At 60.1% G+C, this 57671-nt stretch carries 52 protein-coding genes and 1 pseudogene; 25 read left to right on the top strand and 28 right to left on the bottom strand.

Annotated features, from left to right (window positions below):
• The first annotated feature begins 348 nt into the window (after nt 1-348).
• Nucleotides 349-4017: a DUF748 domain-containing protein gene (locus tag HNQ50_RS18285; RefSeq protein WP_184102660.1), complete on the top strand. Its 3669-nt coding sequence runs from the start codon at nt 349-351 to the stop codon at nt 4015-4017.
• Nucleotides 4018-4114: 97 nt separating this feature from the next.
• On the opposite strand, the gene HNQ50_RS18280 is transcribed toward HNQ50_RS18285, so the two are convergent.
• Together HNQ50_RS18280 and HNQ50_RS18275 are read right to left on the bottom strand one after the other, a co-directional pair.
• A complete protein-coding gene (locus tag HNQ50_RS18280; RefSeq protein ID WP_184102659.1) occupies nt 4115-4942 on the bottom strand; it encodes a ferritin-like domain-containing protein in 828 nt (275 codons plus the stop codon).
• A gap of 174 nt (nt 4943-5116) precedes the next feature.
• Complete coding sequence (locus HNQ50_RS18275; RefSeq protein ID WP_184102658.1) at nt 5117-6037, bottom strand: LysR family transcriptional regulator; 921 nt, start codon at nt 6035-6037, stop codon at nt 5117-5119.
• 96 nt (nt 6038-6133) lie between these two features.
• Here HNQ50_RS18275 and metE point away from each other — a divergent pair, with 96 nt between their 5' ends.
• Nucleotides 6134-8479 (top strand): 5-methyltetrahydropteroyltriglutamate--homocysteine S-methyltransferase, encoded by a 2346-nt coding sequence (gene metE, locus HNQ50_RS18270; protein ID WP_184102657.1) that lies wholly within the window; start codon nt 6134-6136, stop codon nt 8477-8479.
• Nucleotides 8480-8715: 236 nt separating this feature from the next.
• Nucleotides 8716-9126, top strand: coding sequence for a PilZ domain-containing protein (locus tag HNQ50_RS18265; RefSeq protein WP_184102656.1), 411 nt, complete (start codon nt 8716-8718; stop codon nt 9124-9126).
• Between the two features lie 69 nt (nt 9127-9195).
• Here the strand turns inward: HNQ50_RS18265 and HNQ50_RS18260 are convergent, their stop codons facing one another.
• The gene (locus HNQ50_RS18260) at nt 9196-10635 is read right to left on the bottom strand and encodes an NCS1 family nucleobase:cation symporter-1 (protein ID WP_184102655.1); all 1440 of its coding nucleotides are present in this window, start codon (nt 10633-10635) and stop codon (nt 9196-9198) included.
• A 327-nt stretch (nt 10636-10962) separates the two neighbouring features.
• Here HNQ50_RS18260 and HNQ50_RS18255 point away from each other — a divergent pair, with 327 nt between their 5' ends.
• The 7 genes from HNQ50_RS18255 to HNQ50_RS18225 all read left to right on the top strand — a co-directional run bounded on the left by HNQ50_RS18255 (nt 10963) and on the right by HNQ50_RS18225 (nt 18009).
• The gene (locus tag HNQ50_RS18255) at nt 10963-11664 is read left to right on the top strand and encodes a GntR family transcriptional regulator (protein WP_184102654.1); all 702 of its coding nucleotides are present in this window, start codon (nt 10963-10965) and stop codon (nt 11662-11664) included.
• Between the two features lie 31 nt (nt 11665-11695).
• On the top strand, nt 11696-12427 hold the full coding sequence (locus HNQ50_RS18250; protein ID WP_184102653.1) for an aspartate/glutamate racemase family protein: 732 nt from the start codon (nt 11696-11698) through the stop codon (nt 12425-12427).
• Nucleotides 12428-12444: 17 nt separating this feature from the next.
• On the top strand, nt 12445-13392 hold the full coding sequence (puuE, locus tag HNQ50_RS18245) for an allantoinase PuuE (RefSeq protein WP_184102652.1): 948 nt from the start codon (nt 12445-12447) through the stop codon (nt 13390-13392).
• 491 nt (nt 13393-13883) lie between these two features.
• A complete protein-coding gene (gene alc, locus HNQ50_RS18240; RefSeq protein WP_184102651.1) occupies nt 13884-14891 on the top strand; it encodes an allantoicase in 1008 nt (335 codons plus the stop codon).
• Nucleotides 14888-15388, top strand: a complete 501-nt coding sequence (locus tag HNQ50_RS18235) for an ureidoglycolate lyase (protein ID WP_184102650.1) — start codon at nt 14888-14890, stop codon at nt 15386-15388. Before alc ends, HNQ50_RS18235 begins: the two co-directional genes overlap by 4 nt.
• Nucleotides 15389-15478: 90 nt before the next feature.
• Nucleotides 15479-16795 carry a Xaa-Pro aminopeptidase gene (gene pepP / locus HNQ50_RS18230; RefSeq protein WP_184102649.1) on the top strand — a complete coding sequence of 439 codons (1317 nt, stop codon included), beginning with the start codon at nt 15479-15481 and terminating at the stop codon, nt 16793-16795.
• Nucleotides 16796-16830: 35 nt separating this feature from the next.
• Nucleotides 16831-18009, top strand: a complete 1179-nt coding sequence (locus tag HNQ50_RS18225) for an FAD-dependent monooxygenase (protein ID WP_184102648.1) — start codon at nt 16831-16833, stop codon at nt 18007-18009.
• A gap of 125 nt (nt 18010-18134) precedes the next feature.
• On the opposite strand, the gene HNQ50_RS18220 is transcribed toward HNQ50_RS18225, so the two are convergent.
• The 6 genes from HNQ50_RS18220 to HNQ50_RS18195 all read right to left on the bottom strand — a co-directional run bounded on the left by HNQ50_RS18220 (nt 18135) and on the right by HNQ50_RS18195 (nt 25087).
• Complete coding sequence (locus HNQ50_RS18220) at nt 18135-18782, bottom strand: 3-oxoacid CoA-transferase subunit B (RefSeq protein WP_184102647.1); 648 nt, start codon at nt 18780-18782, stop codon at nt 18135-18137.
• 2 nt (nt 18783-18784) lie between these two features.
• Nucleotides 18785-19492: a CoA transferase subunit A gene (locus HNQ50_RS18215; RefSeq protein ID WP_184102646.1), complete on the bottom strand. Its 708-nt coding sequence runs from the start codon at nt 19490-19492 to the stop codon at nt 18785-18787.
• A gap of 106 nt (nt 19493-19598) precedes the next feature.
• Entirely contained in the window at nt 19599-20375 is a 777-nt protein-coding gene (locus tag HNQ50_RS18210; protein ID WP_184102645.1) for a 3-hydroxybutyrate dehydrogenase, read from the bottom strand.
• A gap of 17 nt (nt 20376-20392) precedes the next feature.
• On the bottom strand, nt 20393-21784 hold the full coding sequence (locus tag HNQ50_RS18205; RefSeq protein WP_184102644.1) for a GntP family permease: 1392 nt from the start codon (nt 21782-21784) through the stop codon (nt 20393-20395).
• Between the two features lie 408 nt (nt 21785-22192).
• On the bottom strand, nt 22193-22801 hold the full coding sequence (locus HNQ50_RS18200; RefSeq protein ID WP_184102643.1) for a hypothetical protein: 609 nt from the start codon (nt 22799-22801) through the stop codon (nt 22193-22195).
• A 219-nt stretch (nt 22802-23020) separates the two neighbouring features.
• Nucleotides 23021-25087 carry a S46 family peptidase gene (locus HNQ50_RS18195; RefSeq protein WP_221303253.1) on the bottom strand — a complete coding sequence of 689 codons (2067 nt, stop codon included), beginning with the start codon at nt 25085-25087 and terminating at the stop codon, nt 23021-23023.
• A 289-nt stretch (nt 25088-25376) separates the two neighbouring features.
• Here HNQ50_RS18195 and HNQ50_RS18190 point away from each other — a divergent pair, with 289 nt between their 5' ends.
• Entirely contained in the window at nt 25377-25616 is a 240-nt protein-coding gene (locus tag HNQ50_RS18190; protein WP_184102641.1) for a hypothetical protein, read from the top strand.
• On the top strand, nt 25613-25852 hold the full coding sequence (locus HNQ50_RS18185) for a hypothetical protein (RefSeq protein WP_184102640.1): 240 nt from the start codon (nt 25613-25615) through the stop codon (nt 25850-25852). The genes HNQ50_RS18190 and HNQ50_RS18185 overlap by 4 nt, the downstream gene beginning before the upstream one ends.
• A gap of 22 nt (nt 25853-25874) precedes the next feature.
• Here HNQ50_RS18185 and HNQ50_RS18180 read toward each other — a convergent pair whose 3' ends face one another.
• Complete coding sequence (locus HNQ50_RS18180) at nt 25875-26768, bottom strand: HTH-type transcriptional regulator ArgP (protein WP_184102639.1); 894 nt, start codon at nt 26766-26768, stop codon at nt 25875-25877.
• 138 nt (nt 26769-26906) lie between these two features.
• Here HNQ50_RS18180 and HNQ50_RS18175 point away from each other — a divergent pair, with 138 nt between their 5' ends.
• The 4 genes and pseudogenes from HNQ50_RS18175 to HNQ50_RS18165 all read left to right on the top strand — a co-directional run bounded on the left by HNQ50_RS18175 (nt 26907) and on the right by HNQ50_RS18165 (nt 31162).
• Nucleotides 26907-29255, top strand: a complete 2349-nt coding sequence (locus tag HNQ50_RS18175) for a penicillin-binding protein 1A (protein WP_184102638.1) — start codon at nt 26907-26909, stop codon at nt 29253-29255.
• Nucleotides 29176-29434: pseudogene (locus tag HNQ50_RS22570) on the top strand (trimeric intracellular cation channel family protein); the annotation flags it as partial. The gene HNQ50_RS18175 and the pseudogene HNQ50_RS22570, both read left to right, overlap by 80 nt.
• The gene (locus HNQ50_RS22510) at nt 29432-29881 is read left to right on the top strand and encodes a trimeric intracellular cation channel family protein (protein ID WP_373282241.1); all 450 of its coding nucleotides are present in this window, start codon (nt 29432-29434) and stop codon (nt 29879-29881) included. The pseudogene HNQ50_RS22570 and the gene HNQ50_RS22510, both read left to right, overlap by 3 nt.
• Nucleotides 29882-29956: 75 nt before the next feature.
• Nucleotides 29957-31162 carry a winged helix-turn-helix domain-containing protein gene (locus HNQ50_RS18165; protein ID WP_184102637.1) on the top strand — a complete coding sequence of 402 codons (1206 nt, stop codon included), beginning with the start codon at nt 29957-29959 and terminating at the stop codon, nt 31160-31162.
• Here HNQ50_RS18165 and HNQ50_RS18160 read toward each other — a convergent pair.
• Nucleotides 31145-32605: an aminotransferase-like domain-containing protein gene (locus tag HNQ50_RS18160; protein WP_184102636.1), complete on the bottom strand. Its 1461-nt coding sequence runs from the start codon at nt 32603-32605 to the stop codon at nt 31145-31147. The two genes, HNQ50_RS18165 and HNQ50_RS18160, sit on opposite strands and share 18 nt — an antisense overlap.
• Before the next feature lie 178 nt (nt 32606-32783).
• On the opposite strand from HNQ50_RS18160, the gene HNQ50_RS18155 reads away from it, so the two are divergent.
• The 3 genes from HNQ50_RS18155 to HNQ50_RS18145 all read left to right on the top strand — a co-directional run bounded on the left by HNQ50_RS18155 (nt 32784) and on the right by HNQ50_RS18145 (nt 35859).
• Nucleotides 32784-33161 carry a hypothetical protein gene (locus HNQ50_RS18155; protein ID WP_184102635.1) on the top strand — a complete coding sequence of 126 codons (378 nt, stop codon included), beginning with the start codon at nt 32784-32786 and terminating at the stop codon, nt 33159-33161.
• Between the two features lie 230 nt (nt 33162-33391).
• Nucleotides 33392-34354: a VTT domain-containing protein gene (locus tag HNQ50_RS18150; RefSeq protein ID WP_184102634.1), complete on the top strand. Its 963-nt coding sequence runs from the start codon at nt 33392-33394 to the stop codon at nt 34352-34354.
• A 122-nt stretch (nt 34355-34476) separates the two neighbouring features.
• Complete coding sequence (locus HNQ50_RS18145) at nt 34477-35859, top strand: MFS transporter (RefSeq protein ID WP_184102633.1); 1383 nt, start codon at nt 34477-34479, stop codon at nt 35857-35859.
• A gap of 65 nt (nt 35860-35924) precedes the next feature.
• Here the strand turns inward: HNQ50_RS18145 and HNQ50_RS18140 are convergent, their stop codons facing one another.
• The 11 genes from HNQ50_RS18140 to ubiA all read right to left on the bottom strand — a co-directional run bounded on the left by HNQ50_RS18140 (nt 35925) and on the right by ubiA (nt 47314).
• Nucleotides 35925-37247 carry a methyl-accepting chemotaxis protein gene (locus HNQ50_RS18140; protein WP_184102632.1) on the bottom strand — a complete coding sequence of 441 codons (1323 nt, stop codon included), beginning with the start codon at nt 37245-37247 and terminating at the stop codon, nt 35925-35927.
• Between the two features lie 267 nt (nt 37248-37514).
• Nucleotides 37515-38675, bottom strand: a complete 1161-nt coding sequence (locus tag HNQ50_RS18135) for an MFS transporter (RefSeq protein WP_184102631.1) — start codon at nt 38673-38675, stop codon at nt 37515-37517.
• A complete protein-coding gene (locus HNQ50_RS18130) occupies nt 38672-39208 on the bottom strand; it encodes a MarR family winged helix-turn-helix transcriptional regulator (RefSeq protein WP_184102630.1) in 537 nt (178 codons plus the stop codon). The genes HNQ50_RS18135 and HNQ50_RS18130 overlap by 4 nt, the downstream gene beginning before the upstream one ends.
• Before the next feature lie 110 nt (nt 39209-39318).
• Nucleotides 39319-40212 (bottom strand): M48 family metalloprotease, encoded by an 894-nt coding sequence (locus HNQ50_RS18125; RefSeq protein ID WP_184102629.1) that lies wholly within the window; start codon nt 40210-40212, stop codon nt 39319-39321.
• A complete protein-coding gene (locus HNQ50_RS18120; RefSeq protein WP_184102628.1) occupies nt 40212-40766 on the bottom strand; it encodes an SH3 domain-containing protein in 555 nt (184 codons plus the stop codon). The genes HNQ50_RS18125 and HNQ50_RS18120 overlap by 1 nt, the downstream gene beginning before the upstream one ends.
• The gene (locus tag HNQ50_RS18115; protein ID WP_184102627.1) at nt 40766-42586 is read right to left on the bottom strand and encodes a CHASE2 domain-containing protein; all 1821 of its coding nucleotides are present in this window, start codon (nt 42584-42586) and stop codon (nt 40766-40768) included. The genes HNQ50_RS18120 and HNQ50_RS18115 overlap by 1 nt, the downstream gene beginning before the upstream one ends.
• Nucleotides 42587-42646: 60 nt before the next feature.
• On the bottom strand, nt 42647-43489 hold the full coding sequence (locus HNQ50_RS18110) for a helix-turn-helix transcriptional regulator (protein ID WP_184102626.1): 843 nt from the start codon (nt 43487-43489) through the stop codon (nt 42647-42649).
• Nucleotides 43490-43548: 59 nt separating this feature from the next.
• Nucleotides 43549-44091 carry a YbhB/YbcL family Raf kinase inhibitor-like protein gene (locus tag HNQ50_RS18105; protein ID WP_184102625.1) on the bottom strand — a complete coding sequence of 181 codons (543 nt, stop codon included), beginning with the start codon at nt 44089-44091 and terminating at the stop codon, nt 43549-43551.
• A gap of 706 nt (nt 44092-44797) precedes the next feature.
• Entirely contained in the window at nt 44798-45526 is a 729-nt protein-coding gene (locus HNQ50_RS18100) for a YebC/PmpR family DNA-binding transcriptional regulator (protein WP_184102624.1), read from the bottom strand.
• Between the two features lie 80 nt (nt 45527-45606).
• Nucleotides 45607-46437 carry a hypothetical protein gene (locus HNQ50_RS18095; protein WP_184102623.1) on the bottom strand — a complete coding sequence of 277 codons (831 nt, stop codon included), beginning with the start codon at nt 46435-46437 and terminating at the stop codon, nt 45607-45609.
• A gap of 1 nt (nt 46438) precedes the next feature.
• A complete protein-coding gene (gene ubiA / locus HNQ50_RS18090) occupies nt 46439-47314 on the bottom strand; it encodes a 4-hydroxybenzoate octaprenyltransferase (protein WP_184102622.1) in 876 nt (291 codons plus the stop codon).
• 220 nt (nt 47315-47534) lie between these two features.
• On the opposite strand from ubiA, the gene HNQ50_RS18085 reads away from it, so the two are divergent.
• Nucleotides 47535-48752, top strand: coding sequence for a WD40/YVTN/BNR-like repeat-containing protein (locus HNQ50_RS18085; RefSeq protein ID WP_184102621.1), 1218 nt, complete (start codon nt 47535-47537; stop codon nt 48750-48752).
• 64 nt (nt 48753-48816) lie between these two features.
• On the opposite strand, the gene HNQ50_RS18080 is transcribed toward HNQ50_RS18085, so the two are convergent.
• Entirely contained in the window at nt 48817-49371 is a 555-nt protein-coding gene (locus HNQ50_RS18080; protein WP_184102620.1) for a chorismate--pyruvate lyase family protein, read from the bottom strand.
• Between the two features lie 107 nt (nt 49372-49478).
• Between HNQ50_RS18080 and HNQ50_RS18075 the strand changes: the two genes are divergently transcribed.
• From HNQ50_RS18075 to bioH, 4 genes are read left to right on the top strand one after another with little or no spacing between them, the layout of a single operon-like run.
• Nucleotides 49479-50210, top strand: coding sequence for an AzlC family ABC transporter permease (locus tag HNQ50_RS18075; protein WP_246428786.1), 732 nt, complete (start codon nt 49479-49481; stop codon nt 50208-50210).
• The gene (locus HNQ50_RS18070; protein ID WP_221303251.1) at nt 50207-50518 is read left to right on the top strand and encodes an AzlD domain-containing protein; all 312 of its coding nucleotides are present in this window, start codon (nt 50207-50209) and stop codon (nt 50516-50518) included. The genes HNQ50_RS18075 and HNQ50_RS18070 overlap by 4 nt, the downstream gene beginning before the upstream one ends.
• 10 nt (nt 50519-50528) lie before the next feature.
• Nucleotides 50529-51713: an 8-amino-7-oxononanoate synthase gene (bioF, locus tag HNQ50_RS18065; RefSeq protein WP_184102619.1), complete on the top strand. Its 1185-nt coding sequence runs from the start codon at nt 50529-50531 to the stop codon at nt 51711-51713.
• On the top strand, nt 51710-52477 hold the full coding sequence (gene bioH, locus HNQ50_RS18060; RefSeq protein WP_184102618.1) for a pimeloyl-ACP methyl ester esterase BioH: 768 nt from the start codon (nt 51710-51712) through the stop codon (nt 52475-52477). The genes bioF and bioH overlap by 4 nt, the downstream gene beginning before the upstream one ends.
• Before the next feature lie 74 nt (nt 52478-52551).
• On the opposite strand, the gene HNQ50_RS18055 is transcribed toward bioH, so the two are convergent.
• From HNQ50_RS18055 to secB, 4 genes are all read right to left on the bottom strand, one after another.
• The gene (locus HNQ50_RS18055; RefSeq protein ID WP_184102617.1) at nt 52552-54171 is read right to left on the bottom strand and encodes an inorganic phosphate transporter; all 1620 of its coding nucleotides are present in this window, start codon (nt 54169-54171) and stop codon (nt 52552-52554) included.
• A 164-nt stretch (nt 54172-54335) separates the two neighbouring features.
• Nucleotides 54336-55328 carry an NAD(P)H-dependent glycerol-3-phosphate dehydrogenase gene (locus HNQ50_RS18050; RefSeq protein ID WP_184102616.1) on the bottom strand — a complete coding sequence of 331 codons (993 nt, stop codon included), beginning with the start codon at nt 55326-55328 and terminating at the stop codon, nt 54336-54338.
• Nucleotides 55325-55747 carry an SH3 domain-containing protein gene (locus tag HNQ50_RS18045; protein WP_184102615.1) on the bottom strand — a complete coding sequence of 141 codons (423 nt, stop codon included), beginning with the start codon at nt 55745-55747 and terminating at the stop codon, nt 55325-55327. Before HNQ50_RS18045 ends, HNQ50_RS18050 begins: the two co-directional genes overlap by 4 nt.
• A 10-nt stretch (nt 55748-55757) precedes the next feature.
• Nucleotides 55758-56234, bottom strand: a complete 477-nt coding sequence (gene secB / locus HNQ50_RS18040) for a protein-export chaperone SecB (protein ID WP_184102614.1) — start codon at nt 56232-56234, stop codon at nt 55758-55760.
• 368 nt (nt 56235-56602) lie between these two features.
• Between secB and HNQ50_RS18035 the strand changes: the two genes are divergently transcribed.
• Nucleotides 56603-57022 carry a YXWGXW repeat-containing protein gene (locus HNQ50_RS18035; RefSeq protein ID WP_184102613.1) on the top strand — a complete coding sequence of 140 codons (420 nt, stop codon included), beginning with the start codon at nt 56603-56605 and terminating at the stop codon, nt 57020-57022.
• A gap of 118 nt (nt 57023-57140) precedes the next feature.
• On the opposite strand, the gene grxC is transcribed toward HNQ50_RS18035, so the two are convergent.
• Entirely contained in the window at nt 57141-57407 is a 267-nt protein-coding gene (gene grxC, locus HNQ50_RS18030) for a glutaredoxin 3 (protein ID WP_184102612.1), read from the bottom strand.
• Nucleotides 57408-57671: the final 264 nt, after the last annotated feature.

The raw sequence follows: 57671 nt of genomic DNA, 5'->3' as shown, positions 1-57671 counted from the left end.
CCCGGTAATGACATTTGCAAAGGTACTCTGGTTCACTCCGGTTTCCAGGCAGTTTGTAAAGTGCCCAGGTCATATCAATTCTGATCATTCTTATAATTGTGATTTTAAGCGGTAAGGCGGCCCGGCGGGAAGCCTGCTTACATGCGCAAGCAGCCAGAATGCCGGTTTGGTTTGTATCAGCGGCATACATTGTGTGATCTGCCCGCGACATTGACCCCCGTTTTACCGTCTGGCCCCCGCGTAAGAATACGCCTATACCTATTGCATGTACGGAGCATCGCGCAGAATGGATGCCCGTTTTGTCACCATAGTCTGATTTTCGGTCTGACCCTCTACGGAATTACCTGCATGCCTGCCCTGCCCACCAGGATCACCGCTTTTGTGCAAACGCCAGGTCGCATTGTGCGCTGGCTGACAGGATTGGTGGTGCTACTGGTGGCGATTTCCATCCTGGGTTTTTTACTGGTGCCCTGGCTGGCCCGTCCGCAACTGGAAAAAGCACTCAGCGCCGCGCTGCAACGCCCGACTACCGTGGCGGGAATGGCTTTCAACCCGTTCACACTGCAGGCGCGGCTGGATGGTCTGGATGTGCGTGAACACAACAAAACCGTGTTGTCGGCTGCGCACATTACGGCCAATCTGGACTGGGCATCCCTCTGGCGCCGGGGCCCGGTGTTATCAAAGCTGACGCTCGATACGCCGTATATCTGGGTGCAGCGCACCGGCGCCCAGCAATACAACTGGTCTGATCTGCTCAAGCCCGCCGCAGAACCCAAGCCCAGGAAAGAGGAAGGGCTCCCCCGGTTTGCGCTCTATAACATCCGGCTCAACAACGGGCGGATCGATTTTGATGATCGTGTTGTCAACAAGCAAAGTGCGGTCACGGCCATTGATCTGGGCATCCCGTTTATCTCCAGCCTGCCGGTGTTTGTGGAAACCGAAGTTGAACCCAGCCTTGCCTTCAAGCTGGATGGCTCGCCCTTTGAAATCCACGGCAAAACCACGCCCTTTGAAAATACCCGCCAGACCTCGGTCGACCTGAAGGTAGACGGGCTGGATATCCCGTCTTATCTCAAGTATGTGCCGGTAGAACTGGGTCTGCGCTTGCCGGCCGCCAAGTTCGATAGCCAGTTGCAACTGGTGTTCCGGCAAGAACATAACGCCCCGCAATTGCGTCTGACAGGCTCCGCCCAGTTGCGCGATGTGGATCTGACTGATGCCGCAGGCAAGCCCTTGCTGGTTTTGCCCAAGATGCGCACGGTGCTGGCAGACGTCCGCCCGCTGGCCGGGGTGTATCACCTGCAAAGTGTCGAAACAGAGGGTTTGCATCTGACGGTCGCGCATGCCGCGGATGGGTCCCTGAACTGGCTGCAGGCGTTGGCACCGGCCAAAGCCCAGGCCAGACCGGCCAGTGCCGCAGCATCTGCCGCCGGGGCGGAGACCGCTGCGGCCGGCAGCCCGCCCGATCTGGCCATTGCCAGTGTGGCGCTGCGCAAATCCCGCGTGGACTGGATTGATGAAGCGGTCAAACCGGCGTTCAGTACCTCGGTGGACCCGCTGGACCTGACGCTGCAGCATGTCTCGCTGGACAGTAAAACGCCCGTTGCCATGCAATTGAATGCGGTCACCACGGCCGGGGAAAAGCTCAGCCAGCAAGGCACACTGACCTTGCAGCCCCTGTCTGTGCAAACAGACCTGACGATTACTGGTCTCTCCCTGGCACGCTATCAGCCGTATGTGGGTTCGTTTCTGAACGCCACGCTGGCCGATGGCACGCTGGATTGGCACAGCACGGTGCACATGGCCCCGGGCGAGTTGCCACAGATTTCGGGGATTGATACCAGTATCAGCCACCTCAAGCTCAATCTGCCGGACATCAAAGATGGCAACCTGCAGTGGGGCAAGTTCTCGCTGACGGGGGCCGCACTGGATTTGCCGGCGCAGCGTTACCATCTGGGGCAGGTGGCGCTGACCGACCCGGTCTGGAATGCCGCCCGCGCTACCGATGGCCAGATTGACTGGACCCGCATCGTCAAACCGCAGCCGACGGGCAATGCGCATACCAGTAGCACTGCGGCCAGCAAACCGCTGCGCGTGACCGCCAGCGGTATTGCGGTGAGCAACTTCAGTTCGCGCTTTCTGGATCACCAGTTGCCCAAGCTGCCGCCGGTCACGCTCAAAAGCCTGACGCTACAAACCGGGCCGATTGATTACCCGTCCGCCACACCCACCGACATCAAACTACAGGCACTGGGGGGGCATGGTGGCAAGTACGAGGTCTCTGGCTCGGTTGCCAACACGCCGGCCGCCGGCAAGCTCAAGCTCAATTTGCAGAATCTGGATATCGGCTATGGTCAGGCGTATTTCTCGCGCTGGCTGAATGTGACTGTGCCGACCATCAAGGTCTCCATGAAAGGCGATCTGGTCTTTGGCACGGCGCCCAAATTCACCGGCAGTTACAAGGGCAATCTGCGGGTCGCTGATCTGTATTCGATCGACAAGGTCTCTGGCGAAGATTTTCTTAAATGGAAATCGCTGGACGTCAACGGGATCGACGCGCGCTTTGAACCGCTGCGCGTCAACGTCAATACCGTCGCGCTGCAAAACTTTTACTCCCGCCTGGTGCTATACCCGGATGGTCACCTGAACCTGGCGGACATCGTCGTCAAAGAAGGGCAGCCGCGCGGGCAACGGGTGTCCCTGACCAATACCGGGATGAACGCCTCGGCCCCGCAAGCCGCAACGCCCACGCCAACACCCAAACCGGGTGCGATCGCCTCCGCCCCGGTGAACGCGCCGCCGGCCAAACCATTGCCGCCGATCCGCATCGGCACCATCAAGCTGGCGGGCGGCAATATCAATTACACCGACAACTTTGTGAAGCCTAATTACACGGCCAACCTGACCGATATGGGCGGGACCATCAGCGGTCTTTCTTCTGCCGAAGACGCCCGCGCCACGCTGGATATCAAAGGCAGTGTGGACCGCATTGCCCCGGTCGCGGTCAGCGGTCAGCTCAACCCGCTGGCACAACAATTGTTCCTGGATATCACGGCCTCCGTGAAAGGCTATGAACTGGCGGCGGCATCGACCTATTCGGCCAAATACGCCGGCTACGGCATCGAGAAAGGCAAGCTCTCGATGGACGTGCACTACCAGATTGCCAACCGCAAGCTCCAGGCGCAGAACAAGATCATGCTCGACCAGCTCACCCTGGGCGACAAGGTCGATAGTCCGGACGCCACCAAACTGCCGGTGCGCCTTGCACTGTCTTTGCTGACCGATCACAACGGCCAGATCAATCTGGATTTGCCGGTGGCCGGCTCGCTGGATGACCCGCAATTCAGCGTGGGCGGCTTGATCATCAAGGTCATCGTCAACCTGCTGGAAAAAGCCATCACCGCGCCATTTGACCTGTTGGCCAACGCGTTTGGCGGCGGCCCGCAATTTGCCTACGCCCCCTTTGAACCGGGCTCCGCCGTACTGGATACCAAAACCCAGGACAGCCTGGATAAGCTGCAAAAAGCGCTGACCGATCGCCCGGCGATCAAGATGGAAATCACCGGTTGGGCCGACCCGAATATCGACCTGGTGGGATTGCGCAAACAGATGGTGCAATCGCGCATGAAGGCGATCAAGGCGCGGCAACTGACCGACCGTGGCGAAACGGTCACGGATGAATCTGCGCTGGAAATCACCCCGCAGGAATACCCGCAGTTGCTGACCCGGGTCTACAAACAGGCCAAGTTCCCGGATAAACCGACCAACCTGATTGGCATGGATAAATCCCTGCCGACCGAAGAAATGGAAAAACAACTGTTCGCGCACCTGCCAGTCAATGACAACGACTTGCGGCAACTGGCGTCCCAACGCAGTCTGGCGGTGAAAGATTTCTTGCAGCAAAAAGGCGTGGATGCCGCCCGGCTTTATGTCACCCAGCCGCGTGTCGATGGCGGTGGCGCAGACAAGCCCAAAGATGGCGGCCCGACCACGCGGGCGGCGTTCAAGCTCAATTGACTTGGGTCTGAACCGGGTTATTCCAAACCAAACGGGCGCTCCAGCAGGGGCGCCCGTTTGGTTTGCCGGGGGCAGGTCTGTTCATGTCAATGCGTTATCAGATGGGCATACGCAAAAACACCTGCGTTACGCCCAGCAAAGGCAACTGGAGTGCCTTCTGCACTTTGGGCGTTAATAGCAACGGTTTGAGCAACATCTTGATGGTCATCTCCACCGGCAAATTGCGCCGGATCAGGCCGCTCACCGCGCGGTTGATCTGCCGGCGATACGTGGCCGGGGCGGTGGGATTGTGGTGGTTGAACGCATGGCGCAAGGCAATCTCGGCATCGCTGTTGCGGAGTTCCAGCAACCGGCGATAGAGCGTGCCCAGGGTCTTGCGGCGGGTCAGGTGTTCGGTTTCGCGGTAGCGCAAAAAATAGTGATAGAAGTGTTTGTAGTGGGTCACTTCGTCCCGCCGGATATGGTCGGTGATCTGCCGCAGTACGGGTTCGTCGGTGCAACTCATGATGGCGCGGTACAGGCTGGATGTCCCGGTTTCTACCACGCAACGCGCCGCCAGTTCCTGGGCGCGCGTGGGCTCCAGTTCTTCGGCCACGCACAGCGTGGCGTACTCTGCAAAGAAATCATCAAACGCCGCCTGCCACGGAAAATCCGGCCAGACATGCTGTACATATGCGCGCAGCACCTGGCCGTGTTGCATTTCTTCTTGTTCCCAGCGGCTTTGCAGCCAGACCGAGACCTCCGGGTCATCGGCAAAGAACGCCACCAGATTGTGGGTATACAGATCGGCCCCGCTTTCAATGAAAGAAGAGGCGATCAGCAGATAGAACAACGTTTCGTTGTGCTGGATGCGATCCGGGTCAATGCGGGTCAGGTCAATGTCCCGGAAATCCCAGGACAAGGGTTCGGCAGCGGGTAGTGTCATGAGCCTTCTCCAGACGGGCCGGCTGCATCGTGTACAACAGGCCTTCGGTGGGCGATTTGCACAGCTTTCATGCAATCAACGGTTTTCCCGCAGTGCGGGATGACACTTCATTTTTAGTGGATGCAACACCCGCCTGGGTAGAGAACATCTGACTTTTTGGGGGGAGGTTTATTCCTACAACAGCGTAACGCCGGGTAATTCTTTGGCGCTGACCGTGCGCACAATGCTGACAAACTCCTGCAAATACGCCACTTGCGCGCGTTCTGCCGCCACAGCCGCGTAAAGCTCGCTGGTCAAACCGTGTTCTGTGATCGGCTTGGCAACCACGTAGCCGCGCTCCAGATAAGTTTGCACACTCCAATGCGGCAGTGCAGCAATGCCGCGTCGGCTGGCCACCAGTTGCAAGATGGCCACGGTCAGTTCGGTGGTGCGGCGCGGCGGGTTGATCCCCGCCGGGCGCAGGACTTTGCGGATCAAATCAAGCATGTCGTCCGGTACGGGGTAGGTGATCAGCGTCTCGCTGGCGAAGTCGGTGGCGTCCAGCCAGTCTTTGGCGGCCAGTGGGTGATCACGCGCGACCAGGCCGATCATTTCGCTGACAAACAGCGGGTGATGCACCACGCGTGACTCGGGCTCCAGCTCCGACACAATCGCCAGGTCGGCACGGTCTTCAAAAATCAGTCCGACCGGATCGGCATGAAAGCCAGAAACGATATCGAGCTCTACTTCTGGCCAGCGCTCCCGGAAGATATCCATCGCCGGCATCAACCAGTCAAAGCAGGTGTGGCATTCCACGGCAATGCGTAACTGGCCGGCTTCGCCCTCACGCAGTTTGGCAATATCCCGTTCGGCCGCGTTCACCTGGGGCATCACGGTCTGGGCCAGCAATAGCAGTTTTTCGCCGGCCGGGGTAAACGCCAGGGTGCTGCCCTTGCGATTCAACAGCGGCACGCCGTAGTGATCTTCCAGCAGGCGCAACTGGTGCGAGATGGCCGATTGCGTCAGATGCAGCCGCTCTGCCGCGCGCGTAATGCTTTTATGGTCATGGATAGCCGCCAGTGTTTTCAGATGGCGCAGCTCCAGCAGCGATTGCATGATCAGCTCTCATGTCATTGGTGAATATTTTGAATTTGAATCATAACGGGCCGACGTTCATGATGACAAGTCAAATTCATGGATATGGAGAAAATCATGACCAAGGCTCATGTTTTGGGTTTTCCGCGCATTGGTGCACAGCGCGAACTGAAGTTTGCGCAAGAAAAATTCTGGCGCGGCGACATCGACGAGGCGGCGCTGACCAAAACCGGCGCGGACCTGCGCCGCACGCATTGGGCCTGGCAGCATGAAGCCGGCCTGGATTTTGTCGCAGCCGGTGATTTTGCCTGGTACGACCAGATGCTGAACACCGCCGTGCTGTTGGGGGCGATCCCGCCCCGCTTTGGTTTTGACGCGCAAAAACTCACGCTCAAACAGTACTTTGAACTGGCCCGTGGCAACGCCGCGCAACCCGCGCTGGAAATGACCAAATGGTTTGATACCAACTACCACTATCTGGTCCCGGAACTGGATGCCCAAACCCGCTTTGACGGTGGCGTGGACTGGTTCTTCTATGAAGTAGATGAAGCGCGCTCGCAAGGTCACCAGGTCAAACCGGTGCTGATTGGTCCGCTCACCTTCTTGTATCTGGCCAAGAGCAAGACGCCGGGCCTGGACACATTGTCTTTGCTGGGGCGGATTGTGCCGGCCTATCGCCGCATTCTGGAAAAACTGGCGGCGCGCGGGGTGGAATGGGTGCAGATCGATGAACCCATCCTTGCGCTGGAGCTGCCACAAGCGTGGCTGGACGGTTTTGCGCCGGTCTACCGCGAGTTCTCGCAAACCGGCCTCAAGCTCTTGCTGGGCACTTATTTTGAAAGTGTGGCGGACCATGCCGCACTGCTGGCTACCTTGCCGGTGGCGGGGGTACATCTGGACCTTGTGCGGGCGCCGCAACAACTGGAGCCGTTCCTGGCGCAATGGCCGGCGGACAAAGTGCTATCACTGGGAGTGGTCGATGGCCGCAATATCTGGGCGAACGATCTGACCGCTTCGCTGGCTACCTTGCAACATGCCCGCGCGCAACTGGGCAACAGGTTATGGGTGGCTTCCAGCTCATCCCTGTTGCATAGCCCGGTGGATCTGGAACACGAAACCGCGCTGGATGCAGAACTCATCTCGTGGCTGGCGTTTGCCCGCCAGAAACTGGCCGAGGTAGCCAATCTCAAGCGCGGCCTGACGGAGGGCGTGAGCCGCATCAGCGCCGTGCTGGCGGCGTCAGATGCCGCGCAAGCATCGCGCCGCAGCTCGGCGCGGATTCATCAGCCGGCGGTCCAGGCCCGGGTGGCCGGCTTGCAAGCGCGCGACGCCCAGCGCTTCTCGGCCTTTGCGGTGCGTCAGCCCAAACAGCAAGCCTGGCTCAAGTTGCCGCCCCTACCGACGACCACTATTGGCAGCTTTCCACAAACCGCAGAAATCCGCGCCGCCCGCGCCGCGTTCAAGCGTGGCGTATTGCCAGAAGCTGAATATCGCGCCGCCATGCAGGCCGAAATCCGCCTGGTGGTCGAGAAACAGGAACGCCTTGGTATTGATGTGCTGGTGCATGGCGAGCCAGAGCGCAATGACATGGTCGAATACTTTGGCGAGCAATTGTCCGGTTTTGCCTTCACCCGCAATGGCTGGGTGCAAAGTTACGGCAGCCGCTGCGTCAAACCGCCCATCCTGTTTGGGGATGTCGCGCGCCCGACGCCCATGACGGTGGAGTGGAGCCAGTACGCCCAAAGCCTGACTGCCAAACCCATGAAAGGCATGCTGACTGGCCCGGTGACGATTTTGCAGTGGTCCTTTGTGCGCAATGACCTGCCGCGCAGCGAGATCACGCTGCAGATTGCCTTGGCCATCCGGGATGAAGTGGTGGATCTGGAGCAGGCCGGTATCCGCGTGATCCAGATCGATGAGCCGGCCTTCCGGGAGGGTTTGCCGCTGAAAAAGCGCGACTGGTTGAGCTATCTGGACTGGGCTGGTAAGGCGTTTCGGGTTTCTGCCAGTGGCGTGGCGGATGAAACGCAGATCCACACCCACATGTGCTATTCGGAGTTCAACGATATTTTGCCGGCGATTGCCGCGCTGGATGCCGATGTGATCACCATTGAGACCTCACGCTCGGATATGGAACTGCTGGCTGGGTTTGGTCAGTTTGCCTACCCCAACGAAATTGGTCCGGGCGTGTACGACATTCACAGCCCGCGCGTGCCGCCGGTGGACGATATGCTGCGGCTGATCCGCAAAGCGGCCGAAGTGGTGCCGGCAGAGCGCTTGTGGATCAACCCGGACTGCGGCCTGAAAACCCGTGGCTGGCCGGAAACCGAAGCCGCACTGGCCACCATGCTGGACGCCACCCGTCGCGCCCGTGCAGAACTGGCGCGCGCAGGCAAACTGGCGGCGGATAACAGCCCATATCGCGCGCACGGGCATAGTGGTCATTGCGATTGCGCCCACTGAATGTGTGGGTGGTGATCGGTCAAAAAGCCCGGTGAAATGCCGGGCTTTTTGCTGTCCAGGCCATCACTGAGGCGGTGGATTTCAGTCATCTTTACGCAAGGAATCATTCCCCTGTCCTGGTCGCGTGACATAGTTCCAACACTTGCCCATGTAGTCGAAGGGACCTTCATGAAACCGGTTAGAATCCTCCCCGACCCCGCCCGGTTTGACCCTCACAAAACAAGAACATAACGACGATGGATTCTGTCCTTAACTACAACAGAGACCCGGATTTTGAGTCCGCCCAGAAACGCGGCGTGCGTATTCCGGCGCGCTGGCGCGTTGTGGTGATCGGCGCGGGGCAAAAGCGTGCTGGCCGCAGCGTCAATGTCGCGCCCTCTGGGGTGGCACTCCATTGCGAACACACTTTGCCCATAGGCTGGAGTGGCGACGTCTTCCTGGAAGTGCCCTCTCAAACTCCGGCCGCTCAGGGGGGCATGCCGCTGGTGCTGCGTTTCCCCGCGAAGGTGGCCTACGCCGTTCATGACAGCGCATCCCGCTGTTTCCGTATCGGCATGCAATTTGCCGATGTCGACAAAGACACCGAAGCAAAACTGATTGATGAGCTGATCAAGCGCTACCCATCGCAGGCGCGCTCATTGCGGTAGTTGGCTGCGAGCGGCAACCAACAAAAACACCCCGGCGCACCGGAGTGTTTTTGTTTTGTAGCACTGGTGTTACGCCACTTGCCGGGCTGCCCGCGCCGGCATCGGCGCTTTCATCAGGGCCAGATAGGCCACGCCACCCAGCGCGCAGCCGATAAACCAGTTGAAGTCCGCCAGCGATTTGATCCCGGCAAAGGTGATCAGCAAACCCGCCGCCACGGAGGGCACCAATGCCATGACTGCGCGCTTGTTCACGCCGCCGTCGTACCAGTAGGCAGAACTCGGGCCATCTTTGTACAGATCATCGATCTCAATCTTCTGTTCACGCACCAGGTAAAAGTCAGCCAGCAAGATACCGAACAGCGGGCCAATGAAGGCGGCCAGGGTGTCGAGCGTGTAGTGGATCACGTCAGGTGAGTTAAACAGGTTCCACGGGGTGATGAACACCGAACCAATCGCCGCAATAAAGCCGCCAGTGCGGAACGACACCTTGCCTGGATTGCAGTTAGAGAAATCAAATGCCGGCGAGACAAAGTTGGCGACGATATTGATACCGATCGTGGCGGTAACAAAGGTGAACGCACCCAGCACGGCCACGGTGGTGTTGTCGATGCGGGCGACCACCTGGATCGGATCGGTAATCATCTGGCCAAAGACGGGAATGGTGCCGGATGTGATGACCACCGTTACGATGGAAAACGCCAGGAAGTTGATCGGCAGGCCCCAGAAATTGCCGCGTTTGACCTCAGAGAAGGATTTGCCGTAACGGGAGAAATCGCCAAAATTCAGCATTGGGCCAGAGAAGTACGACACCACCAGCGCAATGGCCGTGATCATCGGGCCAATCACCGCCAGGCCGTGGTATTTGACCTCACCCAGATTGAGCGTGATCTTGCCCGGCCCCGCCTTCATCACAATCCACACCGCCAGGGCGGCCATCACGATGTACACCGCCGGGCCCGCCCAGTCGATAAAGCGCTTGATGGTCTCCATACCGTTCCAGAACACAATGGCTTGCAGCACCCACATGGTCATGAAGCCCAACCAACCCAGGTGAGAGAGCCCGGCAAACTGGCTATGGCTGAGGGACTCCAGCGCCGGGAAGAAACGCACCAGCACAATGGTCAGCGCGCTGGAGGCCAGGAACGTCTGAATGCCGTACCAGGCCACGGCAATCAGGCCGCGAATGATCGCTGGAATATTGGCACCCCACACCCCGAACGCCATGCGACAGATGACAGGGTAGGGCACACCGGCTTGCTGGCTGGGTTTGGCGACCCAGTTGGCAAACAGATTCACCAGACAAATACCTGCCAGCAGGGACACCAGTACCTGCCAGCTGGAAAGCCCCAACGCAAACAGACTGCCGGCAAAGACATAGCCACCCACGCTATGCACGTCAGACATCCAGAACGCAAAGATGTTGTACCAGTTCCAGTCCTGCTTTTTCAGCGGGCCCAGATCTTCGTTGTAAAGCCGGCTGCTGTAGCCGGCTGGCGTTTGCTCAGACATTGAATGACTCCTGACCTGTTGAATTGCCATGCCGCATGAGGCCGCAGCCGCATGCAACGCATTTTGTATACAATCAGATGCATCGACCCTTGTACTGCGTCATTCGAAATCAGGCGGGTCTGCAGGAGTGGTTGAGCAAGAAGCGTTCCAGGGTGACATCAATGCGTCATATAACGCGCATATTGGCGGTGCGTTGTGCGGGAGTGCTACGATAGGTGTTATTCGAACGGGATAATTTTTGTATACAATGTTTATAAAAAACGAATACAAAAATGATTCAAACTGGTGCGGGCCGCACCAGAAACTGGCACCAACAAAGGTAAAAACATGTCTGGCAGAACGCGTGACGAAGCCATTTACGAGAACCTGCATACCGCCATTTTCGAAGTGCAACTCCCACCCGGTACACGTCTGCCAGAAGATGATCTGGCCGAGACCTTTGGGGTTTCCCGCACTGGCATCCGCAAGGTGTTGCAACGACTGGCGCATGAACGTCTGGTCGAGATCGTCCCCAACAAGGGCGCGTCGGTGGCCCAGCCCTCAGTGAAAGAAGCGCGTGAGGTGTTTGCCGCCCGCCGCATGATTGAATGCGCGGCCTTGCCCCAGGTGATCGCCCACGCCCGCGCCGCGCAAATCAAGGCGTTGGGCGAGATCATGGAGAAAGAAGACGCCGCGCAACTGGCCGGCGACCGCCAGGCGGCGATCAGACTCTCTGGCGAATTTCATCTGGCGCTGATCCGTATTGCAGATAACGACACGTTGTCCCACTTTTTGCGGGAATTGGTGACACGTTCGTCGCTGATCATTGCCACTTACGGCGCGCCGATCGCCGTCTCTTGCCGCCATAGCGAACACGAACAGATTCTGGACCTGATCGGCCAGCGCGACGTGGCCGCCGCAGTGCAGTGGATGGAGCAGCATTTGCTGGAAGTAGAACGCAGTTGTTCCTTTGCCAGCGCAGAGGCCGAACCGGATTTGAAAGCCATTCTGGGCAACATTGCCAAACGGCGTGGCACAGGTCTTGCATAAGCACTGAACATCACCGTTTCAGGACAGCACCATGCGCATCCGCATCATCAACGCCAATACCTCCACCGCCATGACCGACAAAATGGGCGTGGCCGCGCTCAATGTCGCCCGACCGGGAACCGAGATCATTGCCGTTAACCCCGCCAGCGGCCCGCTGACGATTGAAAGCCATTTTGATGAAACCGTGGCGGCGGTGGGCGTATGTGAGGAAATCCGCGCGGGGGAGGCGGCCGGCACGAATGCCTACGTGATTGCCTGTTTTGGGGACCCTGGCTTGTACGCTGCACGCGAACTCACGCTTGCACCGGTGATCGGCATTGCCGAAGCCGCGTTTCACGTCGCCAGTCTGATCGCAACCCGGTTCTCGGTTGTGACCACGCTGGGCCGCACCGGCATCATGGCCGAGCGCTTGCTGCATGAGTACGGCATGGGCATCCGCTGCCGCAAAGTACGCGCGGCTGAAATTCCCGTACTGGCGCTGGAACATGAGGCGGACACGGCTTACCGGTTGATTGAGGCCGAATGTATCCGCGCGCGGGACGAAGACAATATTGGCGCGATTGTGCTGGGGTGTGGCGGTATGGCCGATCTGGCGGCACGGCTGACGGCCCGTATTGGCCTGCCGGTGGTGGAAGGTGTTGCGGCGGCGGTGGCGCTGGCCGAATCACTGGTTACACTGAAACTGCAAACCAGCAAATTTGGCGACCTCGCCGCACCCCCCGCCAAACCCTTTACCGGTGAGTTTGCCCGTTATTCTTGCTGATCCACCCGGACTGTTTCATGACGCAATCGTACCCGCGTGACCTGATCGGCTACGGCCGCAACCCGCCGCAAGCCAACTGGCCCGGCAAGGCGAAAATCGCCGTGCAGTTTGTGCTCAATTACGAAGAGGGCGGCGAGAACTGCGTGCTGCATGGGGACAAGGGTTCCGAGCAGTTTTTAAGCGAACTGTTCAATCCGCCCGCCTTTGCCGCACGACATTTGTCCATGGAATCCGTCTACGAATACGGCTCCCGCGCCGGCGTGTGGCGCATCCTCAACGAATTTGAAAAACGTGGCCTGCCGCTGACGGTGTTTGGTGTGTCGATGGCGCTGGAACGCAATCCGGACGTGACCCAGGCCTTGGTCGAACTGGGTCACGAGATCGCCTGTCATGGCTGGCGCTGGATTCACTACCAGGATATGCCTGAGGCCGAGGAGCGCGAACACATGCGCATCGGCATGGAGATCATCCAGCGTCTGACGGGTGATCGCGCGCTGGGCTGGTATACCGGGCGCGACAGCCCCAATACCCGGCGGCTGGTGGCAGATTACGGCGGCTTCTTATACGACTCGGACTATTACGGGGATGATCTGCCGTTCTGGACGACCGTCACCAAAACCAATGGTGAGCAAACGCCGCATTTGATCGTGCCGTATACGCTGGATACCAACGACATGCGCTTCTCCCTGCCGCAGGGATTTTCGCAGGGCGATGATTTCTTTACCTACCTGCGTGATGCGTTCGACGTGTTGTACGCAGAAGGGGAAGACTGCCCAAAGATGCTGAGCATAGGCATGCATTGCCGCTTGCTGGGCCGGCCGGGGCGGATGAGGGCGTTACAACGGTTTCTGGATCATCTTGAGAAGCATGATCGGGTTTGGGTTTGCCGCAGGGATGCGATTGCACGGCATTGGCGGGAGGTTCATCCGGTTGGGGGGGGAGGGCCTTTGCGGTGCTGGCTGTAGGGTGGATTCGGAGCGATAGAGATAATCCACCCGTGGCCGTTTAAAACCTTGAACCCCTGTTAGCGCCTGCGGCGCGGTGTTTTGAATGTCGGGGGTTGCCCGACAGCAAGGCACTTTCTTTTGGGTCGCCAAAAGAAAGTACCCAAAGAAAAGGCGACCCCTGCGACTGCGCCCTTCGGGTTCCTTGCGCTTCTCGCGGTGCCCGGCTGGCTCCAGGGAACTCGCTTCGCTCAAACACCCTTACGCCGAAACCCCGGGCCCCGCTGCGATGCTCAGCGCGGTCAAGGGGAGGCAAGTCAAAAACAACAGCAACAGCAACTTCAACCGCAACCGCAACCGCAACCGCAACAGCCAAACCGTCTGCCTGCAAGAATGATTTGTTTGTGTCCCACTACTTCGTCATTCCGGCCTTGAGCCGGAATCCAGTTCTAAACATCCGCGCCGCAGGCGCTAAAACATAACAAAGCCACCCAACAACCAGGCCAGCATCCATGATCACCGACACCCCCACACTCCCCACCTGGACCAACACCACCATCAACCTGGCCGACCCGCGCCTCGGCGCACTGGCCATCACCGCCAGCGATGAATTCTTCGCCCCGCTGTCCCGCATGCTCAACCCGGAACCTGCCGTCTTCATCCCCGGCAAATATGACGAGAACGGCAAGTGGATGGATGGCTGGGAAACCCGCCGCAAGCGGAGCATGGGGCATGACTGGTCCATCATCAAACTCGGCCGCAAGGGTGTGATAACGGGGTTTGATGTGGATACCAGCCACTTCACCGGCAACTACGCGCCAGCGGTGTCCATAGAGGCCACCGATTGCCTCAGCGATGACCCGGCCGTGCTGGCCAATGCCACATGGACCGAAGTGCTGACGTCCACCAGCTTGTCGGGCAATAGCCACCATTATCTGCCTGCCAGCGACGCCAGCGCGTATACGCACTTGCGTATTCATATCTATCCGGATGGTGGTATCGCCCGTTTGCGGGTGTACGGCCAGCCGGTGGGCGCGTTTGATGACCCAGGCAAGGTGTATGACCTTGCCGCGCTGGAGAACGGGGGTCGGGCGGTGGCGTGGAACGATGCGCACTTTGGCGTGGCATCCAACCTGTTGCTGCCAGGGCGCGGTATCAATATGGGAGATGGTTGGGAAACCCGCCGCCGCCGGGAGCCCGGCAATGACTGGTGCATTATCGCCCTCGGCGCGCCGGGGATCGTGGAGCGCATTGAGGTGGATACGGCGCATTTCAAAGGCAACTACCCGGATCGCTGCATGATCCAGGCGGCGCGCATGGAGGGCGGTACCGATCAATCCATCATCACCCAAAGCATGTTCTGGCCGGTGCTGCTGGATGAACGCAAATTGCAAATGGATACCATCCATGCCTTTGCCGATGGCATTGCCGCGCTGGGGCCGGTGACGCATGTGCGGCTCAATATCATTCCGGATGGCGGGGTGTCGCGGTTGCGCATCTGGGGCAAGGTGGCACGATGAGCCAGCCCGTCGCACTGAAGGTTGAGCCGCTTACGGCAGCGGCTTTTGCGCCGTTTGGCGACGTGATCGAGGCCGCAGACTCTGCCCGGCATTTCCCCATCAATGGCGGCAATACTGAGCGGTTTCACGACCTGATGACCCTTGCCACCGACCCGGACGGCCACGCCATTGTCAGCATCTTCCGTGGTCAACCGCGCACCTTGCCGTTGACGTTGACCATGCTGGAGCGCCATCCCAAGGGCAGTCAGGCGTTTATGCCGTTGTCTGGCCGGTCCTATCTGGTGGCGGTGGCGCGGCCGGGCGAGGGCGTCTCGGTGGCTGATGTCTGCGTGTTTCTGGCGCGTGGGGATCAAGGTGTGAACTACGCGCCAGGCACCTGGCATCACCCTTTGCTGGCGCTGCACGCCACCAGTGATTTTCTGGTGATTGATCGCGCCGGACCGGGTGGTAATTGCGACGAGGTCACACTTGAACCCGTTGGCATCATCCCGGCCTGAGCGGCGGCGCGCTTGCCGGTATAATGGGTGCATCAACAACACAAATAAATGCGCGCGACCGCGATCCGGATCGCCGTATATGGAGTTTCGATGCAGCCCGCCTTTTTGCAGCCGTTTTCTTCCCGCCGCCAGCGCCTGTTTGAACAACTCGCCCCTGGCGTGCTGATTCTGCCTACCGCGCCAGAACAGACCCGCAATGCCGATTCCACGTTCCCGTTTCGCTATGACTCCAGCTTTTACTATCTGAGCGGTTTTCAGGAGCCGGAAGCCGTGATCGCCCTGGTCATTGGCGAAAAAGAATCCAAAGCCGTGCTGTTCTGCCGCCCCAAAGACGAAACCCATGAAATCTGGGATGGTTTCCGTTATGGCCCGGAAGCGGCCAAAGCCGAGTTTGGCTTTGATGAGGCATACACCATTGACGAACTCGATACCGAAATCGTCAACCTGCTGAAGAACCAGCCGCGGGTGTATTTCGCGCTGGGCGCAGACGCCGGCTGGGATGCCCGTCTGACTGGCTGGATCAACGGCGTGCGCAAGCAATCCCGCACGGGCATCACGGCCCCCGGTGAAGTCATCGACGCGGCGGCCATTGTTGATGAAATGCGCCTGTTCAAAGACGCGTTTGAGATCGACGCCATGCACCGCGCCGGCAAGATCAACAGCGTGGCGCATATTCGCGCCATGCAAGCCGCCAAAGCCGGCATCCGGGAATACGTGGTTGAGGCCGAACTGCAGCACGAGTACTACCGCAGCGGCAGCCGTTTCCCGGCGTATACCTCCATTGTGGCCAGCGGCCCCAATGCGTGCGTGCTGCACTACGACAAGAATGACCGTCTGATGCAAGAGGGCGATTTGCTGCTGATTGATGCCGGGTGTGAAATTGAAGGCTATGCCAGCGATATCACCCGCACCTTCCCCATCAACGGCCGTTTTACGCCAGAACAGAAAACCATTTATGAACTGGTGCTGGCGGCCCACGCGGCTGCGCTGGACCAAGCCAGACCGGGCAATCGCTACAGCGCCATGCACGACGCGGCGGTTAAAACGCTGACGGCGGGTTTGATCGAACTGGGTTTCCTGAGCGGAACCGTCGATGAAGCCATTGAGAACAAGACTTTCCGCCAGTTCTACATGCACGGCACCGGCCACTGGCTGGGGCTGGATGTACACGACGCAGGTCGCTACAAAATCGACGGCGAAGACCGTGTGCTGGAAGTGGGCATGGCGTTTACCATTGAGCCGGGTCTGTACATCCGCCCGGCAGGCAACGTGCCCAAGGCATATGAATACATTGGCGTTCGCATCGAAGACGACATTGTGCTGACCGAAAACGGCCCGCTGATTCTGTCTGACGATTGCCCACGCACCGTGGCGGAGATTGAAGCCGTCATGAACCGTGCCGCCTGAAACTACTCCGCCAAACCTGCAACGGAATTTGACCCATGATCGTCCGTAACCTGCCTTGCCATGTTGATATCGCCATTGTCGGGGGCGGCCCGGTGGGCGCGCTGGTGGCGCAACGGCTGGCGCGGCAGGGGCGCAATGCCATCGCCATCGAGGCCCGGCAAAGCGTGGATGACGGCGCCACGGACCCGCGCGCGCTGGCGCTGTCGTGGTCCAGCTACCAGAACCTGCTGGAAGCCGGCCTGTGGCAAGACCGGTTGGCCCCGACTGCGATCGGCCGGGTGCACGTCTCGCAGCAAGGCTCGATCGGGCGCACGGAACTGACGGCAGAAGAGTTGAACCTGCCGGCGCTGGGTTATGTGGTGGCTTATGAACAACTGGCGAAGCTGGCGCTGGAACAACTGGCCACCGGCCCGGCGCAACTGGCGCTGGGCACGCGCGTGACGGGTGTGCGCAGTTTGTCGCGCTTTGCAGAGCTGCAACTGGCCACGCAAACGGGTTCGGTCAGCATGACGGCGCGGCTGGTGATCCTGGCGGATGGCGGCAAGCTGGTTGGCCAGATTGACGGCGTGCAGCAGACGGTCAAGTCCTACAACCAGCATGCCATCCTGGCCACACTGACCCCGGCAGTGCCCCATAACAACGTGGCCTACGAGCGTTTTGCCGATGACGGCCCCATGGCGTTGCTGCCATTTGGTGATGACTACATGTTGATCTGGACGCAAACGCCAGAGCAATCTGAAGCGCGCTTGTCCCTGGATGACGACACCTTCATGGCCGCCGTGGCAAACCGTTTCTCTGGCCGTGTACCGGGCTTCACTGCCGTCGGCCCGCGCCGCAGCTGGCCGCTGGCTCTGAAAACGCTGGATTCTGTGGTGGCAGACCGGATGGTGCTGATTGGCAACGCCGCGCAAACGCTGCACCCGGTCGCGGGGCAAGGGCTGAATCTGGGCCTGCGTGATGCCGCAACGCTGGCCGATGTGATCTCGACCATGCCGGGCCACACCCTGGGCGAACCGGCCATGTTGCAACGCTACGCCACCTTGCGACGTAAAGACGCAGGGGCTGTGACCGCGTTTACCGATAACCTGATTACGCTGTTTGAACAGCCGAATGTGTTGATGAAACACGCCCGCAGTTTGGGGATGCTGGCGCTGGATCAGATCGGGCCACTGCGTAGAGGGTTTGCGCGGCGGCTGGTTTATGGGGTGAAGTGAGAGGGGAGCCTTGGGCTGCCCCCTTGCTGTAAAGAACCACTTGGTAGCCCGGATGGCGGGAATCCGGGGTGACTGGCTTGGTTAATATTGTTATGGGTGTTCGCGCCGAAGGCGCCAAGACCCATCTACAACGCAAACCTCACGGCCACTCCCGTCGCATCCCGCACCTCCTGCTGCGTCACCCCCGGTGCCAGCTCTTTCACCACCAGCCCATCAGCCGTCACCTCCAGCACCCCCAGGTCCGTAATAATCAAATCCACTACCCCCACGCCAGTAAGCGGAAGGGTGCAGGCCGGCAAGAGCTTCAGTTCCGTTGAGCCGTCTTTTTTTCGCGCCACATGTTCCATCAGCACGATCACCCGGCCGACGCCAGCGACGAGATCCATTGCGCCGCCCATGCCTTTGACCATCTTGCCGGGGATCATCCAGTTGGCCAGATCGCCAGACTCGCTGACCTGCATGGCACCCAGAATGGCTAGGTTGATCTTGCCGCCACGGATCATGCCAAACGAATCGGCGCTGGCAAATGTGGCAGAGCCGGGCAGGGTGGTGATGGTTTGCTTGCCGGCATTGATCAGGTCCGGATCAACCTTATCCTCGGTCGGAAACGGACCAATGCCCAGCAGGCCATTTTCGGATTGCAGCCACACTTCGATCCCGGTCGGAACATGATTGGCGACCAAAGTTGGCAGGCCAATGCCCAGGTTGACGTAAAAACCATCACGCAATTCTTCAGCGGCGCGGGCGGCCATTTCATCGCGGGTCCATGCCATGCTCAGGCCTCCTTTGCGGCGCGGGTGGTGCGTTGTTCAATGCGTTTTTCCGGGTGCGGGTTGTGCACCAGGCGGTGCACAAAGATGCCGGGAGTATGGATTTCATCGGGGTCCAGTTCGCCGGTTTCCACAATGATTTCAGCCTCTGCCACGGTGATCTTGCCGGCCGTGGCGACGTTGGGGTTGAAGTTACGCGCGGTGCGCCGGTACACCAGGTTGCCCGCCTTGTCGGCCTTCCAGGCTTTGACGAGAGAGACATCTGCCACCAGCGCGGTTTCCATCACGTACATCTTGCCGTTGAATTCGCGGGTTTCCTTGCCGGCGGCCACCAGCGTGCCGTAGCCGGTAGGGGTAAAGAAGGCCGGGATACCGGCACCACCGGCGCGCAGTTTCTCGGCCAGCGTGCCTTGCGGGGTGAATTCCAGTTCCAGTTCGCCAGCCAGATACTGACGTTCGAACTCTTTGTTTTCACCTACATAACTGGAGATCATTTTACGAATCTGCCGGGTTTGCAGCAGTTGCCCCAGGCCAAAGCCGTCCACACCGGCGTTGTTGGAAATCGCAGTCAGATTGCGTACGCCAGAGTCGCGCAGTGCGGCGATCAGCGCTTCCGGAATGCCGCACAAGCCAAAGCCGCCAACAGCAATGATCTGGCCGTCCGCGACGATGTCCGCCAGTGCGGTGGTTGCATCGGGATAAAGTTTGTTCATGGGTACTCCGTGTTATCGCTCAACGGGTCTGGGCTACCGCGTAGGGTGGATTCGCGTAGCAATCCACCCTTGCATTGGTGGATTGTCGCTGCGCTCCGAATCCACCCTACTGCGCCGTCCACCCGCCATCCATGGCCCAGGCCGCACCGCGTACCTGAACGGCGGCGTCGCTACACAAAAACAGCGCCAGTTCGCCCAGTTGCTGCGGGGTGACAAACTCGGCCGAGGGTTGTTTTTCCAGCAGCAAATCGCGCGTGGCTTGTGCCACGCTGATGCCGCCGGCCTGGGCGCGATCGGCAATCTGCTTCTCGACCAGCGGGGTCTTTACCCAGCCGGGGCAAATGGCGTTGCAGGTCACGCCGGTTTGCGCCAGTTCCAGCGCGGCGCTTTTGGTCAACCCGATGATCCCGTGCTTGGCCGCGACATAAGCAGACTTCTGGGCCGAGGCCACCAGGCCGTGCGTGGACGCAATATTGATAATCCGTCCCCAGCCGCGCTGTTTCATACCCGGGATCGCCAGGTGCATGGTGTGAAAGGCCGCCGAGAGGTTGAGTGCAATCACGGCGTCCCAGCGCTCTGGCGCAAAGTCCTCCACGCTGGCCACGTGCTGGATGCCGGCGTTGTTCACCAGGATATCCACGCCGCCAAACTCGCTGTGCGCATAGGTCATCAGGTCGGTGATCTCTTGCGGCTTCATCAAGTCGGCACCGTGATAACCAATGCGGCCAGCGTGGTGCGTGACGCTTTGCTGCGCCGCCAGCACGTCGCCAAACCCGTTCAGGATGATGTTGGCACCACGGCCAGCCAGCGTTTGGGCAATGCCAAGGCCAATGCCGCTGGTTGATCCGGTAATAAGGGCGGTTTTGCCTTTGAGGTCTGTCATGGGTAAAGCTCCTTGGGTCAGACCCAACCTGTCAGGTAGTACACGGTAATGACAAAGAACACGGCCAGCGTCTTGATGACGGTGATGGCAAAGATGTCCCGGTAAGACTCGCGGTGCGTCAGGCCAGTGACGGCCAGCACGGTGATCACCGCGCCGTTGTGCGGTAGCGTATCCATGCCGCCAGAGGCCATGGCGACCACGCGGTGCAGCACCTCCATCGGGATATGCGCAGCATTGGCGGCGGCGATGAATTGTTCAGATAGTGCCGCCAGCGCGAGGCTCATGCCGCCCGAGGCGGAGCCCGTGATCCCGGCCAGCGTACTGACGCTGATTGCGGCGTTGACCAGCGGGTTGGGGATAGCGGCGAGCGCGTGGCTAACCGCAATGAACCCGGGCAGCGCGGCAATCACCCCGCCAAAACCGTATTCCGATGCGGTATTCATGGCCGCCAGCAAGGCGCCGGCCACTGCTTGTTTGCTCCCTTCTTGTACCCGGGTGCGGACGGCGCCAAAGGCGGTTAGCAACACAAACAGGCAGCCAAACAGCAGCGCCCCTTCCACCGCCCAGATGGCCGTCACCGACGGGATCGCCGTCGTGACTGGCTTGGAGAGGCCGGGCAAGGCCAGCGTGTGGCTGGTGCCGTACCAAAGGGGGATGAGCCGGGTCAGCGCAAAATTGACCACGCCAATCAATACCAGCGGGGCAATGGCCAGCCACGGTGAGGGCAGGTTGCTGGTATCGACTGGCGCGGGTTCGTTATGCAGTTGTGTGCCGTAGCCTTCGCCTGCCGCAATCAGTTGGCGGCGACGATAGTTCAGGTACAGCAGACCCACCACAAAGATAAACAGCGCACCAAGGGTGCCTAGCCATGGCGCGGCCCAGGTGGTGGTCTTGAAAAAAGTGGTGGGGATGATGTTCTGGATTTGCGGCGTGCCGGGTAGTGAATCCATGGTGAACGAGAACGCACCCAGTGCAATCACCCCCGGAATCAGACGCTTGGGGATATTGCCCTGGCGGAACAACTCGGCCGCAAACGGGTAGACGGCAAACACCACCACAAACAGCGACACCCCGCCATAAGTGAGCAGCGCGCACACCACCACAATCACGGCAATGGCTTTCTCGCGGCCAATCCAGCCGATCACGGCGTTGACAATCGCTTTGGAAAACCCGGACATCTCTACCAGCTTGCCAAACAAAGACCCCAGCAAGAACACCGGGAAATACAGTTTGACGAAGACGACCATCTTTTCCATGAAGATGCCGCTGAATACCGGCGCCACCAAAGTGGGGTCGGTCAGCAGCACCGCGGCCAGTGCGCAAATGGGCGCCATTAATATGACGCTGTAGCCGCGATAGGCGGTGTACATCAGCAAGGCCAGCGCGGCCAGAACAATCAGCAGAGCCATGTAACTCCTCCAGTGGCATTTTTATAAAGCCATTCTTGATGGGCAGGCGCGGGAGCGACCTGCGCGCAACGCGTGCGTATCAAGGAGTTAGCAGGTTTTGTACCAGCCTGAAATTGACTACAAAATGCGGGTTTGCGGCAGGTTTTATGGCGCTGGGCATCCGGTTTGTCTCTAAACGTAGACAAACGTCAGGCGATGTGCGGTCGCAGCAAGTTGAGGTAGATCAACGGGGGGAGCGCAAGTTTGCCGATTTGTCTCTGTTTATAGACAAATTCCCGGTTTGGAGACAGGTATTGGGCTTGAGATGCGCTGAGAAAAGCAGCACGGCCAGTGCGCTCTGCAACTGGCCGTGCTGTTTGTTGTAGGGTGAGCAGGTGCGGCCACCAAAGCTGGGGGCAATGCCGACGTTTACAGCAAGAGCGAACTGATCAAGGCCTCGTCGGTAGACGCCTGGGTGACTTGTGCGGCAGCTTGCGGGTTGGCGGCCAGAATTTGCGCCCATTCGCTATCGAGCGAGGTGGTGGTCGACCCGGTACTGGTGGTGCCGCTGGTGGCTGCCGTGCCGGTACTGGTACTCCCCGTATCTGTGCTACCGGAGGTGGCGCCTGTCGCCGTGCTGGTGGTTCCGCTGCCGCCTTCCAGTTGGGAGATCAGCGAATCCAGCGTCGATTGCGTGTTGTTGGCGGTATCACTGGCCCCCGACAGCAGTGAGAACAGATCATCTGAACTGCTACCCGAATCGCCACTGAGCAAAGGATCGCTCAATGTATTTTGCTCAATGATCTGATTGAGCGACGTCAGCAAGCCGGACGAATTGTAGGTGGTGGCATCAGTATTACTGTTGCTGCTGCCCAGCGTCACAGTGCTACTGGGGCTGGCCGCCGCAGACGTGGCAGCTTCTTCTGCTGCCAGAACGGTATCGAGTAGTGAGTCGCTGGACGACGTGCCGCTGGCGGCAGTGCTGCCCAGCAGGCTGGAAATTGACGAATAATTGCTTGATGAGATGCTGCTGGTCATGGGCGCGTCTCCTGATGTTGCGGCCGGGCCGGTCGTCAGGCCTGGTCTGGCCAGGCGAATGGCCTCAAAATGCCATTAAAACAGGGACATGTATCTGTAGTTTGTCCGCCACAGGCATATTTGTATCGCACATGTACCCAACGCCCCAAAACAAAAACCGGCATACCGCAGTGGGGGCGATATGCCGGTTTTGTGGGGTCTGGCAGCCAGACGGTGGGGTTAGTGCGTGGTGGGCACCGTCAGTTCCTGCACCAGATTGTCTGCGCCATAGACGTACTTGAGCGCTTGCAGGATGGCACCGCTGTGCACGGCGACCGTGCGGTTGCTGACCGGGTCGTAATAGAACGCGCCGCCCAGTGAATGAATATTGCCATCGAACACCAGACCGACGATCTGGCCGTCCCGATTGATCACCGGGCTGCCGGAATTCCCGCCGATGATGTCATTGGTGGTGACAAAATCCATGCGTTGTTGCAGGTCGAGCTTGTTTTTTGCTGCAAGCCAGGTCTGGGGCAGGGCAAATGGTTCAGCACCGGTAGCCCGATCATACAAACCGGCAAAGTGGGTGAACGGTGGCACATTCTGCCCGCGTTCCGGCCAGCCGCGTACTTCGCCATAAGACAAGCGCATGGTGAAGGTGGCATCCGGATAAACCTTGTCCCCCAATTGCGCAAAGCGGGCCTGTGCGATCAACTCCGCATTCTTTTGCTCCACGGCGTCCACTTCATTTTCATAACGCTGACGTACGGCCCGTGCCGCCGGGTCAACCAACCTGGCCAACACGATGAATGGGTCGGTCGATGCCGCAACGGCACGCTCGCCGCCCTGCCACAATGTTTTACGCTGCGCCACGTCACCCAGATGTGTACCCGCCACCAGTTGGGTGGCAACCTGCGCGGGAGACTGCTTGCCCAGCACTTGCTGCACAAACGGATCATCTGTACCCAGGATCTCACGCAATTTGGTCAGCGATGCCGTCAGCTTGACCCGCTCAAAATCCGGGTAGAGCGGGGCGGTGGAAAACAAACGTTGTTCCAGTTGCGGTAATGCCGCTTCAGAGAACTCGGTCAGGCGCTGTTGATCGGGGTGTGCGCGTTCTGCGGCACCCCGTACTAGCGCGCGGGCAATTCTGAAGTACTGGCTGTCAAAGCCGATGCCGATTTCTTTGGTCAGATAGTCCGGTTCGATCTCGCGGTAGATGGTCTGAGCCTTGGCAATGGCATCCCATGCGCCGCCGACTTTGCTGGACAAGGCCGGGTCTTTGGCGGCAAAGGCGCGCAGATCGGCTTCCTCCTGCCGTTTCCTGGCCATCAGTGTCGGGTCTTGCAAAGCTTGTAACTGGCCAAGACGGGCTTTGTAGCTGTTTTCAATGCCAAAGAGATCGGTGGCGGCAACACGTGCGTTCTCCGGGCTTTCGGCACCGTATTGCGTCAACATGCCGCGCAGTTGCGCCAGGTTCAGCAAGTGGTGCTGTATGACGATATCGCGCTGCGTTTCCAGTTGCGCCACGGTCAACAGGCGCTGGGTGCGGCCGGGGTTGCCAGTAACAAAAGTCAGTTCACCCTCTTGCGCGCCCGCCGGGTTGAACGGGAAATAATCCCTCACCACGGCCGGTTTGCCGTTCTCGTAGGCACGCAGCAACGACATATCAATGGCATAGCGCGGGAAATTGAAGTTATCCGGGTCGCCACCAAAAAAGCCCAATGACTTTTCTGGCACAAACACAAGGCGCACGTCCTGATAGCGATGGTACTGGTACAGGTCGTAGCGACCACCGTGGTACAGATCGACCAGGTCACAGCGCGTGGTGGTTTTGTTGTCGCCCGCGCACTCGGCGGTCAGGCGGGCTTTTACGGCATTTTGCGCATTGCGGAATGCGGCACCGGTCAAACCGGCCGTAGCGGTTTTGACGGTTTCGGTCACATCAGTAATGTGGTCCAGCCGGTTCAGTTCAATCTCCGGGCAACGTACTTCTGCGGCCGGCGTGGCCGCCAGAAAGCCGTCTTTGACAAAATCTTTCTTGATCGACGACAGCTGTTCCACACAAGACAGTGCGCAGTGATGGTTGCTCAGAACCAGACCAGTGGGTGACACAAACGAGGCCGAACAGCCACCGGCAATGCGCACGGAGGCATGCATCACCTTGTCAGTCCACGCCGCATCCGGCGTGAAACCGTATTGCTGCCCGATTGCCGCGGTCGGCAAATGATCCAGCGTCCACATCCCTTCTGCCGCAAGCCCAAGGCTGGGTACCAGAAAACTGCTCAATATCAGTAATTTACGCAAGGTGTTCTCTCTTGTCGGGAATGCGGCGGGTAGCCCGCAGACTGTTGTTGTGTGGCCGGGTAAGGCCTGGGTCATGCCAGTATTGATTGTTACTTGTTTGAAACCAGCGACCAATATGCAGATTTCATGAAATGAGAGCACAACAGCGAACTCGTACATGAAGTTATTTTTGGCATAACAAAGTAATGCTTAACCTGGTTAACGATGCGGAGCCGGGCGATCACACTGTGTCTTGTCCACAGCAGCAAAGGGTTGCTGCACAAAAACAGATGTCACGGAGATCACCATTATGAAACGCATCGCTGCCATTTTCTTTGTTGCCGCTGCTATCGGCGGTTTTGCGACTCACACCGCGCTGCAGTTTGCCGCACCGATCCAGAGCGCGGAAGCGGCAATGGATGTCGCCGCCGGCCTTGCCGCAGCCAGCCACGGTGTCGGTATCTTGTCTGCCCCGGACTCGCTGGACCCCGCCACGGAACAGCAAGCCGCCCAAAGCTCGCTCTCTGTTTTGCAACAAGGTGCGCAATGATCACCAGGGGCGGCGCGGCAGAACAAGCGCAGACCGTCAGCGCCGGGCGGTCGGTACGGTTCTGGGTGGGGTTTATTGTCGGGTCAGCATTGGTCTGCGCCATGACGCTGGCGCTGCTACTGCCGGATGATCTGGTCTTGCCGGCACAGGCGGTGGCACAACCGGCCCGCAAAAACCCCGGATTGCAGCACCCGCCGCGGGTCTGGGCGGGGCATACCGCGCAATGGGCCCGCTAAGGCTGGTTTGATCAACGCATGATCAGCGCACGGCCAGCAATTGACGGGCGGCCTCGCCAATGCGCCGCGACATGATTTCCATGCGCGGCGACTGGACTTTCCAGGCATGCCAGAACAGGGCCAGGTCTACCGGGTGTGCCGGGGCCAGATCCACCAGCGTGCCACTGGCCAATTCGTCCCGCACCAGGAGTTCTGGCACCAGACCATAACCCAGGCCATAGCGGATCGCGGTGTAGTGCGGCTCGCAACCGGGCACAAAGTGGCACGGATAAGCCCCTGGTGTCAGGCCCAACCGGTCTTGCAGAAAATTGGCCTGCAGTGCGTCTTTGCGGGTATAGGCCACCACCGGCGCGGTGCGGGCGGCAGCGCGGGTCAGCCCTTCGGCAAACCAGCGTTCGGCAAACGCCGCGCTGGCAATCATGCGGTAGCGCATGATGCCCAGCGGATCAGCAAAGCAGCCCTTCATGGGACGTGGTTCGGTGCTGACGCAACCGGTGGCCATGCCGGTTTCCAGAACTTCATAGGTGTGGTCCTGGTCTTCCACCACCAGGTCCAGCAACACTTGTTCGTGTGACAGCATCTCGGCCAGGGCCGGAAAAAACCAGGTACCCAGCGTATCGGCATTCAGGGCAATGGTGACGGAGAGTGGCGCGTGGCGCTGTTCGGCCAGGTCAGACGCCAGGTCTTCTTCCAGCAGCATGACCCGGCGCAGGTGTTGCAACAGGCGTTGCCCGGTGCGGGTGGCGCGCACGGGCCGGCTGCGGATGACCAGTGCCGCGCCCATTTCTTCTTCCAGCGCCCGAACCCGTTGAGAGATCGCAGACGGGGTGACGTGCAGGCGTGCGCCAGCCTGCTCGAAACTACCGGTCTCGATAACGGTCAACAGGGCTTCTGTTTGTTTGGGATCAAGTCTCAATGTGAAATCCTGGCCTGTATGGGGGGCGTGAACCACGTCTCAATGAAGAAATTTTAAGGGTAGCGGATATATCTTCAGGCTGATTCATCATTGATGATCGCATTCCGATAATCCGGGGCTCCTTACTGGAAAAATAACATGAACTCATCCGACGCCACGCGCCCATCATCCGCCCCAGCCCGCCGCTGGTGGCGGTTTCTGGCGCTGGTCTGTGGCCTGACGCTGGGTCTGATGCTGGCATTGAGTTGCGCTGCAGGCTGGTGGCTTTGGCAGGTATGGCAAGGTTTGCCCTCCATCAAGGAGCTGGCGGTTTATCAGCCCGCCCAGCCCTTGCGCATCTACGCCAGAGACGGCAAAACCCTGCTGGCTGAATACGGCCAGGAACGGCGTGACGTGCTGCCGCTGTCCGCGATTCCCAAACGCATGCAACAAGCCTTGCTGGCCATTGAAGACGCCCGTTATTACGAGCATGGGGCGGTGGATTTCAGCGGGCTGGCACGCGCAGCGCTGGCCAACGCGGCCACGGGCCATCACAGTCAGGGCGCCAGCACGATCTCCATGCAGGTGGCGCGCAATTTCTACCTGTCGCGTGAAAAGACCTTCACCCGCAAGATCACGGAAATGATGCTGGCCTTCAAGCTGGAGCAGGAGTACGGCAAAGACCGGCTGCTTGAGCTGTACATGAACCAGGTCTATCTGGGTGAGCGTGCTTACGGTTTTGCCGCTGCCGCCAATATGTATTTTGGCAAACCGATTGGCGAGATTACGCTGGCTCAGGCGGCCATGCTGGCCGGGCTGCCCAAGGCTCCCTCGGCCAATAATCCGGTCAGCAACCCGGAACGGGCGCGCGCGCGGCAGGTGTACATCCTCAAGCGCATGCTGGAACTGGACTATATCAACGAGGCCCAGTATCAAGCCGCGCTGGCCGAACCCTTGCAACTGGCGCCGGATCACGCCGCCGTGCGTGAGGCCGCCTGGCCGGTGGAAGCGGTGCGCCAATGGGCCGTGGCCCGTTACGGGGAAGAAGCCTATTCGCAAGGGCTGGATATCATCACCACCATTGATCTGGCGGCGCAGAAACGGGCTGATGCGATTGTGCGGGGTCACTTGTTGAATCTGGCGGGTGGTTTTCGGGGGGCGGTGAAAACGGTGGTCCTCCCGGCCGATGGCCCGGATGCCAAAACCGCACGCACCTTGTTAGCCGGCACACCAGATAGCGGTGACGACGTGTTGGCCGTGCTGATTACCGGTCGCCAGGCCGATGTGCTCCACGCGGTGCAGCGGGACGGCTCCCCGGTCGACATTACCGCCGATAAAACCGCAGTAGCCAGCAAGTTGGGGCGCGGTGCGGTGGTGTATGCGCGGGATGTGGGCAAGCCGCGCTGGCAACTTGTTACCCTGCCGCAGATTGAATCTTCGCTGGTGTCGCTCGATAGCACCACAGGGGATATCGAGGCGCTGGTGGGCGGGTTTGACTTTGACCGCAACAGGTATGACCGCGCCTTGCAGGCGTATCGTCAGCCCGGTTCCGCCTTCAAGCCGTTTGTGTATGGTGCGGCGATTGAAAAGGGTTTTACGCCGGGCACGATGGTGGACGACAGCCAGCGCCAGTTGACGCGTGAAGAAACCGGGGCGCAGCCGTGGCGGCCCAAGAATTATGGCGATAGCTACGAAGGCTTTATCACCATGCGGCGCGGTCTGGCCCGGTCCAAGAACCTGGTGGCCGTCGGCTTGATGCAGGCGGCGGGCGCGCAATACGCACAACAGTACGCCATGCAGTTTGGTTTTGATGGCACGCGCAACCCGCCTTCTTTACCGCTGGCACTGGGTGCCGGTTCGGTCACGGCCACACAGATGGCTGCAGGCTATGCCGTGTTTGCCAATGGCGGCACCTTGCATCCGCCGCGGTTGATTCGCAAAGTGCGGCAGCGGCAGGGCAATGTGCTGATCAATGAACCGACCCGGCCCAAGGGGCAACAGGTGATTTCGGCGCGCAATGCCTGGATGGTCGACAGCCTGCTGCGCTCGGTCGTGAAAGAAGGGACGGGCCGTGGCGCCATGGTGCTGGGGCGCAATGATCTGGCCGGCAAGACGGGTACATCCAACGATGCGCGGGATGCCTGGTTTGCCGGTTACGGTGGCAATCTCGTCACTGTGGTCTGGACCGGCTACGATCAGCCACGTAGCCTGGGTCACTACACGGGCGGTACGCTCTCCTTGCCGGTGTGGGTGGACTATATGAAAACGGCGCTGGTCAATCGCCCGCAACAAGAACGCCCCATGCCCTCTGGCATTACCCAGCAAGGGGATGACTATGTGTATAGCGAATACACCCAAGGTGCGTGCGTGGATGACCATCATGGATTCATTCACAGTGCGGTAAAGTGTGCGCGCGCCGTTGCGCCGGATGCCGCCGCGCCCGTGCATCAGACCAGCGAAGCATCAGAACGCGACTCCATCATCAAGATGTTCTCCAATGACGACTGAGGCCATGCTGCTGCATTACATCTACCTGGTTGCAATTGTGGCGGAGGCCATGTCCGGCGCCATCATGGGCATGCGGCGGGGTATGGATCTGTTTGGCCTGTGTCTGATCGGTACGGTCACCGCCCTGGGGGGGGGCGATCCGGGATGTGTTGCTGGGGCATTATCCGCTGGGCTGGGTGGCGCATCCGCTGTATCTGGCATTCACGGTGTCGGCTGCGCTGGTCACAGCGCTGCTGGCGCGGCATGTGCATCGTCTGCGCATTCTGTTCTTGCTGGTCGATGGCCTGGGGCTGGTGGCGTTTTCCATCATCGGCTGTGATATTGCGCTGGGGGTCGGCGTACACCCGGCGGTAGCCGTGGTGTTTGGCATGATCACCGGGATTTTCGGTGGTGTGCTGCGCGACATGCTGTGCAATGAAATCCCGCTGGTGCTGCGCCGGGAAATGTACGCCAGCGTGTCGCTGGTGACCGGCGCCATCTATGTCGGCCTGCACTGGCTGGGCGCGGCCCCGGGTGAAGCGCTCCTGACCGCATTGGGCGTGGGCTTTGTGTTTCGGGCGCTGGCCATTCGCTTCAAGTGGGAACTCCCCGGGTTCTCGGGCGAGGGGATACGCGGTTTTGAATGAGCAGACGAATGAGGACAGTTTCTGTCCTCATTTGCTCGTTAGAATGAAGGCCCGCTTTCAACCCATTTTCCTATCGTGCACACGCTCACCCTGGCTGCCGCCCGAACTCTGCACCTGAACGCTCAGGGCCTGTTGAACCCGCCCCGGCGCAAGGCCACCAAGGCTGATGTGCTGGCGGTTATCCGGCGGATGGCGCAGTTGCAGATCGACACCATTCATGTGGTCGCGCGTAGTCCGTATCTCGTGTTGTTCAGCCGCCTTGGCGTGTATGACCCGGCCTGGCTGGAGCAATTGCTGGCGGAGCGTCAGTTGTTTGAATACTGGTCGCATGAAGCCTGCTTTTTGCCGATTGAAGACTACGCCTTGATGCGCCATCGCATGCTGGACCCGTCCGGCATGGGCTGGAAATATGCTGCCAACTGGCATCAGCAGCATCAGGCGGATATCGACGCGCTGATCGACAAAATCCGCGCCAGCGGCCCGGTGCGCTCCGCCGACTTTACCCGCGAACAAGGCACGGGCAATGGCTGGTGGGACTGGAAACCGGAAAAGCGCCATCTGGAAGTCCTCTTCACCACCGGTGAATTGATGGTGAGTGAACGCCGTCATTTCCAGCGTGTTTACGATCTGGCCGAACGCGTTTTGCCTCACTGGCACGATGGGCGTGATCTGCCTGAAATGGCGACCGTACAGCGTGAACTGGTGCGCCGCTCCTGCAAGGCGCTGGGCGTGATCCGGGCCGACTGGCTGGCCGATTACTACCGCTTGCGCAAAGTGTCGTGGCTGGCAGAACTGAACGCGCTGGAAGCGGCCGGCGAACTGGTGCCGGTGAATCTGGCCGGGTTCAAACAACAGGCCTGGGTGCATCAGGATCAGATGCCCTTGATTGAAGCGGCCAACCATGGCGAACTGGCTTCTACCGTCACTACGTTGTTATCACCGTTCGACCCGGTGGTGTGGGATCGCAAACGAGCGACGGCGCTGTTCGGCTTTGATTACACCCTTGAGTGCTACACGCCCGCGCCCAAGCGCAAATACGGCTATTTCTGCCTGCCCATCCTCAGCCGGGGCAAACTGGTGGGCCGACTGGATGCCAAGGCGCACCGCGCGCAAGGCGTGTTTGAAGTGAAAAGCCTGTATCTGGAGGAGGGCGTGCGGGTCAGTGCCCGCCTTGCCGGGGATATTGAACGCGCCATTACCCGTTGTGGGGAATGGCACGGTACGCCGCAGGTGCAATACGGGGCCATTCCGGACAACTTGCGCTCACACCTGGGCCGGTAAATCCGGCAGGCGGCGTGCGCCGTCCACAATACGTGCCAGTTTGCGCACGGCTTGATCCAGCTCGCTGTTGTAGGGCGTGCCGCAACTGATCCGCAAGAACGAGGCAAAGCGGGACGAATTGGAAAACATGATGCCCGGTGCCACGCGGATACCTTGCTCCAGCGCGCTTTCAAACACGGCCTGAGAATCCCGCTGGTCGGGCAGTTCTACCCACAAGCCAAAGCCACCCGCCGGCACCGTCAGCCGCGTGCCGGCCGGAAAATAACCATCAATGGCCTGGGCCACTTGCTGGCGCTGGGTATAGAGGTGCGTGCGCAGTCGCCGCAAATGCCGGTCAAACGCCCCCGACCCCAGAAAGCTGGCCGCCACCTGCTGCGACAGGCTCTCGTTGGGGCGCGAGTGCGCGTATTTCAGCATCTCTACCCGCCCGCGCCATTTGCCGGCGCTCATCCAGCCTACGCGCATACCTGGCGCAACGGTTTTGTGCAGGCTGGCGCAATGAATCACGTTGCCGGTATGGTCCCGGCTTTTCAGGGCGGGCAGCGGCGTGTCGTCATCGGTCAGAAGGGCGTAGGTGTCGTCTTCAATCAAGGCAATGCGGTTGGCCTCACACCAGGTGACCAACCGGTCTTTGTGGCTCTCCGGCATGATGGCGCCCAGCGGGTTTTGCAAATGCGGCACCACCACCACGGCCTTGATATTGTTGTAGGTGCGCGCTGCCAGTTCCAGCGCTTCCAGCGAAATACCGGTTTGCGGACTGGTGGGAATCTCCAGCGCGCGCATGCCCAGGCTTTCCAGAATCTGCAGCACACCATAGAAGGTGGGGGATTCCACCGCAATGATATCGCCCGGTTGTGCCACGGCGCGGATCGCCAGATTCAGCGCCTCCGTACAACCGTGGGTGATGACGATATCGTCAGCGCTCAGGTTCATGGACGCGTGCATGGCGCGCTTGGCCAGCACGGCGCGCAGACCGGGATATCCATTGCGCGGCACCGCGCGTCCATAGATTTCCGGACTCTGCCGCAGCGCGCGCACGGCGGCCTGGCGCAGCGGCTCGTTTGGATAGAGTTCGGGGGCACCACAAGCCACGCCCAGATTCGTCTGCACTTTGGCATTCATGGCCTGGACCAGAATCGCCGATACCTTTTCGTTGATCCCGACATACTGCGCGGTATCCGGCAGCGCAATACCCGGTTCGGCCACGCGCGCCAGGGCGCTACGGGGCTTGTGGCAGACAAAATAGCCGGAGCGCGGGCGCGCCTCGACAATGCCCTGGCTTTCCAGATAGCGGCAGGTTTGCAGCGCGGTAGACAGGCTGACGTCGTGGCGTTCCATCAAGGTGCGCACGGAGGGCATGCGCTCGCCCGCACGCAAGGTGCCGGCCTCAATGGCCTGACGATAGTGGCTGGCAAGCTGGCGGTAGAGCGGGAAATGGTCCATGGCTTCATTCTGTGCCTGGGGCCTGAACCATAACAGATACAGATTTTTCTGGACTGCATCGTAACAGATGCGGTTTGGCGGGCTTGTTGTGGTGAACAGATTGCGTGCGTGTGCCTGTTGAGGCGCCAGGGCGATCGATAATCTGTATGGCATATCCCACCCGCCGGAGACTGCCAGCATGCCCCGCCTGCCTGAATCCTTCCTCACGATTGAAATGCTCAATGGCCAGACGTTCCAGTTCCATGGCCGTCCCGGGATGACGTTGCACGTGCTGTCCGGCCGGGTTCACCTGGCCGAAGCGCCACGCTGGCTGGCTGAAGAAATGATGCAGATGCCACGCTATCTGGATAGCGGCGAGGTCTACACCCTGCAAGAAGAGGGCTGGTCCACGCTTTACGCCACGGAAAGCGGACAACTGCGCTGTGTGGGATTTATGGTCCCTGCATCGACCAGGCTGTTGACGGGGTTGTTCGCCAGATTCAACGCCACTGTGGATGTTTTCAGGCGCATGATGGCCCGACTGCGTCGGCGGCCTGCGCTGGCAGATCGTGTCTGAGGTCCGTTGTCGGTGTCTTTCTGAACCCGCCGCCCGGCGGGTTTTTGTTTGTGCGAAACAGGCATGAGAAAACGCATGCTGCTGCATTGCAGCCAGAGGGCAGGGGGGCTACTCTGCCAATAGTCGGATATGCCCCTTGCATCACACCAGTTCAGCCTCAAATCTCTGAATAATTGTGGTCAAAACCCGGACGCACCGCCTGGTGTGCCCGAAACAACCTTGTGCCAATCATGGATTTGCATTTCCTGCTGGGCTTGACCCAGCACTACGCTTTACCACTGACTTTTCTGGTGACGTTGGTCTCGCGTGCCGGCTTGCCTGTGCCCGCTTCCCCCTTGCTGGTCATGGTCGGGGCGCTGTCCATTGCCTCCGGTGAGCTGGCGCTGGGCCTGTTGCTGGCCGCGACAGTGGGGGGCGCGCTGGGCGATATGGTGTGGTTCATTGCCGGACGCCGGCTGGGCCGGCGGGTGCTGAGTGTCATCTGTAAGGTCTCGCTCTCGGCCGATGTCTGTGTGCGGCAAAGCGAGACTTTGTTCGTTAAATGGGGCGGCTTGTCGCTGTTCGCGGCCAAGTTCGTCCCCGGCATTTCTGCCGTGGCGCCGCCGCTGGCTGGTGCGCTGGGCTGGTCCTGGTTTTCTTTCCTGAAATGGAATATCGCTGCCTCATTGTTCTGGGCGCTGGTGTTTCTGGGGCTGGGTGCGTTGTTCAGCAATGAACTCGATCTGGTGCTGGCCGTACTGGCGCAGCTGGGCGAAGGCGCGGTCTGGTCGCTGGGTGCGCTGGTGATCATTTACCTGGCTGGCCGGGTAATCCGCCGCCGCCGTGCTGCGGAACAATCAGAAAACATGCCGCGCATTTCTGTCGCCCAATTGCGGGCGGACCTGGAGTCTGGCCGTGATCCGGTGATCATTGATGTGCGCTCGGCCGAAGGCCGCATGCTGGACCCGCGCACCTTGCCTGGCGCGTATACGATCTCGCTCAAGGAGATCGGCACGGCGGCTTCTATTTTGCTGCCCGACCGGGACATCATTGTGTATTGCAGTTGCCCGAACGATGTCACGGCAGTCGCCGCCGCCCAGCAATTGCGCAGGATGGGCTGGACCCGCACCCTGCCGCTGGCCGGCGGGCTTGAAGCCTGGTTTGAGGCGGAACTCCCACCCCTCATGCATCCGGTTACACCGGCTACCACCTGAGTTCATGATCATCAACCGGGGCATTGCCCCGGTTGTCTGCTTACAGCCCGTTACTCTGAAATATCAGTCAAGCCGGTACAATACGGCACACCACTTGACCGGTGGTGTCACAGGTTTTGCGCATGTCCCGCCCGTTTATCATTCCGCTGATTGTTGCTTGTGCGCTGTTCATGGAAAACATGGACGCCACCGTGATTTCCACCTCGTTGCCTGTTCTGGCGCGAGATCTTGGCCAGAATCCCATTACCCTCAAGCTTGCGCTGACCGCTTATGTCGTCGGCCTGGGCGTGTTCATTCCGGTCTGCGGCTGGGTGGCAGACCGTTTTGGCGCGCGGACGGTGTTCCGCACCGCCATCGGCATCTTCATGGCCGGCTCTTTGCTGTGTGCGGTGTCCAGCACCTTGCCGGCGTTTGTGGGAGCGCGCTTTTTGCAAGGCATGGGCGGAGCGATGATGGTGCCGGTGGGGCGCATCATTATTTTCCGGGCGGTGCCGCGTTCGGATCTGGTGAAAGCGATCGGCTACCTGACCATGCCCGCCTTGTTCGGCCCGGTCATTGGCCCGCCACTGGGTGGTTTTATCACCACGTATTTTCACTGGCGCTGGATTTTCCTCGTGAATATCCCGGTCAGTTTGCTGGGGCTGTATCTGGCCGGGCGTTTTATCTCCAACACGCGGGAAGACCAGCAAGACCCGCTGGATATCGCCGGTTTCATCACCTCGGCACTGGGGAGTTCGCTCACCATGCTGGGCCTGGCGCTGTTGGGCAGCCACCTGGTGCCGCTCAGCTGGGCGATCGCAATGACGCTGATCGGTGTGGTGATTCTGGTGTGGTATTTCCGTGGCGCAGCCCACGTCAGCCGCCCCTTGCTGGACCCGCGTTTTTTGCAGATACCCACTTTCCGCGCCAGTGTGCTGGGTGGCTCGCTGTTCCGTATTGGTCTGGGTTCGGTGCCATTTTTGCTACCGTTGGCGCTGCAGGAAGGCATGGGCATGAGTGCGTTTCACTCTGGCATGATTACCTGTGCTTCGGCTTTTGGCGCGTTGTTCATGAAAAGCATCGGGCCGCGCGTGCTTAAGCGCTACGGCTTTCGTAACGTGCTCATGATCAATGCCTTGCTGGCCGGGCTGGCACTGGCTTCGTTCGGACTGTTTACCTCTGCCATGCCGGTCTGGCTGATTCTGGCTATTGTGGTGCTGGGCGGTTTTTTCCCATCCTTGCAGTTCACTTGCCTCAACTCGATTGTCTACGCCGATATCCGCAGCGAAGACGCCGGCCGAGCGACCAGCCTTGCCAGCGTGGTGCAGCAATTGTCGCTGGGGTTGGGCGTGATCATCGCCGGTATGACCTTGCAGTTGTCCAACCACCTGCAAGGTCATGCGCACATTGCAGAGTCCGACTTCTGGCCGGCCTTTGTGGTGGTTGGCTTCTTCTCGATCCTGTCGATTCCGGTGACCCGCCGCCTGCCGCACGATGCCGGTGCAGAAATGGCTCAGCGCGGCTAAGCGTAGCCCCAATCACCAATAAAAAAGCCCCTGTAAAAGGGGCTTTTTTGTGGCCGCAGGTGACCTTACAACTGGGCCGTCTTGACCGAAGAGAACTCCCGGATCACCCGCACCACCTGCTTGGAACCCTCGCTGATGCGGATAATGGCATCGCCCGCCTGGTTGGCCAGGTTCACCCCGTCATTGGCCTGATTCACACAGGCCTCCATACTCTGGATGGCAGAGCGTGTGCCTTCCTGAATCTTGCTGGTCATGCCGGCAATTTCCGTGGTCGATTCACCCGTGCGTTCCGCCAGTTTGCGCACTTCGTCGGCCACCACCGCAAATCCCCGGCCTTGTTCGCCGGCACGGGCGGCCTCAATGGCCGCGTTCAGTGCCAACAAGTTGGTCTGATCGGCAATTTCCTTGATGGTGTTCACAATGCTGCTGATCTGGCTGGATTTGGAGCCCAGATCTTCAATCAGCCGGGATGCCGATTGCACATTGCTGGCGATGTCGTGCATCTCTTGCGCGGCGTTCTGGATCACCTGCTTGCCCTGTTCCGAGACGGCGTCGGTTTCTTCCGAGATCTCATAGGCGTGGCGGGCGTTCTGCGCATCGGCTTCTTGTTGCTCCATGCGCAGGGTGATGTCATTGGCAAACTTCACCACCTTGTACGGCTTATGATCGCTATCAAAGATCGGGTTATAGGTGGCTTCCAGCCAGAGCTCGGCGCCTTGCTTGTTCATGCGCTTGAACTGGCCGGACATGAACTGGCCGCGATTGAGCGCGCGCCAGAAGTCGGTATATTCCTGGCTGTTGCGGTAATCAGGCTGGCAGAACATGCGGTGGTGCTGGCCCTTGATTTCATCCAGCCGGTAACCCGTGGCCTTAAGGAAGTTTTCGTTGGCGCTAATCACCGTGCCGTCCATGTTGAACTCGATCACCGCCATGGAGCGGTCGATGGCGCTAAGCATGTTTTCCTGCGCCAGATCGTGTTCAATTTGCTGGGTAATGTCCTGGGCAAACTTGATGACTTTGAAGACCTTGTGATGATCATCAAAGACGGGGTTGTAGGTGGCTTCCAGCCAGATGCGATGGCCGTCTTTGGCGATGCGTTTGTAGTGGCCGCTAAAGTATTCGCCCCCGGCCAGGCGCCGCCAGAAATCGGCGTATTCCGGGCTGGCGGTGTAAGTGCTGTCGCACAGAATGCGGTGATGCTTGCCCTGTAATTCGCTACGGGTGTAGCCGGTGACTTTGAGGAAATTGTCGTTGGCGTTGATGATCGTGCCATCAGGCTGAAATTCAATGACCGCCATGGAGCGATCCAGTGCGTGCAAAAAAGCCTCTTGCTGCTTGAGCTGATGGGCCTGCTCAGTAAGCTGTTCTTTCATGTGCTGATTAAACATGCGATCTCCTCGGGGGCGCGACAATCAAGACGGCCAGACAGGCGCGCACTCCAGGAGACTAATAAGGTATTGGCTCGGCAAATTTGCGGTTTGCCGTGTCCGGTTGTGCGGGCCTGATAGTTACTATATGCGACAGCAAGGCAATGACAATCTGATATCCATATCAGGGTGTCAGAACGGTTCCAAATGTCGCAGATCGGTCAACGCGGCCGGGAAAAAGCGGGTTGTTGCGTGTAGATGCCGACAGTAACCACGCTCGCAAACCCGTCAGGCCAGCGCCTGGGTGCGGACCCGGCTGGCGCACCACAGCGCAAGGATGGCCAGAAGCAGGGTCAGAGCGGCCTCTTGCCAGACCAGCGCATCGGCACTGATGGTTTTCATGGCGACGCCTGCGCCCAGGGGCCCGACAATGGACGCGCCGGTGTAGGTCACGGTAATCCAGCGCATGACCCGCGCAATCTGGCCGGCGGGCCGCGTGGCTGCGGCATAGACGGCCAGGGTGAGAAACGCGGCACTGACCCCGCCCAGTAAAAAGACACCTACGCCCAGGGCGAGCGCATTACCCGGCAACAACAGGGCACAGGCCAGCAAGGCGGTTAGTGCAGCAGCCAGGACCGCGCCGGCCAGGCCCGCCCGATCCGCCAGCCAGCCGACCGGAATCTGCCACAGCATGGCGCCCACGCCCAACACCGCCAGCAGGCTGGCGGTTTGCGTGGCGGTCAGATGACGCGCGGCGGCAAACTGCGGGAACAAACCGTAGAGCGCGCCGGCACATAAGCCGCCCACCAATGCGGTGGCCAACCCCAATTGCACCACGGGTAAGCGCAACTGGCCGGGGGCGGCGGTGCTGTGGTCAACATCCAGGTGATCGGGCTGGCGGGCCAGCCACAAAGGCAGAGCAGCAGACAGGCTCATGACAATGCCGGCCACAAAGGGCGCGTTGCCGCTGCTGCCCAATGCCAGTGCCAGGCCAGGTGCAATGATCTCGGCCAGCGAAATCAAGGTTTCGTGGGCGCCGACCACCCGGCCACTCCATGCCGGGGGCACCAGGCCATACAACCAGGACTCGTTGGCGATCCAGCGCATGCCCAGACCCGCGCCAATCAACGCGGCGCTCAGCAGCCACCTGGGCCAGGTGACCCAGGGCATCAGTCCAAAACCAGCCGCACTGACCAGCAACCCGGCCAGTACCGCACGGCGCGGACCAATCCGTGCCGCCAGCCACGGCGTGCCCATCAACCCCGCCAGCATGCCGACCCACTGCATGGACGCAAATACGCCGGCCCGGGCAGGGTCAATGCCGTGATCCGCCAGCCATAACGGCAGCACCATAAAGCCAAAACCGAACTGGCCGATCTGGGCCAGGCTGGACACGCTGGTCAGGGCGATGATGGCGCGCCAGTCGGTGGCGCGGGTTGCGGTATTCATGGGGAGATTTCACGCAAAGGCAAAGGAAGATCGGCCGCACGGTTTTCCACCGGGCAACCCGCAGCCAGACAGGGCCCATCATCGCACAGGCGGCACAAGCGCATGGAATGCGGGCTGTCGCGTGTCTCATGCCAGAGCATTTTGACCAGCAACTGTTCCAGCGTTTGCTGCTCCGTTGCATCCAGCCGTCCTACCACGCGGGAGAGCATGCTGTCGCGGGCGCGCATGATGCGGGCGTGTTCGATCTTGCCGGTCTCGGTCAGGTTGAGCGCTAGCGTGCGCTTGTCGCGGCCTGCATCCTTGCTGACCAGGCCGGCTTGCGCCAGGCCGGCCACGGCGCGTACGGCAGCGGGGTGACAGAGGTCTAGTGCTTCACGCAGGGTTTCAATGGAACAACCAGGCGAGGCATGGACCGCGTTGAGCGCGGCGCGCGTGGTCAGACCATGCAGTGCTGTGGGCGCGGGCAGGTCCTGCATTTCGTCCATGACATGCAGGGCCAGCACCCCCAGCAGGTTCTCGACAGGCAATGCCATGGTGACGCCCTCCCGCGATACATGCAGTCTGATGTATGCATCATGCATATAACGGGTGGGTAGCAAAAGCAAAACCGTTTGCCCCGGGAGACAAACGGCTTGTGGTCAGATCAACGGTTCGAGGTGGTGTAGTGCGCTGTGGCGGCGCCAAAGCGCACGGTGTTTTCTGTGCCGCTGGCCCAGGGTTCCAACCGGTCACCCACCACCTGGTCTATCTTGTCCAGCCGTGCGCGTGGGCTGGGATGGGTACTGAACATCATTTGCAGATTGGAGTCCTGCGGGTTCAGGGCATCCAGTGTTTGCAACACGGCCGGCAGGGCGTACGGGTTGTAGCCGGCGCGGGCGCACAGCACCATGCCATTGATATCGGCTTCAAATTCGTCGCTCTTGTCCAGCCCACGCACATAGACCTCAGAGAAACCGGATGCCAGATTGGCGCCGATCTGCTGTGCCTGCTGGTTGCCCTTGTAGGCCACCACGCCTTGCAGCGCGCTGGAGAGCGCATCTTTGCCAGACGCGGACTGAATGGCGCGCAGATGGTGATGGCGCAGCACGTGCGTGGATTCATGCCCCAGCACGCACGCCAGTTCCGCCTCGCTATGCAACTGGGCCAGCAGGCCCTTGGTAATGAACACAACGCCGCCGGGCATGGCAAAACTGTTGATGGTGTTGGTATCGATCACCCCAAAGCGCCAGTTGATCCCGGTGACGCCACTCTGGCTGGCAACCCACACGCCCACGTCGTTGACATAGCGCTGCAGATTGGGATCGTTGACCAGCGGTGCCGCGCCCAACATGTTGGAGGCCAGACCGTTGCCGATTTCTTGTTCTTCTTGCGGACCAATATTGCGATTGGCATCGGCAAAATTCTTGACCGTGCTGCCAATGGCGTTGACGAGGTCCGGGTTGTTGCCAAGCTGGTTCAGAATGTCATTGAGGTTGGCCGCCTGGGCCGGCATCACACACGTCGCGCTCAGCGCGAGAGCAAGCAAAGTGTGGCGCATTATGGGTTGCTCCCTGGCGTGGCGGTGCTGGTGGGGCTGATATCCGGCACGCCGCTTTTACGGCTCAGATTGGCCGAGCGGGCGCTTTGTGCGGCCTGGCTGGAACTGGTGGCATAACCGTTGAGTTTGTTCAGTTGCTGCGGGTCCGGGTGGGTAGAGGTGACCTCGCCACTGGTCAGACCCTTCACGCCCGTAGTGACCGTGGTCCCGGATGATCCGGTGGTGATCACCTTGCCCAGTGTGCCTAGCGTGCCGCCCACCGAACCACTGCTGGTGCCGGTAGAGGTACGCACATTCAAGAGCTTGACCCAGCCGCTCTGGCCATTGGCAGACTTGACCTGCAACCAGGCCCCCTGCCGGCTGGTGATGGTGACATTGCTGCCGCTGGCCACGCTGCCGGTGGTGGTGGCATCCAGAAACGGTTTTTGTTTGAGGTCGGAGGTGCGGATCAAGACACCGCTTTCCGCCAATGCGTGACCGGCCAGTGCCAGGCCCAGCCATAAAGCCAGGGCAGATAATCGGCAACGTTGAAACAAGTGCGGTTGTGTTTTCATTATTTTTCCCTGGGGGAATACAACTGTACGGGCTGATCGCGGCCTTTCACCTGATGCGAACCGTGATCAACAAAATCAAACTCGCCGTGGGTGCCACAAGCCGCCCGGGTGGCCTCAGACACCAATACCCGCGCAATGCCTTTGGTTTGTCCTTCGATACGACTGGCCAGGTTCACCGTGTCGCCAATCACGGTGTAATCGAGCCGCGAGGGCGCGCCAATGAACCCCACCACAGCCGGGCCGGTATGAATACCGATGCCCACATCAAACGGCACATCCAGGTCGGTCAGGGACTGGCGAAACGCTTCCAGCTCTTTGGCCATCTCCAGCGCAGCGGCCACGGCGTGGCGGGCGTGGTCCGGATCGTCGGCAGGCGCGCCCCAGAAGGCCATGATGCAATCGCCAATGAATTTATCCAGCGTACCGCCATGCTTGAAGACCACTTCGACCTGGCGGGTGAAGTACTGGTTCAGCAGCGTCACAATGTATTCGGGCGGGCGGCTTTCTGAAAGTGTGGTGAAGCCCCGGATATCGGAAAACAGCACGGTAATGTTGCGGGTCTGTGGCTGCATGCTGGCGCTGGTGTCGCCGCTATCGACCAGCGCACTGGCCACACGCGGGTCCAGAAAGCGGCCGAACATCTGCATGGTGCGCTCACGCCGGCGTTTTTCCGCCAGCCAGGCTTGCAAGGCGCAGAGTACGTAACACAACCAGGCAAACACCAAAGGTGCATAGAGCGGTAACAGCCAGTGCCGGCCTAGCGCTAGCCACCCGGCGACCCCGCTGACCAGCGTCACCACCAGCAAGGCGACACCCAGCCCCAGCGTATTGATGCCACGGCCAAAGCCGGCGACCAGCAGCGTGCATAGCACCAGCGCCCAGATGGCAAAGCCCAGCCGGTGCGGCTGTTGCAGCCAGTCCTGGTGCGCCAGGTTATCAATCGCTGTGGCGAGGATTTCCACACCAGGCCAGGTGCTACCCAGTGGCGTGGGGCGCAGGTCTTGCAAACCCGGCGCGGCGGTCCCCACGATCACGATCTTGCCGGCAAACTCATTGGCCGCGCGCTTGGGGTGTTCGCTGTTGAAATCCAGATAAAGATCGCTGTAACTGACGCGGGCGTGTGGCGTGGTCCAGTTCAGCGTGATGGCGCTGGCGGGGGGCACTGGCCAGTGCTGGTCGGTGGCCAATTGGGCCGGCAATGAAGGAATACGCCAGCCGGCCACGGTTTGCACCAGGCGGTAACGCCGGCCGGTGCCATCGGCATCGGCCAGAAAATTGATCAAGCCGCCGCGCCAGACATCCTGCGGCATGGCCCAGGGGAGCAATAGCGGGACGCTGGCGTTGGGGTCGGCATCGGGTGCGCGTTGCAGGCCCAGTGAGGGTGGCAGGTTGCGCAGCAACGGCCCGGTGCCGTCGACCAGTTGCACACTGGGCAGATACAGCAAGCTGGCGTGGGCGCGGGCGGTGTCCTGAAACAGTTTGTCGCTGTCAGCCCGGAAGGTATCGGGCTCGTTGAACATCAGGTCAAAGATGATGGCTTTGGGCTGCTGCCGGGCAATGGCATCCAGCATTTCTGCATGAATGGCACGCGGCCACGGCCAACTGCCGGCTTCATCCGCCAGTGCGGTCAGGCTTTTCTGGTCAATGTCGACCAGCACGATATCGGGTGACGGTGTGCGTGTGGTGGCGTGCCGGGCCAACAACCGGTCATTGACGGCGTGGTCCACCGCGCGTGACAGATGCAGCGCACCGTAATCTGCGGCAATCAACAGCAGCATGACCAGCAAGACGGGCCAGAAGCCCAAGCGTTGTTGCCACATATGCGCACAGTGGATTGTGATATTGCGCAGATTTATATCACGACCCACCGCCAGACCCAATCAGGCGCGCCGCAAAGTACCGGATTGTGCTGCGGGAGTATTGCTCCGCAAATGCCCGCGGACCTCGCTTGGGGCAAAGCCGAAGCGTTTGCGAAAGCGGATGGCAAAGCGGGATTGCGACTCATAACCGGCATCCAGTGCAATCTGCGACACCGGCTGATCCGTGCTTTGCAACAGGATCAGCGCCAGCGACATGCGCACGTCGACCAGCAAGTCTGACAAAGACACCCCTTCGGCCGCCAGTTTGCGGCGCAAGGTGGCTTCACTCATCGCCAATTGTGCCGCCAGTTCCGGCCCGCGCCATTCATGTGCCGGAGCGGATTTGATCAAAGTGCGTACGCGCTGGGTCAGGGTGGCCGGGGCCTCTGGCTTGAAGCGTGCGCCCTGGGCTGCCAGGCACAGCAGCACTTCCAGCATGCGATGCGCGGCGATTTCATCCGGAATGGTGGCGTCGGCCAGCGCGCCACGGGCGTGCTCAAAAGCCTGCATCAGCGCTGGCTTGAGCATGGGCAAGAGCAGCGCATCTTCTACGCTGCCTGCCGCTTGTACGCCGCTACTGTACCGGGCAATCAGCGGTGCTTCCCAGGTGAGCCACAGCGACTCATAGACACCATCGTGTGGTCGGCGATTGGTCACATCAAAGGTCTGGCCCGGGGCAATGGCGATGGCTTGCCCCGCTTCCACCAGGCATTCCTGCTCGCCCCAGCGCATGAGTTTGCTGCCGGCCAGCACAATGATCAAAAACGCCTGGTCCAGTGGCACGCGTGCCATCTCCAACCCGCCGAATTGCAAGATGCGGGCGCTGGCGCCGATGCCGGGACGGGTGACGATGGTGCGTTCCATGCGGGCCTCAAAACTCCATCAGGATAAACATAAACACCGCCCCGGTTGGGGCGGTGGGGTTAGCGACCATAACGAGCGGTAAAGGTGGCCTGGCCCAGAGTCTGGAAATGGGCGACAAAGCCGGCTACCGCAGGCGTCACACCTGGTTCAATGGGCAGTTTATCCACATTGAGCGCGGTCACGGTAATCACGTAACGGTGGGTCTCGCCGGTAGGTGGGCAGGGCCCCAGATAACCGGGCTTGCCAGTGTCATTGCTCAGTTGCAGCACGCCGGCAGGCAACAGGCTGGCATTGCCACCGGCACCACGGGGCAGATTGTTGGCGCTGGCCGGTACGTTGGCCAGCACCCAGTGCCAGAAGCCCGAGCCCGTGGGTGCATCCGGGTCGTACATGGTGACCAGAAAGCTTTTGGTTCCGGCCGGGGCATTGTGCCAGGTGACTTGTGGCGAAGTGTTCCCGCCCTGGCAACCGAAACTGCCGGCAATCTGGCTGTTGTTGAAGCTGCCCGATTGCAGGTCCGGGCTGGTCACTTCAAATTGCTCAGCGGCGCTGGCGCTGAAGATGGTGCTGGCGATGAAGCAGGCGGCAATGCGGGCTTTCATGGTCGGGCTCCTTGAGAAGGTGGCGGGAAGGTGTAGCCAGTATCTGGCGGGAGGCTTGGGTGTGCAGTGCCGGGGTGGTCAGGTTTGGTGCTGATTCGATCAGATTGATGTTTGATGGGGTGCGCGGGTTTGTGGCCTTTGCTGGCCAGGGGCTCTTTGTGGCCCGGATGGAGGCTGGCAGGGTGGGAATCCGGGGAGCCATATATGCAAGCATGGTTTGACGGCATTGCCATTTACTCGTCATTCCCGACCTCGGCGGCCCCCTTGGCGGGAATCCAGTCTGGCCATAGGTGGTGGCCTTCGCAAGGCTGGCTGTAGGGTGGATTCGGAGCGAAGCGACAATCCACCGTTGCAATGGATGCGTGTTAGCGCCTTGCGGCGCAGGTGTTGAAAGCATTTGATACCGGCGGTGGCCGGAGCACCCTACTTTCTTTGCGTCGCCAAAGAAAGTAGGCAAAGAAAGGCGACCCCAGCCTGGCGGCCCTCCGGGCTGCCCTCAGTCGGTCGGGAGCCTGAGGTCTCCCTCCACTCCTTCGGCGCTGGGCTTTGATGGGGGAAGAAAATCAACATCAACACCAACGGCAACACCAACGGCAACACCAACACCAACACCAACACCAAAGGCACCGCCCACTGCCGCCCCAAAACAAAAAACCCGTTCACACGGAACGGGTTTTTCAGGTCACACAGCGCAAGGACCGGGGTTTTACTCTTCGTCCATCACCGCAGTGGTGTACACGTCTTGCACGTCGTCCAGGCTTTCCAGCGCATCAATCAGCTTTTGCATCTTGATGGCGTCGTCGCCCAGCAATTCAGTTTCGCCTTGCGGCTTCATGCTGACTTCGCCCATTTCGGCCTTGAAACCGGCTGCTTCGAGCGTATCGCGGATGCCGACAAACTCGTATGGCGGGGTGATCACTTCAATCGAACCGTCATCGTTGGTCACCACGTCTTCTGCGCCAGCTTCCAGTGCGGCTTCCATCAGTGCGTCTTCGTTGGTGCCGGGCGCAAAGATCAGATAACCGCAGTGCTTGAACTGGAACGCCACGCAACCGTCAGTGCCCATATTGCCGCCGTACTTGGAAAAAGCATGACGCACATCTGCAACAGTACGGGTCTTGTTGTCGGTCAGACAGTCCACCATGACGGCTGCACCGCCAATGCCGTAACCCTCGTAGCGGGTTTCAACATAGTCCACGCCTTCCAGCGTGCCAGTGCCGCGTTCAATGGCGCGCTGGATGTTGTCTTTGGGCATGTTCGCCGCCAGACCCTTATCCACCGCCAGACGCAGGCGCGGGTTCATGGCAAGATCGCCTCCGCCCATTTTGGCGGCAACCGTGATTTCCTTGATCAGTCGCGTGAAGACCTGGCCGCGCTTGGCGTCCTGACGGCCTTTACGGTGTTGAATGTTCGCCCATTTGCTATGGCCGGCCATGATGCGGATTCCTGAATTCGGTAAAAGAAAATAGCCGGGGATTTTAGCACAGCGCCCGTAAACAGGAGAGTCGCCAGGTGTTATAGCCAGTGTGACAAACGGCCAAACCCCCAGGCGATCAGTGCCGCGAGTATCACCAGCGCCGCCGCCCGACGGCGGCCAGCCCGTGCTACGGCCAGTGCGCTCCAGCCCACGCACAGCACCAGGGTGGCGATCAGTGGCAGATAAGCCGCAGCCAGCGCCACCGGCAACATGACCGCCAGCCAGGTGCGCACCGCGTTAAGGATGTACTCGCGCCGGCCAGGGGGCGGCGCGGCCAGTTCCGGCAGCAAGCTGCCCAGCATGGGCAGGGCGCTTAAGGGTTCGGTATGCAGGCTATTGATCAATTGGCCCGCCTGGCGTGGCGCAATGCCGGTGGCGACCAGCATGGCTTGCAGGCCCACCACATCTTCCGGGCCAGCGGAATCAGGTAGCTCTTCGTCGCTATCGATATTCGCGACGGCGGGGGCTGGTGTCTTGCGCACAATGTTGAACGCCAGCCAGACCGGCCCCAGAAACACGCCCAGCCACAAGGTGAAGGCCACCGTGGCGGGCAGGCGGCCAAAGCCGGCCAGCAACATGGGAATAACGGCCGTAAACAGCGCCGCATCTTGCATGACCTGACGTGTGCGTCGTTGCAACAGTTGCATCTGCGGCGCATATAAACCGGTGCCTTGCAGCCCGCTTTTCAGAAGGGCAGACCAGCAGAGCAAGGGGCCGAAGCGCTGTATCAGCCGGCACACCAGGCGGGTGGTGCGGGAGGCGGGCTGGGCCGGGTAGAGCGCGGCGATTTCCAGCCAGTACCACTGGCGCGCGGTGCCGGACTCCAGATCGGACAGCGTCAGTGCCACATGGCGCGGGTCTGCACGCAAATCAGTGCAGCCAGTAGTCGATCAGCAGACCGGCAAAGATCACGGCACCGATGCGGTTGTTGGCCAGAAAAGCCTGGAAGCAGGGTTGGCGTTCTCGCCCGCGAATGCGCGGGTACTGGTCGAACACCATCAACAAGAAGGCCGCTGCCAGGCCAATGGCATAAGGCACACCGCGTCCGGCCAGATAGCCGCCCAGCGCCATCAAGCCCAGAAAGACAAAGTGACACAGCATGATGGCGGCCACGTCAAACCGGCCAAAGGTAATGGCAGAGGTGCGAATGCCGATTTTCAGATCGTCCGGCCGGTCAGTCATGGCATAGGCGGTGTCATAGGCCACGCTCCAGAACACGTTGGCCAGCAGCAACAGCCACGCCAGTGCAGGCAAGGTGCCAGTCAGGGCGGCAAAGGCCATGGGAATACCAAAACCGAAAGCAATGCCCAGATAGGCCTGCGGGATCGCCAGAAAGCGCTTGGTAAACGGGTAGCTGGCGGCCACAAATACGGCGGGGATGGACATCCATTTGGTCAGCGCGTTGAGCGGCAGTATCAGCGCAAACGCAATCAGCGCCAGGATAGTGGCCAGCCACAGGGCTTCTTTGGTACTCACCATGCCTGCCGCCATCGGGCGATTTTTGGTGCGTTCCACATGGCCGTCAAAGTCGCGGTCGGCGTAGTCGTTGATCACACAGCCGGCTGAACGCATCAGAAATGTGCCTAGCACAAAAATCACCACCACCAGGGCATCCGGGTGTCCTGCGCCGGCAAACCACAGCCCCCACAGCGTGGGCCACAACAGCAGCAATGTGCCGATAGGTTTATCCATGCGGGTCAGGCGAAGGTACAGCGACAGGCGTGACGGTTTGGCGGTGGTATTCATGGTGACTGGTGGGCAGGTTGGTGCAAGCGCGCAGTGTGCCGCAAAGCACCCGGCGCTGGAAAGTCGTACAGAACTTCCCTGACCGCTCACGTGCGTGTAATCCGGTGGCGCGATGGCACGTTAATGACAAAGCTGCCCGCCGGAATCTGCTGGCGATGCGGCACACATAATCCAGAATATTCCGCGTTTGCGGAGTCAACCAACAGGGAATCCGTTCATCGTGAACAAGCTTTTCAACTGGGTTGCCATTGCCGGCACCTGCGCCTTGCTGGCCGCCTGCAATGCGGGTGACTCTTCCTCTTCCGGCCAGCCCGCACCGAGCGGTTTCAAGGTACTGCCTGCCGATGGCGCGGCCATTGTGCTGTGGGATCAACAGTTGGGTGTGAACTACTGGTTGTTTGGCGGGCAGACCTCCGCGCTCACGGTGGCGAATGTCTTGTCGCAACCCGAGAGCAAGCTGATCAATGGCGTGACTTCGCCTTATGTTGTGACCAGCCTGACCAACGGCAGCGTGTATTCCTTCTTGATGAATGCCAACACCGGCAGTAGCAAGGCCGGCCCGGCCACGGCAGCGATCTCTGTCGTGCCAGTGGCATCCGGGTACACCTGGACCAATGGCTCGGCCATGTCGGCCGCCAATATTTATGGTCAGACCTTCAATGCGGGGACGTATCTGGCCGTCGGGGCGGGTGGTTCAGCGCTGACAAGTACGGATGGCACGACCTGGGTGCCGCAAAGCACGACAACGACGCAGGATTTGTATGCAGCAACATACACAACCGCGCTGGCCGACGTTTACGTTGCCGTGGGGGCCAACGGCACTATTGTGACCAGCCCGGATGGCGTCACCTGGACATTGCAGCCTACCAGCGGGGTCAGTACCGCCAACTTGCGGGCCATCGCCCAAAACGGCTCCTATTACGTTGCTGTTGGGGACAATGGCACGGTGATGACGTCGACCAATGCCTATGACTGGACCCTGCAAACTCCGCCGACCACCAAAAATATCTACGGGATCACCTGGGACGCCACCAATTTGACCTTCTACGCAGTGGGTCAGGGCGGCCTGTTGATGTCCAGTACCGACGGCTGGCAGTGGACCACGCTGACCAACAGCAATACGGCGGATCTGTACAGTATCGCCACCGGCAACAGCGTGTATGTCGCGGTGGGCGCCAATGGCACCATCCTGCAAAGTACGGATGCTGCAACCTGGACACCGCAGACCTCCTCGACGACCGAGAACCTGTATTCGGTGACCTATGGCTCACAATTTGTGGCCGTCGGTGGCGCGGGTGTGGCGCTGAATGGCACCACCACCGGCAATAGCTGGACAGCCAGCAATGCGCAGACCTCCTCCGATCTGCGTTCGCTGAGCTTCGACTATTACCGTTTGCTGGCGCTGGGTACGGGCGGCACCAATACCTTGTCGTACTGATACGCCGCAGCACCAGACAAAACCCCGGCCAGTTGCCGGGGTTTTTTTCATGCCACTGCCGGGTTTAGCGGGTGTTTACTGCACCAAACGGCACGTCAAACGCGGGGGGCAGGAAGACCTCGGTGACCAGCAGCAGGTCTGACCCGCTGGCAAACAGCGAGCGCCGTGCCCACAAGCCGCGCGGCAACGGGCCTACCGCCGCGCGGGCCTGTTGCCATAAAGGATGACGTTGATCGACCCGCCGCCAAGCCAGGGGACTGCGGCGGATGGTTGGATCGGCAAACAACATGGACCCCAGCGAGCGATTGCCAATGCCGCGCAAGCGCCGGAAACCACGGCGGGTCGCGGCGCGGGTGGCGACGCTGTGCGCATACACCAGCGGCGTTTCGCCACTCATCAACAGCACATCACGCGTGATGGCCTTTTGCTGCCGCTGTACATGAAGTGTGCGCAGTTCATCACGATGCACGGTGCGTGCGTTCTGGCGCAGTACACGAACCGAAAAGCACGGGAAGTGTGCAACAAGACGGGCTGTGAGTGAGCCGCGTTCGGTGAGCCACGGTTTGAGTTTGCGCGGCGCGATGCACAGAGGGTGATGCCAACGGGACTGGTGAGGCATTGGGTTCGGGGTAACGTTCCGGTGCGCCATTATATGCACTGTTCGGCTAACTGACCGGATCAACTGCACCGATACAATCAGCACCTTCCCGTTTTATCATCGGGTAGATGGATAACACTGTTTCTGATTCTGCGAACCCCGGGACCGTGCCCGCTGCCGGTTTCTGGCAAGGCGCGCGCGATACCTTGCCCATGCTGGTGGGGGCCGCGCCATTTGGCGTGATCTTTGGCACGCTGGCCTCAACGGCGGGCCTGCAACCCTGGGCCACGATGCTGATGTCGATTCTGGTCTACGGCGGCTCCAGCCAGTTTGTCGGAGTTACCTTGCTGGCGGCCGGCGCATCTATTCCGGTGATCGTTGCCACGACACTGATCGTGAATCTGCGGCATGCCTTGTACAGCGCGACGCTGATGCCGCACGTGCAGCGCATCGCCAAACCCATGCGCGCCTTTATGGCCTGGTTTCTGACCGATGAAACCTTTGCCATCGTCTACCACAAGATCGATAGTGGCGAACCGGTGCGGGTTGCCAGCTATTACATGGGCTCGGCCAGCGCCATGTATGGCAACTGGTTGTTCTGGACCGCCGTGGGCATTGCCATTGGCCACAGTGTGCCGGGCATTGCCGGCTGGGGGCTGGAGTTCGCCATGGTGGCCACCTTTGTCGGCATCGTGGTGCCCTTGTTGAAGAGCCGCTCGCAAGTAGCCGCCGCACTCAGTGCCGGCGCGGTGGCGATGCTCGCCAACGGGCTGCCCTACAAACTGGGTTTGATGGCGGCGGCATTCACAGGGATTGCAGTGGGCATGGCGGTGGCCAGCGTGGAGGGCAAACGCGCATGATCTCGACCCTTTTGTTGATTGTCGGTATGGCCGCGGTCACGTACCCGGTGCGGGTGGGTTTGTGGTTGGGCAAAGGGCATATCCCCCACCGGCTCAAGCAGGCGCTGGCCTATGTGCCCACCGCCGTGCTGACGGCGATTGTGGTGCCTACGGTGCTGATCCAGCACGATCACCTGGCGCTGGACTGGCGCAATGCGCAATTGATCGGTGCATTGGTCACGGGCCTGATTGTCTGGCGCACCCGGCATTTGCTGTGGGGCATTGGCGGCGGGTTGGTGGTGTTTGGATTATGGCAATGGCTGTTTTGACGGGAAACGCATGACAACTGCTTCTGATGAACTGTTTGCCGCACTAGAAGCGGACCTGGCTGAACGCCGCGCTGCACATCTGTACCGGCGACGGCCGGTGGTGAGTACGCCGCAAGGGCCGACGGTGACGGTCGATGGCGTCACGCTCAGCAATTTTTGCAGCAACGATTATCTGGGCCTTGCTGCCCATCCGCGCATTGTGGCGGCAGCGCAGGCCGGCGCAGAGCGCTGGGGTGTGGGTAGCGGCGCATCGCATCTGGTGTGCGGCCATCAAGCCGCGCACGAAGCATGCGAACGCAAGCTGGCGGCCTTTGTGGGCAAGCCAGCGGCGCTGACTCTGGCGACGGGTTATCTGGCTAACCTGGCGGTCATTACCGCGCTGGTCGGGCGGGAAGACGCCGTGTTTGCCGATAAACTCAACCACGCCTCGCTCAACGATGCCTGCCTGCTGTCGCGCGCGACCTTCAAACGCTATGCACACAATGATCTGGCCATGCTGGAGCGCCAGTTGGCCGATACGCCGGCCCGCCGCAAACTGATCGCTGTCGATGCCGTGTTCAGTATGGATGGCGATACCGCGCCACTGGCTGCGCTGCTGGCGCTGGCAGAGCGCCACGACGCATGGCTGTTCATCGACGATGCCCACGGCTTTGGTGTGCTGGGTGACGGGCGCGGCAGTCTGGCTGAACTCGGGCTGGCATCGCCCCGCATCATTTACATGGCCACCCTGGGCAAAGCGGCCGGGGTAGCAGGGGCCTTCGTCGCAGCAGAAGAGATAGTGATCGACTATCTGATCAATATGGCGCGTCCGTATATCTACACCACTGCGGCACCCGCGCTGATCGCCGACGCCGTCAGTGCCAGCGTGGATGTCATTGCTCAAGAAGCCTGGCGGCGGGAACGCTTGCAAACCCACATCGCAACCCTGCGTGAGGGCCTCGCGGCGGGAGGATGCATGCTGATGCCGTCATCCACTGCAATTCAGCCGCTACAAATGCCCTCCAGTGAAGCGGCCCTGGCGCTCTCGGCCGCCTTGCGGGAACGCGGGCACTGGGTGGCCGCTATTCGCCCACCCACGGTGCCGACCCCGCGTTTGCGCCTGACATTGTCCGCCGCGCATGATGCGGCGCAGGTTCAGCAATTGGTTGAAGACGTGCTGGCGCTGCTTCCCAATGTATTACGGAGTCTGTCTTGAGCGTTTATTTCGATACCCTGGGCCAGGGCGAGACCGTCGTGTTTCTGCATGGCTGGGCCATGAACCGCATGGTGTTCAAGCGTGTCGCCGGACAACTGGCAGATGAATATAGCTGTGCGCTGGTCGATCTGCCTGGCTGCGGCAGCAGCGCCACGCTCAGCCCTTATACGCTCGACGCCCTTGTCGCCGCCGTGGATCAAACTTTTCCGTTTCCGGTCCACGTGGTGGGCTGGTCATTGGGCGGCGCGGTTGCCACACGTTGGGCGCTGACGCAGCCGGAGAAAATCCGCTCGCTCACCCTGGTGGCGTCGTCGCCCAGTTTTGCCCAGCGCGACGACTGGCCGCAAGCCACCCCGCTGGCGGTGCTGCAGCAGTTCACCGACAACCTGGCGGGGGACTGGAAAGGCACACTCAAGCGATTTATCTCTTTGCAGACCATGGGTGGTGGCGAGGCGCGGGCGATTGCGCGGGAGTTGGTCGATGATCTGTTCAACAATGGCGAACCAGATCCCTCCGCTTTGCAACGCGGCCTGGATATTCTGCGCGAGACCGATCTGCGGCCTGAGGTCGGCGCGCTCGATCTGCCCGTCATGCTGCATTATGGTGATCGTGATGCCATGACCCCGCTGGCAGCAGGGGAGTGGCTGGCCCAACACATCAAGGGCGCGCAGCTTCATGCTTATCGGGGCGCGGCGCATGTGCCGTTCCTGTCGCATCTGGATGAGTTTGTCGCGGCCCAGCGCGCATTTTTGCGCTCGGTCTGATGCATGGATGATGCATACCCAATCAAAAAACCCGGCCAGTGCCGGGTTTTTTGTCAGCGGCTACCAGTACGCCCTTAGTGGGTGAACTGGCTGAACACCCAGTACAAGGTGCCAGACAACAGCATGGCGGCGGGCAAGGTCAGCACCCAGGCCATCACCAGGTTACGCACCGTGGACATCTGCAGCCCCGATTTGTTGGCCGCCATGGTGCCGGCAATCCCGGATGACAACACATGCGTGGTGGACACCGGCAGACCGTAGGCATCGGCTGCGCCAATGGTCGCCATGGCCACCAGTTCGGCACTGGCGCCCTGGGCATAGGTCAGATGGGTTTTGCCGATCTTCTCACCCACCGTGACCACAATGCGTTTCCAGCCCACCAGCGTGCCCAGACCCAGCGCAATGGCCACCGCAATCTTCACCCAGTTGGGAATGAATTTGGTCGCGCCATCCAGTGACTTGCGATAGTTACCCAGTACGGCCTTATCGGTGTCGTTCAGGCCGCTATGCTCATCCTTGAGCAAAATACGCAGCGCTTCAGAATTCAGGTACATGTCATTGCGCACGTTCTGGATCACGGCATGCGGCACTTGCTGCAGGTTGTCGTAGTGACCAATTTGCTCGGACACCGTATCCGACAGGGTCGTGACGGCGGCCATGGTTTGCGGCTGCAACTGGTGCGATTGCACGTATTTTTCCACCTCAGCGCGAAAATCTGCCGGCGCATTGCCGGTGGCGTAACGGGCCAGCGTGTGGGAGGCCTGCTGTGACACGGCCTGGAACGTCAGCACATCTTTTTCCGGCATGGCGCGGTTGAGCGCGTAGGTGGTCGGCAGAATCCCGATCAGGATCAACATGATCAGACCCATGCCTTTCTGGCCATCGTTGGAGCCATGCGCAAAGCTCACGCCAGTGCAGGTCAGCACCAGCAAACCACGAATCCACCACGGCGGTGCCTTGCCCGGCTTGGGCTCTTTGTACAGTGCCGGCACTTTGACCAGCGCTTTGAGTACCACCAGCAGCAAAGCGGCACAGATAAAGCCGATGATGGGAGAGAGCAGCAGCGACTTGCCGACATTGAGCGCCTGACCCCAATCGACACCGCTGGTGTGGGTGTTACCGGCGGCCATCAACTGGTTGGCAATGCCCACGCCAATGATAGAGCCAATCAGGGTGTGCGAGCTGGAGGCGGGTAAACCCAGCGCCCAGGTGCCAAGGTTCCAGATAATGGACGCCAGCAACAGTGCAAACACCATGGCAAAGCCGGCGTTGCTGCCGACATGCAAAATCAATTCGACCGGCAACAGCGAAATGATGCCGAAGGCGACCGCGCCGCTCGACAGCAACACCCCCAGGAAATTGAAGAAGCCAGACCAGACCACGGCAAAGGTGGCGGGCAGCGTGTTGGTGTAGATCACGGTCGCAACGGCGTTGGCGGTATCGTGAAAGCCGTTGACGAACTCAAAGCCCAGCGCAATCAGCATGGCCAGACCCAGCAAGCCATAAGGCAACCAACTGCTTTGCGGTGTGGACGCGGTGTCGATATCGTTAACAAGACTGAATGTCGTAAATGCCAGACCGGCCACCAACAGGACCAGAAACAGCAAGGCGGCAAAGGGACCGTTCTTCTTTTCGAGTTGCAGACGGCTGTTGCTGGCTGACAAGGCAGAGTCAGCGGTCGTGGCGTCAGACATGACGAATCTCCGGGTTGAAGGGGTTGTGTAACCCCCTGAACCTACTCACGATTTGTTGCAGATTCGTGATGACGTCAGCCAGACTGACCGTTGGTGAAGTAAATCAGAAACCCCTGTTAAAGCTTGATGGTGGAGTGCCATGAACAGGGCGAAAAAAAACGGCCTTAAAGGCCGTTTTCCATGCGGGGTGCGCGTTCCATCAAGGTGCTGATGACCTCGCTGACTTTCGCGTTTTCAAACAGCACGCGACAGACCCCCTCGGTAATAGGCATATCCACACCCAGCGCCTGGGCCTGCTTGAGGACTTCCCGCGCTGCGGGCACGCCTTCGGCGACATGACCCAGATTGGCCAGTACATCATCCAGATTCAGACCTTGGGCCAGCAACAAACCAACACGGCGATTACGGGAGAGATCACCCGTCGCCGTCAGCAACAAATCGCCAATGCCGGCCAGACCCATAAAGGTTTCCTGGTGTGCACCCACCGCCGCACCAAAACGCGCCATTTCCACCAGCCCGCGTGTGAGCAGCGCAGCACGGGCGTTCAGGCCCAGATTCAAGCCATCGCAAATACCGGCGGCAATCGCCAGTACGTTTTTCACGGCCGCGCCAATCTCCACGCCGATCAGATCGTCGCTGGCATACAGCCGTAACACGCTGGTGTTGAGCGCATTGACGGTTTCACGGGCAAATTGGGGATTGTTTGACGCAATGGTGACGGCGGCGGGCTGACCCCGTGCCACTTCTTGCGCAAAGCTGGGGCCAGAGAGCATGCCGCGCGGTACGTCGGCGGCCATTTCTTCGTCAGCCACCTGATGCGGAAACTTCATCGTGCCCGCTTCCAGACCTTTGCATGCCCACAACAACGGTGCACGCTGATCCAGCGCCCGCAATGCCTTCAGTGTTGGGCGCAAGCCAGACAGCGGCGTAACCACCAGCACCAGATCGGCACCGGCGACAGCTTGGGCAAAATCGGCTTCAACACTCAGATTGGCGGGAAACACCACATCCGGCAGATAGCGTGGATTACTGCGTGACGCTGCCATGCTTGCCGCTTGATCGGCATCACGCGACCACAGCACCACCTGATGCAGTTCCGCAAAACGGATTGCCAGCGCGGTGCCCCATGCCCCTGCGCCCAGTACAGCTAACTTCATGCGCCCCAAACCTCCTCGATCCTGACATAACCCACCACGCCATCACGGTGTTTCACTTTGAGCCACCCGGCGTGGTTGTTGTCGATCAGTTCCAGCAGCACGTCCTTGTCGGCGTGCAGCAGAACCGGGGAATCCAGATCAGCACGCTGACGCACATCCAGCGGCTTCACAACTTGAACAAAATGGCGGGTGGAGAGATCGGCCTTGTGCACCCATGCCAGCGTGCCATCACGATCACGCACGCGTACCCAGGTGTCGGTTTCCGACAGCGCTTCAAGGGGGGTATCGCGGCTGACCACGTAAAGCTTTTTGCTGGAATCTTGCGGCGCCTGATACAGCACGACGCCATGGCGGGAGACCGAACGGATGTCGAGGGCGTGGGCCGCACTGCTAGCCAGCAAGGCCAGCAGCGCGGTCATCCAGAACGCCTTAGTGGGTAGTCTGTTCTGCATCGTTTTGTGCTGCAGCGGCCTGGGCGCGCTGTTGCAGATAGATGGCTTCGAAATTGATTGGCTGCAGCAGGAATGGCATGTAACCGGCACGCGTGGTCAGGTCCGATACGGCCTCACGCAGGTACGGGAACAGAATGCTCGGGCAACCAATACCCAGCAGCGGATCCATTTCTTCTGCCGGAATATTCTCGATGGTGAACAGGCCGCCCTGGGTCACTTCAACCAGGAACAGGGTACGGTCGCCCACTTTGGCCTGCACGGTGGCAGTCAGCGAGGCTTCGTAAAACCCGTTGTCAAAGCTGGTCGCCGAATTGCGGAACTGTACGGCGAACTCCGGCTGTTCCTGCTCCATAAAGCTTTGCGGGCTGTTGGGCGATTCCAGCGACACATCTTTTACATACACTTTCTGGACAGCGAAGACCGGTTGCTTCGCTTCTTGATTCTGTTCGCTCATCGCGATTCCTTCCTTGGTATTGCGCTTGGGTCGCGCGACTCATTCATATCATCGTTGAAACAATGCGCTCTGTGCGCACTGGCTTGCGAGCGCACCCGCGGGCGAAATCATCGCACGAAACGCCACAACATGCATCGGGTGAAATGCCGGTTGACCGCTTGCCGTTGATTTCACCCCACACGCTCCCCCAAGAACCGCAGACGCGTACCGCCGAACCGCTCAGGTGAGCGATATCACCGCCTGCCCGCCGAACGGTAACACCGGGTCAACCCGCAGGAAGCTGCCCCGTTGATTGCTGCGCGTCGCCGGTAAAAGCGCACTGGCGCACAGGGGCAATACAACAAAATCAAAGTATCAGGAGTAGCAACATGAAGTTGTCGGGCAAAAACACATTCGCACCGTCTGGCGTGATCACGCTGACCGTCGCTGCAGCCTGTATCGTGGGCGCGTTCTCAGGCTGCGCCACCCGTGAAAAAGTGGTCGTCAGAGAAACCGTCGTTGCACAACCGGTGGTCCGCAAGATGCCGGCTCCCATTCATGAAGACCGTGGCACGGCGCCTGGGTCGGATTGGGGCTGGGTGGCCGGTCACTGGAAATGGGAAGGCAACGACTGGTTCTGGGTTCATGGTCGCTGGGTAGAACAAGCCGTACCGCCGATGCCTGTTGTGATCGTCGAACAAATTCCGGTCGCCCCATCACCCCGCCATTACTGGGTACCGGGCCACTGGGTATGGCAGTACAACGGTCATGGCGGCTGGGTCTGGATCAAGGGCGCCTGGCGCGTCTGAGTCCGATCGTTCCGCCCCTGGATCCGTCCCTATATATATACAGGGATATAGGGGGCGGTAACCGGCCAAAACAAAACCCCGCTGATGCGGGGTTTTGTTTTCCGGGGAGCGAACAGCGTCAGGCGCTTTCGCCTGCCAGCAATGGCACAAGACCGCCGGCCCGATCCAGCGCCGACAGATCATCAAACCCGCCAACATGGGTTTCGCCAATAAATATCTGCGGCACAGTGCGTCGTCCGGTGCGACTCATCATTTCTTCCCGGCGACCGGCTTCCAGGTCTACACGGACCTTTTCAATCTCGGTCACACCACGCTGGCTCAACAACCGTTCCGCCATCATGCAATATGGGCACACCCCGGTGCTGTACATCAGGACTTTGGGCATCGCTTCAGTATCTCTATATATAAGTGCGCAAAAAAACGCCGAAAACACACCGGCTACAGCATCAATTATGAGGGTGGAATGGCCAGCTACAAGGGGTAGAGCGGGGTACGCAAGAATATTCCAGCTCAAAAACGCTTACGGATCAGATATTTGACCGAAATGGGTCAAGAATATTGCAGGAAGGTGTTGACGGGTCCGGGGATGGTCCGTATAGTTCGGTTTCTCCGCTGCAGACACAACAGCGAAACGGCGAAAACGAAAGAG

This window comes from Silvimonas terrae, assembly GCF_014202765.1.
In the GTDB taxonomy this organism is placed as follows: Bacteria; Pseudomonadota; Gammaproteobacteria; order Burkholderiales; family Chitinibacteraceae; genus Silvimonas; species Silvimonas terrae.
The sequence above is the reverse complement of the archived record's forward strand: the minus strand, read 5'-3'. Positions and strand labels throughout refer to the sequence as shown.

Coding starts and splice junctions, on each gene's coding strand:
- HNQ50_RS18285 (WP_184102660.1), top strand. CDS start 349: ATGCCTGCCCTGCCCACCAGGATCACCGCTTTTGTGCAAACGCCAGGT.
- HNQ50_RS18280 (WP_184102659.1), bottom strand. CDS start 4,942: ATGACACTACCCGCTGCCGAACCCTTGTCCTGGGATTTCCGGGACATT.
- HNQ50_RS18275 (WP_184102658.1), bottom strand. CDS start 6,037: ATGCAATCGCTGCTGGAGCTGCGCCATCTGAAAACACTGGCGGCTATC.
- metE (WP_184102657.1), top strand. CDS start 6,134: ATGACCAAGGCTCATGTTTTGGGTTTTCCGCGCATTGGTGCACAGCGC.
- HNQ50_RS18265 (WP_184102656.1), top strand. CDS start 8,716: ATGGATTCTGTCCTTAACTACAACAGAGACCCGGATTTTGAGTCCGCC.
- HNQ50_RS18260 (WP_184102655.1), bottom strand. CDS start 10,635: ATGTCTGAGCAAACGCCAGCCGGCTACAGCAGCCGGCTTTACAACGAA.
- HNQ50_RS18255 (WP_184102654.1), top strand. CDS start 10,963: ATGTCTGGCAGAACGCGTGACGAAGCCATTTACGAGAACCTGCATACC.
- HNQ50_RS18250 (WP_184102653.1), top strand. CDS start 11,696: ATGCGCATCCGCATCATCAACGCCAATACCTCCACCGCCATGACCGAC.
- puuE (WP_184102652.1), top strand. CDS start 12,445: ATGACGCAATCGTACCCGCGTGACCTGATCGGCTACGGCCGCAACCCG.
- alc (WP_184102651.1), top strand. CDS start 13,884: ATGATCACCGACACCCCCACACTCCCCACCTGGACCAACACCACCATC.
- HNQ50_RS18235 (WP_184102650.1), top strand. CDS start 14,888: ATGAGCCAGCCCGTCGCACTGAAGGTTGAGCCGCTTACGGCAGCGGCT.
- pepP (WP_184102649.1), top strand. CDS start 15,479: ATGCAGCCCGCCTTTTTGCAGCCGTTTTCTTCCCGCCGCCAGCGCCTG.
- HNQ50_RS18225 (WP_184102648.1), top strand. CDS start 16,831: ATGATCGTCCGTAACCTGCCTTGCCATGTTGATATCGCCATTGTCGGG.
- HNQ50_RS18220 (WP_184102647.1), bottom strand. CDS start 18,782: ATGGCATGGACCCGCGATGAAATGGCCGCCCGCGCCGCTGAAGAATTG.
- HNQ50_RS18215 (WP_184102646.1), bottom strand. CDS start 19,492: ATGAACAAACTTTATCCCGATGCAACCACCGCACTGGCGGACATCGTC.
- HNQ50_RS18210 (WP_184102645.1), bottom strand. CDS start 20,375: ATGACAGACCTCAAAGGCAAAACCGCCCTTATTACCGGATCAACCAGC.
- HNQ50_RS18205 (WP_184102644.1), bottom strand. CDS start 21,784: ATGGCTCTGCTGATTGTTCTGGCCGCGCTGGCCTTGCTGATGTACACC.
- HNQ50_RS18200 (WP_184102643.1), bottom strand. CDS start 22,801: ATGACCAGCAGCATCTCATCAAGCAATTATTCGTCAATTTCCAGCCTG.
- HNQ50_RS18190 (WP_184102641.1), top strand. CDS start 25,377: ATGAAACGCATCGCTGCCATTTTCTTTGTTGCCGCTGCTATCGGCGGT.
- HNQ50_RS18185 (WP_184102640.1), top strand. CDS start 25,613: ATGATCACCAGGGGCGGCGCGGCAGAACAAGCGCAGACCGTCAGCGCC.
- HNQ50_RS18175 (WP_184102638.1), top strand. CDS start 26,907: ATGAACTCATCCGACGCCACGCGCCCATCATCCGCCCCAGCCCGCCGC.
- HNQ50_RS18160 (WP_184102636.1), bottom strand. CDS start 32,605: ATGGACCATTTCCCGCTCTACCGCCAGCTTGCCAGCCACTATCGTCAG.
- HNQ50_RS18155 (WP_184102635.1), top strand. CDS start 32,784: ATGCCCCGCCTGCCTGAATCCTTCCTCACGATTGAAATGCTCAATGGC.
- HNQ50_RS18150 (WP_184102634.1), top strand. CDS start 33,392: ATGGATTTGCATTTCCTGCTGGGCTTGACCCAGCACTACGCTTTACCA.
- HNQ50_RS18145 (WP_184102633.1), top strand. CDS start 34,477: ATGTCCCGCCCGTTTATCATTCCGCTGATTGTTGCTTGTGCGCTGTTC.
- HNQ50_RS18140 (WP_184102632.1), bottom strand. CDS start 37,247: ATGTTTAATCAGCACATGAAAGAACAGCTTACTGAGCAGGCCCATCAG.
- HNQ50_RS18135 (WP_184102631.1), bottom strand. CDS start 38,675: ATGAATACCGCAACCCGCGCCACCGACTGGCGCGCCATCATCGCCCTG.
- HNQ50_RS18130 (WP_184102630.1), bottom strand. CDS start 39,208: ATGGCATTGCCTGTCGAGAACCTGCTGGGGGTGCTGGCCCTGCATGTC.
- HNQ50_RS18125 (WP_184102629.1), bottom strand. CDS start 40,212: ATGCGCCACACTTTGCTTGCTCTCGCGCTGAGCGCGACGTGTGTGATG.
- HNQ50_RS18120 (WP_184102628.1), bottom strand. CDS start 40,766: ATGAAAACACAACCGCACTTGTTTCAACGTTGCCGATTATCTGCCCTG.
- HNQ50_RS18115 (WP_184102627.1), bottom strand. CDS start 42,586: ATGTGGCAACAACGCTTGGGCTTCTGGCCCGTCTTGCTGGTCATGCTG.
- HNQ50_RS18110 (WP_184102626.1), bottom strand. CDS start 43,489: ATGGAACGCACCATCGTCACCCGTCCCGGCATCGGCGCCAGCGCCCGC.
- HNQ50_RS18105 (WP_184102625.1), bottom strand. CDS start 44,091: ATGAAAGCCCGCATTGCCGCCTGCTTCATCGCCAGCACCATCTTCAGC.
- HNQ50_RS18100 (WP_184102624.1), bottom strand. CDS start 45,526: ATGGCCGGCCATAGCAAATGGGCGAACATTCAACACCGTAAAGGCCGT.
- ubiA (WP_184102622.1), bottom strand. CDS start 47,314: ATGAATACCACCGCCAAACCGTCACGCCTGTCGCTGTACCTTCGCCTG.
- HNQ50_RS18080 (WP_184102620.1), bottom strand. CDS start 49,371: ATGCCTCACCAGTCCCGTTGGCATCACCCTCTGTGCATCGCGCCGCGC.
- HNQ50_RS18075 (WP_246428786.1), top strand. CDS start 49,479: ATGGATAACACTGTTTCTGATTCTGCGAACCCCGGGACCGTGCCCGCT.
- HNQ50_RS18070 (WP_221303251.1), top strand. CDS start 50,207: ATGATCTCGACCCTTTTGTTGATTGTCGGTATGGCCGCGGTCACGTAC.
- bioF (WP_184102619.1), top strand. CDS start 50,529: ATGACAACTGCTTCTGATGAACTGTTTGCCGCACTAGAAGCGGACCTG.
- HNQ50_RS18055 (WP_184102617.1), bottom strand. CDS start 54,171: ATGTCTGACGCCACGACCGCTGACTCTGCCTTGTCAGCCAGCAACAGC.
- HNQ50_RS18050 (WP_184102616.1), bottom strand. CDS start 55,328: ATGAAGTTAGCTGTACTGGGCGCAGGGGCATGGGGCACCGCGCTGGCA.
- HNQ50_RS18045 (WP_184102615.1), bottom strand. CDS start 55,747: ATGACCGCGCTGCTGGCCTTGCTGGCTAGCAGTGCGGCCCACGCCCTC.
- secB (WP_184102614.1), bottom strand. CDS start 56,234: ATGAGCGAACAGAATCAAGAAGCGAAGCAACCGGTCTTCGCTGTCCAG.
- HNQ50_RS18035 (WP_184102613.1), top strand. CDS start 56,603: ATGAAGTTGTCGGGCAAAAACACATTCGCACCGTCTGGCGTGATCACG.
- grxC (WP_184102612.1), bottom strand. CDS start 57,407: ATGCCCAAAGTCCTGATGTACAGCACCGGGGTGTGCCCATATTGCATG.